This is a genomic window from Alistipes sp. CHKCI003, from assembly GCF_900021155.1.
Lineage (GTDB): Bacteria > Bacteroidota > Bacteroidia > Bacteroidales > Rikenellaceae > Alistipes > Alistipes excrementavium.
Map to the genome: position 1 here is coordinate 1 of NZ_FCNT01000061.1, position 57,671 is coordinate 57,671.

42 protein-coding genes and 1 tRNA gene are annotated in these 57,671 nt (G+C 58.7%); 32 read left to right on the forward strand and 11 right to left on the reverse strand.

Features of this window, described 5'->3' with window-relative positions; genetic code table 11:
* Positions 1-298: 298 nt before the first annotated feature.
* The 5 genes from BN3659_RS08510 to BN3659_RS08530 all read right to left on the reverse strand — a co-directional run bounded on the left by BN3659_RS08510 (position 299) and on the right by BN3659_RS08530 (position 5,814).
* Complete coding sequence (locus BN3659_RS08510; RefSeq protein ID WP_091536202.1) at positions 299-1,045, reverse strand: phosphatase PAP2 family protein; 747 nt, start codon at positions 1,043-1,045, stop codon at positions 299-301.
* Positions 1,046-1,052: 7 nt separating this feature from the next.
* Positions 1,053-2,549, reverse strand: coding sequence for an MBOAT family O-acyltransferase (locus BN3659_RS08515; RefSeq protein ID WP_091536204.1), 1,497 nt, complete (start codon positions 2,547-2,549; stop codon positions 1,053-1,055).
* 10 nt (positions 2,550-2,559) lie between these two features.
* On the reverse strand, positions 2,560-4,167 hold the full coding sequence (locus BN3659_RS08520) for an SGNH/GDSL hydrolase family protein (protein ID WP_091536206.1): 1,608 nt from the start codon (positions 4,165-4,167) through the stop codon (positions 2,560-2,562).
* Positions 4,167-4,937, reverse strand: coding sequence for a zinc metallopeptidase (locus BN3659_RS08525; protein WP_091536208.1), 771 nt, complete (start codon positions 4,935-4,937; stop codon positions 4,167-4,169). Before BN3659_RS08525 ends, BN3659_RS08520 begins: the two co-directional genes overlap by 1 nt.
* 130 nt (positions 4,938-5,067) lie before the next feature.
* Positions 5,068-5,814, reverse strand: coding sequence for an SDR family NAD(P)-dependent oxidoreductase (locus tag BN3659_RS08530; RefSeq protein WP_091536266.1), 747 nt, complete (start codon positions 5,812-5,814; stop codon positions 5,068-5,070).
* A 301-nt stretch (positions 5,815-6,115) separates the two neighbouring features.
* Between BN3659_RS08530 and BN3659_RS08540 the strand changes: the two genes are divergently transcribed.
* From BN3659_RS08540 to BN3659_RS08610, 15 genes are all read left to right on the forward strand, one after another.
* Positions 6,116-7,402, forward strand: coding sequence for an ABC transporter permease (locus BN3659_RS08540; protein ID WP_224757873.1), 1,287 nt, complete (start codon positions 6,116-6,118; stop codon positions 7,400-7,402).
* Positions 7,399-8,115 (forward strand): bifunctional demethylmenaquinone methyltransferase/2-methoxy-6-polyprenyl-1,4-benzoquinol methylase UbiE, encoded by a 717-nt coding sequence (ubiE, locus tag BN3659_RS08545; protein WP_091536211.1) that lies wholly within the window; start codon positions 7,399-7,401, stop codon positions 8,113-8,115. The genes BN3659_RS08540 and ubiE overlap by 4 nt, the downstream gene beginning before the upstream one ends.
* Positions 8,112-8,633, forward strand: coding sequence for a hypothetical protein (locus BN3659_RS08550; protein WP_091536213.1), 522 nt, complete (start codon positions 8,112-8,114; stop codon positions 8,631-8,633). Before ubiE ends, BN3659_RS08550 begins: the two co-directional genes overlap by 4 nt.
* Positions 8,630-9,100 carry a hypothetical protein gene (locus BN3659_RS08555; protein ID WP_224757872.1) on the forward strand — a complete coding sequence of 157 codons (471 nt, stop codon included), beginning with the start codon at positions 8,630-8,632 and terminating at the stop codon, positions 9,098-9,100. The genes BN3659_RS08550 and BN3659_RS08555 overlap by 4 nt, the downstream gene beginning before the upstream one ends.
* Before the next feature lie 102 nt (positions 9,101-9,202).
* The gene (locus BN3659_RS08560; protein WP_091536214.1) at positions 9,203-9,433 is read left to right on the forward strand and encodes a hypothetical protein; all 231 of its coding nucleotides are present in this window, start codon (positions 9,203-9,205) and stop codon (positions 9,431-9,433) included.
* A 67-nt stretch (positions 9,434-9,500) separates the two neighbouring features.
* On the forward strand, positions 9,501-9,995 hold the full coding sequence (locus tag BN3659_RS08565; RefSeq protein WP_091536271.1) for a 3'-5' exonuclease: 495 nt from the start codon (positions 9,501-9,503) through the stop codon (positions 9,993-9,995).
* 946 nt (positions 9,996-10,941) lie between these two features.
* Entirely contained in the window at positions 10,942-11,373 is a 432-nt protein-coding gene (locus tag BN3659_RS08570; RefSeq protein ID WP_410488793.1) for a TlpA family protein disulfide reductase, read from the forward strand.
* Positions 11,374-11,382: 9 nt separating this feature from the next.
* Positions 11,383-13,029: a DUF6029 family protein gene (locus BN3659_RS08575; protein WP_091536218.1), complete on the forward strand. Its 1,647-nt coding sequence runs from the start codon at positions 11,383-11,385 to the stop codon at positions 13,027-13,029.
* A gap of 123 nt (positions 13,030-13,152) precedes the next feature.
* A complete protein-coding gene (locus tag BN3659_RS08580; RefSeq protein ID WP_091536219.1) occupies positions 13,153-14,235 on the forward strand; it encodes an Omp28-related outer membrane protein in 1,083 nt (360 codons plus the stop codon).
* Between the two features lie 8 nt (positions 14,236-14,243).
* On the forward strand, positions 14,244-15,344 hold the full coding sequence (locus tag BN3659_RS08585; protein WP_091536221.1) for an Omp28-related outer membrane protein: 1,101 nt from the start codon (positions 14,244-14,246) through the stop codon (positions 15,342-15,344).
* A 6-nt stretch (positions 15,345-15,350) separates the two neighbouring features.
* Positions 15,351-16,412 (forward strand): Omp28-related outer membrane protein, encoded by a 1,062-nt coding sequence (locus BN3659_RS08590; RefSeq protein WP_091536223.1) that lies wholly within the window; start codon positions 15,351-15,353, stop codon positions 16,410-16,412.
* A gap of 39 nt (positions 16,413-16,451) precedes the next feature.
* The gene (locus BN3659_RS08595) at positions 16,452-18,545 is read left to right on the forward strand and encodes a hypothetical protein (protein ID WP_141682543.1); all 2,094 of its coding nucleotides are present in this window, start codon (positions 16,452-16,454) and stop codon (positions 18,543-18,545) included.
* A gap of 97 nt (positions 18,546-18,642) precedes the next feature.
* Positions 18,643-20,772: a hypothetical protein gene (locus BN3659_RS08600; RefSeq protein ID WP_091536226.1), complete on the forward strand. Its 2,130-nt coding sequence runs from the start codon at positions 18,643-18,645 to the stop codon at positions 20,770-20,772.
* Positions 20,773-20,805: 33 nt separating this feature from the next.
* Positions 20,806-22,644 (forward strand): S41 family peptidase, encoded by a 1,839-nt coding sequence (locus BN3659_RS08605; protein ID WP_091536228.1) that lies wholly within the window; start codon positions 20,806-20,808, stop codon positions 22,642-22,644.
* A gap of 715 nt (positions 22,645-23,359) precedes the next feature.
* Positions 23,360-24,673 (forward strand): tyrosine-type recombinase/integrase, encoded by a 1,314-nt coding sequence (locus tag BN3659_RS08610; protein WP_224757871.1) that lies wholly within the window; start codon positions 23,360-23,362, stop codon positions 24,671-24,673.
* A gap of 239 nt (positions 24,674-24,912) precedes the next feature.
* On the opposite strand, the gene BN3659_RS08615 is transcribed toward BN3659_RS08610, so the two are convergent.
* Positions 24,913-25,797 (reverse strand): helix-turn-helix domain-containing protein, encoded by an 885-nt coding sequence (locus BN3659_RS08615; RefSeq protein WP_091536231.1) that lies wholly within the window; start codon positions 25,795-25,797, stop codon positions 24,913-24,915.
* Positions 25,798-26,113: 316 nt separating this feature from the next.
* Here BN3659_RS08615 and BN3659_RS08620 point away from each other — a divergent pair, with 316 nt between their 5' ends.
* The 8 genes from BN3659_RS08620 to BN3659_RS08655 all read left to right on the forward strand — a co-directional run bounded on the left by BN3659_RS08620 (position 26,114) and on the right by BN3659_RS08655 (position 38,384).
* Entirely contained in the window at positions 26,114-26,689 is a 576-nt protein-coding gene (locus tag BN3659_RS08620) for a DUF3575 domain-containing protein (protein WP_091536232.1), read from the forward strand.
* A gap of 13 nt (positions 26,690-26,702) precedes the next feature.
* Positions 26,703-28,196 carry an OmpA family protein gene (locus BN3659_RS08625; protein WP_091536272.1) on the forward strand — a complete coding sequence of 498 codons (1,494 nt, stop codon included), beginning with the start codon at positions 26,703-26,705 and terminating at the stop codon, positions 28,194-28,196.
* A gap of 91 nt (positions 28,197-28,287) precedes the next feature.
* Entirely contained in the window at positions 28,288-29,409 is a 1,122-nt protein-coding gene (locus tag BN3659_RS08630; protein ID WP_091536234.1) for a hypothetical protein, read from the forward strand.
* A gap of 80 nt (positions 29,410-29,489) precedes the next feature.
* Positions 29,490-30,389, forward strand: coding sequence for a FimB/Mfa2 family fimbrial subunit (locus BN3659_RS08635; protein ID WP_091536235.1), 900 nt, complete (start codon positions 29,490-29,492; stop codon positions 30,387-30,389).
* A 12-nt stretch (positions 30,390-30,401) separates the two neighbouring features.
* Positions 30,402-32,018, forward strand: coding sequence for a hypothetical protein (locus BN3659_RS08640; protein ID WP_091536236.1), 1,617 nt, complete (start codon positions 30,402-30,404; stop codon positions 32,016-32,018).
* A 36-nt stretch (positions 32,019-32,054) separates the two neighbouring features.
* Positions 32,055-34,280 carry a fimbrial tip adhesin FimD gene (fimD, locus tag BN3659_RS08645; RefSeq protein WP_091536238.1) on the forward strand — a complete coding sequence of 742 codons (2,226 nt, stop codon included), beginning with the start codon at positions 32,055-32,057 and terminating at the stop codon, positions 34,278-34,280.
* Between the two features lie 28 nt (positions 34,281-34,308).
* Complete coding sequence (locus BN3659_RS08650) at positions 34,309-37,425, forward strand: hypothetical protein (RefSeq protein ID WP_091536240.1); 3,117 nt, start codon at positions 34,309-34,311, stop codon at positions 37,423-37,425.
* The gene (locus BN3659_RS08655; RefSeq protein WP_091536241.1) at positions 37,422-38,384 is read left to right on the forward strand and encodes a DUF5106 domain-containing protein; all 963 of its coding nucleotides are present in this window, start codon (positions 37,422-37,424) and stop codon (positions 38,382-38,384) included. The genes BN3659_RS08650 and BN3659_RS08655 overlap by 4 nt, the downstream gene beginning before the upstream one ends.
* A gap of 192 nt (positions 38,385-38,576) precedes the next feature.
* Here BN3659_RS08655 and BN3659_RS08660 read toward each other — a convergent pair.
* Positions 38,577-38,663 (reverse strand) — tRNA-Ser (locus BN3659_RS08660).
* 303 nt (positions 38,664-38,966) lie between these two features.
* Between BN3659_RS08660 and BN3659_RS08665 the strand changes: the two genes are divergently transcribed.
* The 7 genes from BN3659_RS08665 (at position 38,967) to BN3659_RS08695 (ending at position 48,763) form a co-directional block, all read left to right on the forward strand.
* Positions 38,967-40,106, forward strand: coding sequence for a hypothetical protein (locus BN3659_RS08665; RefSeq protein WP_091536243.1), 1,140 nt, complete (start codon positions 38,967-38,969; stop codon positions 40,104-40,106).
* Between the two features lie 428 nt (positions 40,107-40,534).
* A complete protein-coding gene (locus BN3659_RS08670) occupies positions 40,535-42,241 on the forward strand; it encodes an OmpP1/FadL family transporter (RefSeq protein ID WP_091536245.1) in 1,707 nt (568 codons plus the stop codon).
* A 253-nt stretch (positions 42,242-42,494) separates the two neighbouring features.
* Positions 42,495-43,979, forward strand: coding sequence for a proline--tRNA ligase (proS, locus tag BN3659_RS08675; RefSeq protein WP_091536246.1), 1,485 nt, complete (start codon positions 42,495-42,497; stop codon positions 43,977-43,979).
* A gap of 613 nt (positions 43,980-44,592) precedes the next feature.
* Complete coding sequence (locus BN3659_RS13515) at positions 44,593-45,042, forward strand: cation transporter dimerization domain-containing protein (RefSeq protein ID WP_224757870.1); 450 nt, start codon at positions 44,593-44,595, stop codon at positions 45,040-45,042.
* Positions 45,043-45,394: 352 nt separating this feature from the next.
* Positions 45,395-47,002, forward strand: a complete 1,608-nt coding sequence (gene pckA / locus BN3659_RS08685; RefSeq protein ID WP_091536248.1) for a phosphoenolpyruvate carboxykinase (ATP) — start codon at positions 45,395-45,397, stop codon at positions 47,000-47,002.
* A gap of 508 nt (positions 47,003-47,510) precedes the next feature.
* Positions 47,511-48,224 (forward strand): pirin family protein, encoded by a 714-nt coding sequence (locus BN3659_RS08690; protein ID WP_091536250.1) that lies wholly within the window; start codon positions 47,511-47,513, stop codon positions 48,222-48,224.
* Between the two features lie 158 nt (positions 48,225-48,382).
* The gene (locus tag BN3659_RS08695) at positions 48,383-48,763 is read left to right on the forward strand and encodes a DUF6463 family protein (RefSeq protein ID WP_091536274.1); all 381 of its coding nucleotides are present in this window, start codon (positions 48,383-48,385) and stop codon (positions 48,761-48,763) included.
* 251 nt (positions 48,764-49,014) lie between these two features.
* Here BN3659_RS08695 and BN3659_RS08700 read toward each other — a convergent pair whose 3' ends face one another.
* Together BN3659_RS08700 and nadB are read right to left on the reverse strand one after the other, a co-directional pair.
* Positions 49,015-50,598 (reverse strand): peptide chain release factor 3, encoded by a 1,584-nt coding sequence (locus tag BN3659_RS08700; protein WP_091536252.1) that lies wholly within the window; start codon positions 50,596-50,598, stop codon positions 49,015-49,017.
* A 195-nt stretch (positions 50,599-50,793) separates the two neighbouring features.
* The gene (nadB, locus tag BN3659_RS08705) at positions 50,794-52,425 is read right to left on the reverse strand and encodes an L-aspartate oxidase (protein WP_091536254.1); all 1,632 of its coding nucleotides are present in this window, start codon (positions 52,423-52,425) and stop codon (positions 50,794-50,796) included.
* 241 nt (positions 52,426-52,666) lie between these two features.
* Here nadB and BN3659_RS08710 point away from each other — a divergent pair, with 241 nt between their 5' ends.
* Positions 52,667-53,875, forward strand: coding sequence for an S-adenosylmethionine:tRNA ribosyltransferase-isomerase (locus tag BN3659_RS08710; RefSeq protein ID WP_091536255.1), 1,209 nt, complete (start codon positions 52,667-52,669; stop codon positions 53,873-53,875).
* A 244-nt stretch (positions 53,876-54,119) separates the two neighbouring features.
* Here the strand turns inward: BN3659_RS08710 and BN3659_RS08715 are convergent, their stop codons facing one another.
* A complete protein-coding gene (locus BN3659_RS08715; RefSeq protein ID WP_091536257.1) occupies positions 54,120-54,407 on the reverse strand; it encodes a hypothetical protein in 288 nt (95 codons plus the stop codon).
* Positions 54,408-54,606: 199 nt separating this feature from the next.
* Between BN3659_RS08715 and eno the strand changes: the two genes are divergently transcribed.
* Positions 54,607-55,908: a phosphopyruvate hydratase gene (gene eno / locus BN3659_RS08720; protein ID WP_091536259.1), complete on the forward strand. Its 1,302-nt coding sequence runs from the start codon at positions 54,607-54,609 to the stop codon at positions 55,906-55,908.
* Positions 55,909-56,565: 657 nt separating this feature from the next.
* On the opposite strand, the gene BN3659_RS08730 is transcribed toward eno, so the two are convergent.
* Positions 56,566-57,225, reverse strand: coding sequence for a DUF3575 domain-containing protein (locus BN3659_RS08730; protein ID WP_091536262.1), 660 nt, complete (start codon positions 57,223-57,225; stop codon positions 56,566-56,568).
* Positions 57,226-57,671 lie beyond the last annotated feature (446 nt).

Consider the following 57,671-nt stretch of genomic DNA (forward strand, 5'->3'; position numbering starts at 1 on the left):
GACTGCCGTTTCGGGAGGCAGAATAAACAATCCCGAAAGAGCTTTAAATTTGTTTAGGGGGCTTTCGGCCGCTTGTGAAAGCCGCCGTTTGCCGGGCGGGTCGGTATCGGTCCCAAGCGATATCGGCTCCGCTTTTTTGGTAAACTGCCAGCGGTCCGGCAGTCGGAGTGGAGGGCCGCGTCATAATTATCAAGGTTCGCACCGCCCACTTGCGAAAGCCGGCGTTGCGGGGAACGGACTGCTGGAGCGGTCCGTTCTGTCGTTAACGGGGGGGCTCGGTTCGTGCGGTGGTGCGGGGTTACTGTCGTTTTGCGGAGCCGGAGGTTGCGTGTCGCCGTTTGTCGGGATCGGCCTTGCGTGCGCGGTGATCTCTTTCGTGTGTCGGGGTCGCGGCTCGCGCGGTCTCGTCCCGCTGCCGGCTGAGGCGTCGGTAGAGGAGGTACATGGCCCGTCCCGTGATGAGCCCGACGGCTGTTCCGAGCAGCAGGTCGATGGGGAAGTGCTTGGCGAGGTAGATTCGGGAGTAGCAGATGAGCAGCGCGCAGAGGATCATGAGAACGGTGAACCACCGGCGGCGGACGATCGGTGCGGAGAGGGCCGCGAGGGCGGCGATCACGGCCGCATGGGACGAGACGGTGCCGTAGAGGCCCGCCACGGCGCCCGCCGGGACGTGTACGGCCCAGTCGCCGGCGACGGCGGCGCGCCGGAGGGCGATCAGCGAGTCGGCCGGGATGGAGAGCCCTTCGAGCGAGGGGGTGAACATCGGCCGCAGACGGGGCGGGAAGTCGGCCCAGAGGTGTTTGAGCACGCCGGAGTGTTTGAAGATGCCGGCGAACATGTCCGCCAGTACGAGGGCCGCGGCCAGACAGCCCGCGAAGAGCAGCAGGTTGCGCCAGCCGCCGCGCCGGTAGACGAGCCAGAGGATCAGGGCGTAGAGGGGCAGCCACAGGAGCGTGCCCGAGACGACGGTCATCGCACGGTCCGTGAGCGGGCCGCCGTCGAAGTTGAGGGCCATGAAGAGCCCGTGGTCGCAGTCGTAATTCATGTCGGGGTCAGAATTGGAAATAGATGAAAGGTTGGATGTCCGACGACTTGATCTGCATCACGCACCAGATCATCCCAGCGGCGAGCAGGACCTGCACGACCGTCGGCGAGGCGGCGACGATGCGCTGGGCCGTGCGGTCGGCCGAGGCGGGGAGCATGTGCAGCGCGTAGCCCGCACCCATCAGCAGGAAGACGCTCAGGTAGCCCTTTAGGACCTGCGGCGCGACCGCGAGGTTGAAATTGCTGAAGATCTGGTGGAGCATCAGCGAGACGGTCTGCATCGACTCGGCGCGGAACATCAGCCACCCGAAGCAGACGAGGTTGAACGTGAAGAAGATGCCCGCGATGCGCCAGCCCCACGACATTTCGGCTCCGGTGGCCTTCGCGCGGGGCACGAACTTCAGCCAGAGCTTGTGCAGGGCGAGCGCCGCGCCGTGGAGCGCACCCCAGAGGACGAAGCGCACGGCGGCGCCGTGCCACAGGCCGCCCAGAAGCATCGTGATGAGGAGGTTGATGTAGGTGCGCACGCGCCCCTTGCGGTTGCCGCCCAGAGGGATGTAGAGGTAGTCGCGCAGCCACGTCGAAAGCGAAATGTGCCATCGGCGCCAGAACTCGGTGATGGTGGCTGCCTTGTAGGGCGAGTCGAAGTTCTTGGGGAAGCGGAAGCCCAGCAGGAGGGCGATGCCGATGGCCATGTCCGAGTAGCCCGAGAAGTCGCAGTAGATCTGCAGGGCGTAGCCGTAGATGCCCGCGAGGCATTCGAAGCCGGAGTAGAGCAGCGGTTCGTCGAAGATGCGGTCGACGAAGTTCAGCGAGATGTAGTCCGAGACGATCGCTTTCTTGAAGAGACCCGTGAGGATCAGGAAGACCCCCGTGCCGAACATTTCGCGCGAGACATGGAGCGGACGGCGTATCTGGGGAATGAAGTCCTTGGCCCGCACGATGGGGCCGGCCACGAGCTGCGGGAAGAACGAGAGGTAGAAGAGGTAGTCCGTCCAGCGGTCGAGCGGACGCAGCTGGCGGCGGTAGATGTCGATCGTGTAGCTCAGCGATTGGAAGACGAAGAACGAGATGCCCACGGGCAGGAAGATGTTGCGGAACTGTAGGAAACCTTCGCCGAAGAGCCGGTTCGAAATGTCGATCAGGAAGTTGGTGTACTTGAAATAACCCAGCATTCCGATATTCACCGCGATGCTCAGCACGACCCAGCTCCGGCGGAGCCACGGCCGCCGCGTGCGGTAGAGTGCCCGCGCGATCCAATAGTCGCTCGCGGCGGCGAAGACCAGCAGCAGGAAGTAGACGCCGCTTGACTTGTAGTAGAAATAGAGCGAGAAGAGGATGACGTAAATGATCCGCACCGACGTGCTGCGCCGGAGCAGGGCGTAGAAAAGGAGAAACCCCGCGAACAGGAAGAGAAACAGTCCGCTGTTGAAGATCAGCGGTTGGTGGGTGTCGTAGACCAACAACCCGAGTGCCTTGTCCAGTATCTCCGCCGCCGATGCCATCCTCGTCGTCTCATTTTATCGCCACGGGCGCCATCAGCCGTTCGCGCACCGCCTGCCGGAGGCTGTCGGCCACGCACTGCGACCGCTCCTCGCGCAGGCGTCTCTCTTCGCGTTCGTGCGCCGAGCGTCGCACGCCGTCGTGGAGGGCGTCGGCCAGCGCCCGCGCCACCTCTCGACCGCCGGCGAAGTTGATATGCGTATAGTCTTTGCCGGCCCAGCCGTTCGCCACGAACCGCTCCATGCCGCCCATCGCGCCCATGGCCGCCGCCGTGTCCCAGAAAGCCGCTCCCTGCGCCGCAGCGGCTCCCCGCTGGCAGGCGATCATGTAGGGGATGGCGTCCATCGGTTCGAAGCCCCTGTCGGTGCGGACCGAGCGGTCGCTCACGCCCATCACGAGCACCGCCGCCGAGGGGAAGCACTGGCGGACGTAGGCGATCATCTTGACGATCTGCGCCCCGTAGTTGGCATAGTTGCGGATGCCCTGCTGCATGATGTTGAGTCCGTATTGCAGCACGACGAGGTCGTAGCCGATCATCGCCTGCGCCTGTGCGTTGAGCGCCGGATTCGTGCGGAAGAGGGCCTGCCCGTTGTTGCTGCGGACCGAGTAGTTGTCCACGCCGGCTCCCGCGGTGCCGAGCAGGGCGCCGTAGCCGACAACGCCCGGCGCGCCCTCCGCCACGCGGAACGAGAGCGAATGGATCGGACCGCCCGAAACGGCGATCTGACGCAGGACGTCGGCTCCGCGGACCGTGAAAGTCCTGTGCAGGGTATCGTTTATGCCGACCTCCACGCGGCTGTCGCCGCGGCTGAGGAAGAGGATGCGCGCCCCTTCGCAGGGGTCGAGCCGGCGGCGTGCGTCGGTCCCCTCCCAGCGGGTCTGGGCTCCGTTTTCGGGGCGGCAGACCCAGCCCGAAACGAAGAAGTCGCTGCGCAGGGGCCGGGGCGTCGTTTTGTACTGCATGATGTTGTAGGGGGTCCATCCCTTCGCCGAGGTCCGGACCGTGCGGCGGAAACCCGTGAGCGGCGAGGCCATCGGTGCGAAACCCGTGCCGGAGCCTCCGTAGGTCTCTTGCAGCGTTTCGCGCAGATCGGCCGTGAGGATGTCGCCTTCGATGAACGAGTCGCCCAGCACGGCGATCCGGACGGGCCGGCCGTCGAGCAGTTTGTCGTAGAGGGCTTGCAGCGGACTGCTGCCGGTGGTGTCGAAGTCCTCGATGGGCTGGAGGACGTCTGCGGGGGGCAGGTTGTTCGCGCACACGGGATGCAACGTCGTGTCGGCCGTTCCGATCGTCCATTCGAAGGTCGTCTGCACGGGGGCGAACAGCGTGTCGGCCGGGCTTTCCGTCGGCTCCGGCGGGGCGGCTGCGGAATGTCGGGCCAACTGTTCGGCCACTTTTTCGAGGTCTATGCGGAACTCCTCTTCGTCGAGCGGGACTTGCGAGGCGGCAGGCGCGGCCTCCTCGTCTCCGAAATCGATGAGATCCGAGAGGATGTTGGCGCGTCTGAGCGAGACTCCGCCCACGCTGCGGGGAGGGATGAGGCTCACGCAGACGAGCACCGCGATCAGCGCCGCCGCCGCGAGCCAGCTCCGGTGGGTGTAGTCCTTCCCGTCGTACATCAGTCGCGGCGCCCCAGAATCAGGAAGACGTAATAGAGCAGCGAGGCGATGGCGCTGAGTGCGGCCACCAGATAGGTGCGGGCCGCCCAGCCGAGGGCCTCCTTAGCCTGTGCGAGCTGTTCGCCCTGAATCGTGCGGCTCGATTCGAGCCATACGAGTGCGCGCGACGAAGCGTTGTATTCGACCGGAAGGGTGATGAGCGAGAAGAGCGCCGACATGGCGATCATGCCCACGCCGATCCAGCAGAGCAGTTCGTTCTGCGTCGTGGCGAGGATGCCCAGTCCGATGAGGATCACCCACGTGGCCATCCGCGACGAGAACATCACCACGGGCACCAGTTGCGAGCGCATCACCAGCGGAGCATAGCCCTGTGCGTGCTGTACGGCATGCCCGCACTCGTGGGCCGCGACCGCCGCGGCCGCCACGCTGTTCGACGAGTAGACGGCGTCGCTCAGATTGACGGTCATCGTCTTGGGATCGAAGTGGTCGGTGAGCTGTCCGGGGACATGGGTAACCTTGACGTTGTGGATGCGGTTGTCGCGCAGCATCTTCTCGGCGACCTCGGCACCCGTGAGGCCGCCTGCGAAGGGAATTTTCGAGTACTTTCTGAAGACCGACTGCAAGCGGGCCTGCACGCCGAATCCGATGATTCCGATCAGGATGATGAGCACGAACATGCCCAGCGTAGCAGCCGAATAGTGAGCCGCCTGCTGGGAGGCGGAGGTGTAGTGGCCGGCCTGAAGCAGGACGGCGAAAAGCGGTAATGTCATAATAGTCGTTTTGTGTTCGTTTTTTCTTCGGTGAAAATCCGTTTTCCGAGGGATTTTCCCTGCAATACGGAAGCCATTTCCGCGCGGACCGTGCCCGTTGCCGGGCCTTCGGCGCCGGAGGCTGCGGCCTTTATTTCTTCCGGTGCGTATAATAGGCTCCGGCCTGTTGGGCGGGCATCAGCACGATGTCGTTGACATTCATGTGGGCCGGCAACTGCACGATCCACGCGATCGCCTCGGCGACGTCCGCGCCCGTGAGCGGCGTAACGCCGTCGTAGGTCTTGTCCGCCCGGGCGCTGTCGCCGTGGAAGCGCACGAGCGAGAATTCGGTCTCGACCATGCCGGGGCGGATTTCGCTCACCTTGATGCCGCTGGCCAGCAGATCGGCGCGCATGGCCTGCGAGATGGCGTGCACGGCGTGTTTCGACGCGCAATAGACGGCACCGTTCTCGTAGGGCTCCGTGCCGGCGATGGAGCCGATGTTGACGATGTGCCCCGCGCCTGCCGCGACCATCTTTTCGGAGACGATCCGCGTTACGTAGAGCAGTCCCTTGACGTTGGTGTCGATCATGGCGTCCCAATCGGCGGTGTCGCCGCAGTCGATATGCTCCAGCCCGGCGGCCAGTCCGGCGTTGTTGACCAGCAGATCCACACGCTCCAGCGGCCCGAGATGCCGCCGGCATTCGGCTTCGCTGCGCACGTCGAAGAGGAGCGTCGTGCAGCGCCCTCCGCTCCCTTCGATTCCGGCTTTCAGTTCCGCGAGCCTCTCCGCGCGTCGGCCCGTGGCCGTGATGTCGTATCCCAGCCCTGCGAGCCGGAGCGCCGTGGCGCGTCCGATGCCCGAGGTGGCTCCCGTGATCAATGCCTGTTTTCTCATCATACTATGCTTTTGCAGTTTACGATGCATTCGTGTGTGCTTCGAGCGCCGCACCGGTATCCCCGCAGCCGGCGGTTTCGTCCGCGGCTTTCGCCGCACCGACTCCGGAGCTCCGACCGGGCCGGACGCCGCGCGTCGGACCGTGTCGCGGAGGTTGTCGCAAGCCGGCAGGCGGATGTGTGTCATCGTGCTCGCAAAAATAACGTTTTTCCCGGAAAACGGAAAAATTCGGCTCCATATTATTTCGCACGCATCTGTTTGGTGGCTTCGATGGCACGAAAACCGAAAAAAATGCGTTACTTTGTATCCGGTTCCGTCCGAAACGGACCCCGTTTGCCGCGTGAATCTCGAATATTTCATAGCCCGCCGCACCGCCCGCACCTCCGACGGCCGCCGTCGGGGGGTGATGGTGCGTATCGCCGTGCTCTCCGTGGCGCTGAGCGTCGCGGCGATGATTCTCGCGCTGGCCGTCGTCATGGGATTCAAGCGTGAGGTCGCACGTCTGATGACGGGTTTCACGGCGCATGTGGAGATCACCGACCTGCGCGGCGCCGATGCCGTGGCGTCGGTGCCCGTTCGCCGGAGCGAACCGCTCGAACGGGCGGTCCGGTCGGTCGACGGAGTCGACGGAATGTGGCCCTATGCGGTGAAGGAGGGGATCGTCCGGACGGCCGACGCCGTGCAGGGCGTGATGCTCAAGGGGGTGGACGACACGTACGACTGGAGCTTTTTCGCGGAGTGTCTGACCGAGGGGGCGCTGCCCCGCGTGGCGGACTCGGTGCGGACCAAGGAGGTGCTGGTTTCGCGCCTTCTGGCCCGTCGGCTCGGGCTGGGGACGGGCGACAAGGTCGAAATGCTTTTCGTCGATCCCGACGATGCGCCCCGCCGCGACCGGTTCCGGATCTCGGGCCTTTACAGTTCGGGCATGGATGAGATGGACGGCGCCGTCGTGCTCACCGATCTGCGCAACGTACAGCGTTTGTGGGGCTGGGCGCCCGACGAGGTTTCGGGCTACGGAGTCGATGCGGTCCGCTTTGAGGATGCGGAGCCGCTGGCCGGGCGTCTGTCGCACCTGCTGCTCTACGATGCTCCTGACGACGGACAGAACCTCGTTGCGACCGGTGTCGGCGAGTCGTATCCCAATATTTTCGACTGGCTGAAGGCGCACGACGTCAATGCCGCGGTGGTGATCGCCGTGATGCTCGCGGTCGCTTTTTTCAACATGGCTACGGCACTGATGATCCTCGTGCTCGAACGCACGCGCATGATCGGCCTGCTGAAGGCGATGGGCATGCGCGACGGAGCCGTGCGGCGCATCTTTCTCTGGCGGGCCGCCTTCATCGCCCTGCGCGGCCTCGCATGGGGCAATGTCGCGGGGCTCGGGCTGTGTTTCGTGCAATGCCGTTTCCACTTGCTGAAACTCGATTCGGAGGCTTATCTGCTCTCCGAAGTCCCCGTGTCGCTGGGATGGGGCTGGTGGCTGCTGCTCAACGGAGGTGCGGCGGCTGCGATCGTATTGCTGCTGACGATTCCTGCGCGGGTCGTTTCGACGGTCAAACCGAGTGAAACCATACGTTACGAACGATGAAACCTTATAATACGGAACAAACCAAAAAGGAGGAGGTGCGCGAGATGTTCGACCGCATCGCTCCGACCTACGACATGCTGAACCATACGCTGTCGCTGAATATCGACCGCCTGTGGCGCCGCCGCGTCGTGCGTCTGGTGCGGCGTTTCGCACCGCGGCGCATTCTCGACGTGGCCACCGGTACGGGCGATCTGGCGATCGCCATGGCCCGCCGCATCCGCGGTACGCAGGTGCTGGGAGTCGATCTCTCGGAGGGCATGCTCGACATCGCCCGCCGTAAGGTCGCGGAAGCGGGGCTCGACGGACGGGTCGTGCTCGACACGGGCGACGCCGAGCGGCTGTTCGTTTCGGACAGCGCGGTGGACGTGGCGACGGTCGCTTTCGGCGTCCGCAACTTCGGAGACCTCGATGCGGGGCTGAGGGATATCGCCCGGACGCTCCGCGAGGGCGGACGGATCGTGATCCTCGAATTTTCCACACCCCGCAATCCGCTGGCGCGGGCTTTCTACGGCTTCTGGAACCGCCGCGTGCTGCCCCGCGTGGGCGGTATGGTCTCCCGCGACCGGAAAGCTTACGAGTATCTGCCCGAGTCGATCGGCGAGTTTCCTGCGCCGGAACGGTTTCTGGAGATGATGTCCCGTGCAGGCTTCCGCAACTGCAAGGCCCGCAGTCAAAGTTTCGGAATCGCGCATATATATGTAGGTGAAAAATGAGCAGACGACTTTCAACCCTCCTGTTTGCGGCTTTTTCGCTCCTCGTCGCACTGAGTTTTTCGTCGTGCCGCCGAGCCGCCGAGAAGGCCCGCCGCAGTATCCGGATCGAAGGCGTGGAGCGGATCGAACGCCATGCTTTGTCGGGCATCGACCTCACCGTGCGCATTCATAACGGTTCCCGATACAAGCTGCTCCTCCACGAAGCCGAATTGGAAGTTTGGTATGACGGAACGCTCGTGGGAGGCGTCCGCCTCCGCGAAGGGGTCGAAGTGCCGCGCCGGACGACTCAGAGCCTAACCACGCGCTGGAAGCTGAGCATCGACGATCCGTTGGGGCTCTATGCCCTCTTGCGCAGGCTGCGCTGCGGCGACTTCTCGCAGATCGAGGTCGGATTCCGCGTGAAGGGCAGGGGAGGTCCTGCGGGAGTGAATATTCGGAAGGAACGGATGCCTTTGCCGGATTTTCTTCGTATCTTTGGTGCCGATACGGACGATCTGAAAACTTATTTCGACCTATGATGCGTGCTTTTTCGATCTTCTTTGCGCTTGTTCTGACATTTGGCGCGTCGGAACTCTCCGCCCAATCTCTTCCCGCGTTTCGGGAACATCTGGCCGAACCGCTCGCGAGGGCGACCGGATACGGAACCTCCGCCGTTACGGTCGCGGAGCACGGCGATGCGGCGGATGCCGTGGCCGAGGCTGCGCAGGAGAATCTCCGGCTGCGCTTCAAAGGTTACCGCGTCTGCATCTTTTTCGATAACGGACAGGATGCCCGAGCCGGAGCGGAGGCCGCGCGCGAACTCTTCGCTTCGACCTATCCGTCGACGAAGGTTTATATCTCCTACAACGCGCCCTATTTCACCGTTACGGCGGGCGACTGCGTTACGGCCGAAGAGGCCATTATCCTGATGGGACGTATCCGGACGACTTTCCCCAAGGCTTTCCCCCGGAGCGAAGAGCTGACCGTTGCGGACCTCGTGAACTAAAAAAGGGACTTTTCGAAAAATATCCGTTTTTTTCTTGCATATCCGCACCGAATCGGTATCTTTGCGGCGATGATAAATGTTTAATTCTAAATTGTTGAAACGATGAAAAAGATTTTGTCTTTCGTAGTTGTTCTGGCCGCTGCGACGATGGTCGGCTGCTGCGGCAATGCGACGAAAAAGGCTGCCGCTGAAGCCGAAGCTGCCCCCGTTGCGACCGAGGCTGCCGCCTGTTGCAACGAAAAGTCCGACAACTGCAACAACGATTGCGGCGCGTGCGATTCGTCGGCCGCCTGCTGCGCCGAGCAGGCTCAGTCCGAGACCGAGGTGAAATAACCGTCCGGGACACGTGAAAACGGAATCCTTCACCGAGGGATTCCGTTTTTTTCGTTATTTTTGTCCTATGAAAAATTTCGCCGCTATCGATTTCGAAACCGCGAACCGCGAACGGACGAGCGTCTGTTCGGTCGGTTTGGTGGTCGTGCGCGACGGTGCGGTTGTCGATACGGCTTATCGGCTGATCCACCCGAGGCCGGATTATTACAGTAGGTTCTGCACGCTCGTTCACGGTATGACGGCTGCCGATACGGCCGATGCACCCGATTTCCCGGATGTGTGGGCCGGAATTGCGCCCTTGATCGCTGATCTGCCGCTGGTGGCCCACAACTCGCCTTTCGACGAGGGGTGTCTGCGAGCGTGCTTCCGCTTGTTCGGCATGCCGTGGCCCGACTACCGGTTCTATTGCACTTGCAGGGCTTCGCGTCGGGTGTTCGGAAAGCAGCTTCCCAATCACCGGCTTCAGACGGTTTCCGAGGCTTGCGGTTTTCGGCTCGACAACCACCATCATGCCTTGGCCGATGCGGAAGCTTGTGCGCACATCGCCTTGAAAATTCTGTAAGACGGACCGTCGCCTGCACGGCGGTTCGCCGTAATTGCCGGTTTTGCGTTTTTTTATGTCATACGCGGGAGTATCGTTGCAACTGCTTTGTTGTAAATATTTTATTTTACCCCCCCCCCTCGGTTTCAGACCGCTCTGCAACCCCTCGACGGGCCGTTTATTTCCGGAAGCTATGATATGCGGAAACCGTAGGAAGTGTTGTTTGTCCGGAAAAATTGGTTAATTTTGATTCCGTAAAACGGTCGGAATTCACCGTTGCGCATTCCGGTTCTGCCTTACAGGATAGTGCGCATCGGTCTTTAGCGGGAGTTTGCGTCTGTTTTACATGCAGTGCCGTCATGCTGTCGCATATGTCTCCGGAGTATAAGACAGACATGACGGCATTTATTATTATATATAGGTATAGGTCTTGTTCGGTATTATTTCGAGGTCCCGTTTTCCGGCCTCATGGTTTCAAAGTGTTACCGGAACAAATAAATTTTTCGTCGAAAATGCGGATATGTGCTTATTTATCCGTAATTTTGCGCCCGTTATTGGATTTGGTCGGGGCTCACTCAACCGGTTTTGCGGCTTGCTGGCTCGCCGGAAATCATTCGGGGATTTTCCGCAAAGTGCAGTTCGGAGCGCAAATACCGTTTTCCACGCAGGTTCGTGCCGTGGAATGATCACATATACAGCGAGGAATGCGATTGTAACAATTTTTCGGTCAATTGCAATAAATTGTTGCCGGAAACCCAGTTGCTCCTTATCTTTTTGCGCTAATTTTTAGGTTATTCGTTAAAATCTTAAAATTTTTCTGCTAAATTATTTGTTACTTTACCTGTTGATGCCTATATTTGTTAACTAAACTTTTATTTTTATACTTAAATAGTGCTGATTTATGGTTAAAAAACTTTTACTGACTTTAGTCGCTTTAGCCGGCTTCGCAACATTGGCATCGGCTCAGATGCGTCTTCCTAACGTGAAGATCGAGAATGAGAAAGGCGAATTGATTCAGACCTCTTCCCTGCTCGATGCGAAGACCCCCATGATCATTTCGTTCTGGTCCACGACCTGCAAACCGTGCATCCGCGAGCTCAACGCGATCAACGATCAATTCGTGGATTGGCAGGATCAGGCTGATTTCCGCGTGATCGCCGTGTCGATCGACGACAGCCGTTCGGCTTCGAAAGCCAAGGCTATGGCCAGCGGTTTCGGATGGTCCGACTTCACGGTTCTTTACGATAAAAACCAAGATCTCAAACGCGCCATGAATGTCAACCTCGTGCCGCAGGTTTTCGTAGTGGATGCCGACGGTAAGGTCGTTTATTCTCATACGGGCTATAATCCGGGAGGAGAAGCGGAATTGCTGAAGGAGATAATTAAACTCAAGAAATAACACGAACCCATGAAATTCACCAAACTGATTCCGTTCGTCGTTTTCACGCTCGTCGCCGGTGCAGGTACCGCACAGGCGCAGGAGGGGGAGGCCGAAGAACGCGATAAAAAAGGATTCCTCACTGGCAGCTTCGAGACCAATAATATTTATTTCGTCAAGGAAGATATCGAAGTACCCGGCCAGAAAACGCCCGACGATCGTTTCGGTTCGAACAACTATCTGAAGGTCGATTATATCCGCAGCAAATTTTCGGCTGGCGTTCAGCTCGAAAGCTATTTGCCTGTCATTCAGGACTACCCTGCGGAATTTACCGGCACGAAGTTGACGAATATTTATGCGTCGTGGGTCGATGACTCGTTCTCGATCACGGCCGGTTCGTTTTACGAACAGTTCGGCAGCGGCCTTTTGTTCCGAGCGTGGGAAGATCGTGCGCTGGGTATCAACAACTCCCTGATGGGGGCGCGTTTTACTTATAATTATAAGAACTACGTCGCTCTCAAGGCGATCTGGGGTACGCCCCGTTTCGGCATGGAGTACGATACCGGCGTTCAGTTCCGCGGTTTGGATCTGAGTCTCAACATCTCGGAGATGTACGGCGCCAAGAAGTCGACCTTGCTGCTCGAAGGTTCCGTTCTGAATCACTATCAGAGTGTTCCGCAGAGCTACGAGAACGGGATGTCTCCGAATGTAACGGGGTGGTCCGCTCGCGTGAACTACGAAAACGGCGGGTTCATGGCCAAAGCCGAATATGTGGATAACGGTACGAACTATTTCCCCAATACGGAGATGAGCAGCGAGGATCCCCGCGAGTTCGTCGGCAAACGCGGCAACGCGCAGCTCCTCGAATTGGGATACAGCAACAACGGTCTCGGTATTTTCCTCACCGGCCGCCGCTTCGAGTGGATGTATTCCAAGTTCGACCGTACGTCGTCGAGCGCTGCCAACGTGTATAATTATCTGCCGGCGGTAACGATGCAGTATACGTATCTGCTTACGAACCTGCATCCTTATACGCCGCTGACGCAGGACAGCCGAAACGGCGAGATCGGCGGTCAGGCGGATATTTATTACAATGTAAAGCGCGGAACGTGGCTCGGGGGCAGACGCGGTCTGAAGCTGCATGCCAATTTCTCGACCTATTATTCGCTTGCAGGCAAGGGCAATGCGCGTGCCGACAAGCTGATGTTCCGCGATTTCAGCGCGGATATCGAGAAACAGTGGACCCGTGCATTCAAGATGAATCTGCTTTATTCGATGCAGGAGCGCAATACGGATTACGGTGCGACCGCCAAAACCGAGTTGGCTCATATCGTCGTGGGCGACTTCCTCTACAAATTCACGCCGAGGTTCTCGCTGCGTCTCGAATTGCAGTATTTGACCTCCAAGGAGGGGGATAAAGACTGGATGGCCGGATTGCTCGAAGCTTCGTTCGCCCCCAAGTGGAGCATCTTCGTCAGCGACATGTACAACCACGGCAACGACGCGGAAGCCAACCGCCTGCACTATTACAGCGGCGGCGTCAGCTTCGCACATTCGCATACGCGCCTGTCGCTCAGCTACGGACGTAACCGCGCCGGTTATGTCTGCTCGGGCGGTGTGTGCCGAATCATTTCGGCTTACACGGGTGCCAATTTTGCGATGACGATTTCGTTCTAAGGTTGAATTCCGCGGTCATGCAGTATTTTAGGTCGGATTACGTTTATGAGTCGTAAGGACAATCGAAATATTGCGTAACCGGACAGAACGAAACAAAGTAACACCAATTTTTAATACACGAAAATGAAAAAATTCTTTTTTGCAGTCGCTCTTTTTGCAGGCGCATCGACGGCTTTCGTCGCATGCAGCGGAAGCGATGACGAACCTAAGCCGAGTCTCGATGATATCAAAGAGATCGAACTGACGGTCGACAAGAATGCCATCGAGGCGAACGGCGAGGATGTCGTGAATTTCACGGTTACATCCGATACGGGCGTGAACCTCAATGACAAAGCCGTTATTCTGATCCCCGGTGAGGAGATTACTTTCCTCGATGAGATGTACTACACTTCCACCGTCAACGAGACGGTTACCTTCCAGGCCCGCTACAACGGCATCTATTCCAACGAGGTTACCGTGGAGGTGAAGAACCGGAGCAAATACGAGAAGTATTTCCGCCGTGTTCTGATTTCGCAGCTCACCGGTACGTGGTGCGTGAACTGTCCGGGCATGACGCGCTCGCTGAAGCTCGTGTCGGAGCAGTTCCCCGATCGGATCGAGATTCTGGCCATGCACGGTTCCAGTTCTCAGGGAACGGATCCTTATGCGATCCCGCAGACCGAAGAGATGTTCAGCCAGTTCCCCGACCTGCGGGGGTATCCTTCGGCAGTCATCGACATGCGCCAGAAGTCTGTGGATGCTACCACCTCGTCGTTGGTGCGTGCGATCAACAAGTCGCTGTTGGAATATCCGGCTACATGCGGCGTGAAAATCGCGTCGACCTATAACAAGGATACTAAGAAGGTGGATGCGAAAGTTACCGTGGCCGCCGAAGCGACGAACAAGTACGCTTTGGGTCTCGCCGTTGTGGTTGACGGACTCGAATACACGCAGACCGGAGCGGAAAACGATCCCGATTACCTTCATAACAATGTGGTGATCGCCATCAACAATCTCCGCGGAGAATTTATCGGCGACGGGGTAATCAATGCCGGCGAAGAGGTTTCGCATACCTTCACGATCGACATGAGTACGACGAAATACAACATCGAGGACATGCGTGTCGTGGCTTTCATTCTGGCTCAGAGCGGGGATGCGTACTATGTGAATAACTCCGCAAGCTGCAAGCTCGACGGCGGTTCGATCGATTACACTTATAACGAGTAATAGATGTCATGAAAAAACTTCTGAATATTTTTGTCGCTCTTTCGTTTATCATCGGATCGGCGGGATGCTCCGGCTCGGACGGAGGGGAGAGTCCCGTGAACGACGGTAAACTGACGCTTCAGGCGGATAAAACCGCTATCATTGCGAACGGAGCCGACAAGGTTACGTTTCAGGTGATGCTGGGGGGCGAAGATATTACCTCGAACGCAAGCGCCCGGCTCTATCTGGTGGAGCGCGACGGAAAAGCCGTCAGCGAGAAACAGGCGTCCATGCAGTTCGCTTCGACCGTCGTCGGCACTTATGTTTTCGAAGCCCGCTACGAAGGCAGCACGCGACTGGTTTCCGACAACAAGGTTACGGTTACGGTCAGCGCCAACAACGAAGAAGAGGTCTTCTATCGGAAGGTTTTCACTCAGTACTTCACTTCGACGGGATGCCATAACTGCCCCAATATGAACAAGGCGCTGAAGAGTTTGAGTCAGGAATATCAGGACCGTATGGTCATCGGTGCGTTCCATATGAACTACAGCGCGGTGATGGATCCGATGGCAATAGATGTTACCACGAGCTACATGATCGACGTGCTGTATACGAGCGGTTTGCCCGGCTGCTTCCTCGATCTTCGGTCCGATACGAACTGTTACAGTCTGACGCCCGAAAAGACGACGATGGAAAACATCGACCGCATGTTGGCGGATTATCCGGCCGCGTGCGGCGTCAAGATCGATTCGAAGCATGATGCGGCCAAGGGTACGATCACTGTGAAATTTACGGTGAAGGCTTCCGTAACCAATGAGTACCGCATCCTGCCCTTCCTCGTCGAAGACGGGATCGTGGCGGATCAGGACGGCGGTTCGTCCGATTACGTACACGACAACGTCGTGCGCGCTGCCGGGGCCGCCTCGCTGGTGGGCGATCGTCTGAATACGATCGAGAAAGACGCGGAAGCGACCAAGAGCTACACGTTCAACGTGCAGAACGGTTGGAACACCGACAACATGCGTGTCGTGGTCTGCGTGCTCAATTCGTCCAACGGCGTCGACTTCTACGGCAACAATGCGGCCACCTGCGGGATCGACGAATCTATCGACTACCTTTATAACGAATAAAGAACTATGAAACGGATTATAAACCTACTTACGACCTGTGCGCTGGCCTTCCCTGTCTTCATGGCGGTCGGATGTTCGGGGAACAGCGGGGAAGAGGAGCCTGTCGGGAACGAGGTCAGCTTGGAGGCGAGCAAGACGAGTGTCGTCGCCAACGGCAACGATCAGGTAACGTTCACCGTCAAATCGAACGGCAAGGATGTTACTGCGTCTGCGAAGATCAGCTGCACGGACCCGAGCGGCGAGGAGAAGGAACTCGAAAATGCGACGTTCTCGACGAAGACCGCCGGCGACTACACCTTTGCGGCGACGTACGATTCCCGGACGTCGAAAACCGTGAAGGTTACGGCTGTGGAGGAGAAGTATTTCCGCAGAGTGTGCGTGATGGATATTACGGGTACGTGGTGCACGAACTGCCCGGCTGCCGGACAGACGCTCGAAATGCTGGCGCAGAACCGCCCCGACCGGATGGTTATCCTCGCGGTCCATGGCGACGGTCCTGCCGAGAAGGACCCGATGACGACGCCCGTGATGGATATGCTCGATAAGATGTTCACGATCTCGGGCTTTCCCTCGGTCGTGGTCGATCTGCGCGAATCGATCGACAATGCGGGTCTTTCGAGCGGTGTCATCGACGCTTACGACCTGTCGCGCGAGGAGTATCCGGCTACCTGCGGCCTGCGGGTGGAGAGCAGCTACAACGAGTCGACCGGCAAGATCGACATTACGGTAGGCATCACCTCCAATACGGGCGGAGAGTACCGGCTCGCTGCGATCATCCTCGAAGACGGTATCACGGCCAAGCAGATTCAGGACGGCTACGAGAAACCCGATTTCAAACACTTCAATGTGGTCCGCAAGCTGCTCTCGTCCAATTTGGTCGGCGATTCGGCAGGTACTCTTGAGGCCGACAAGGAGAAGACGATGGAATTTTCCACCGAAGTGGATTCGGAATGGGTGGTCGACAATCTGCGCGTGGCGGTTTATGCGACCGACAGCAGCGGATCTATCAACAATATCGTGGAGTGCAAAGCCAAAAACGGCTCCTGCGACTATAAGTACAACGAATAATTACTAACTTTCTTTATTACATTCTTAACCTATTTCACTATGAAAAAATTTCTCAGATGGTTACCCGCTCTGCTGCTCTTTTCGGCAGTGAGCGTAGCTTGTTCGGACGATCCGGATAATCCTACTCCAGAGCCCGATCCCAACCCTACACCGGGGACGAAGGTTGAAGCCCAGACTACGGAGGGCGCCGACATTACTCTGGTAGCGACGTCTACGGATAAGATCGAGTGGCAGGTTACTCCGCATTCGGAGTGCTTGAGCTATCGTGTGGAATTCAAGATGCGTGCCCGTTTCGCCGAGGACTATCGTATGGCTTTGAGAACGGAGCCCGATATGTCCTACGAAGAATATACGAAGGTCCGTATGTTCGCAACGGACGGTACGGGTGCCGGTGCATGGAAGGGTGCGGTCGACGGTGTGGGCGAACCGCGCGATTTCTCTACGGACATGACGATCTTCCAAGGCGTCATGATTCCCGATGCCGAATATCAGATCATGGTGTGGGGATGCCGGACCGACGACGGCAACAACCCGGCCGAGTATACGGAGATGACAGTAAAGACCAACTCGGCCGGCGAGCTGATCGGCAATCCGGAGGTAACCCTGTCGGTGATAACCAACACCCGTTATACGCAGGTTACTTACACGCCTAACGAAGACTGCGCCGGATTCTTCTGGTGGGAGCTGGCGCGAGCCGACTTCGACGAGTTCTTCGAAAGCGGAGGTACCGAAAAGGAATTTATGGATATCGCCTGCTCGTATGTGCTGGACTATGCTACGGAAAAGGTGGTAAATGTCCGCGACCTGCTGGCATGGGGAGATAAGGATACGCGGTCTACGGCAGTCGCTATCGCCATGGACGGCAACCTGACGCGCAACCCGACTATTTTCTATGCCCATTATGACCTGAAGGAACCCGATCCGAATGTGGCGCCAGCGAAATATTCGTGCGAATTCGTGAAGTGCTCGTCGATGATGCTGCGTTTCGATGTTACGTTCGAGAGCGAAACTACGAAGTGGGTTTACTATTGCCTGAATCCGAGCGGCGGTCAGTTGCCCAACAACGAATACGATCTGGTGCTGAACGGCGGCTGGATGGTATCCAAAGACGATCCTTATCAGTGGCAGTATGTGGAACCCGATACCGATTACAGCATTTTCATAACTGCTACGAATACCGATGAGCAGGTATTGAAAATGGAGGAGCTCGGTCTCTGCCAAACCAAGCCGATCGGCACGTTCGACCAGCCGAAGGATCTGATGAAATGGGAGAAAGTCGATGGAAACGATAAGACGAAGTTCCGCATCAACTTCTATCCGGACGAGGAGCAGATCGCCTGCTATTTCTTCATGACGCTCGAAAAAGGTATGTGCTATCCCGATCCGGTTACGGGCGGGATGACCGACATCGACCTGACGGATCCCGCCAACGTCGAGACGATGCGTATGTACATGATCCAGCATGCCAATATAAATACTCCGCTGGCCGGTAAGGCAGAGGCATACTTCACCTATACCGCATGCGAGCCGGATACGGACTATGTAACGTTCGTACTTGCCGAGACATGGGACGGCAACTTCGTGGATGTCCAGTATATGAATGTCAGAACCGCCCCCAACGATGGCGGTGAGGACCCGAAGGTAGAGTTCGGCGAGGATGCGGTGGATAAAGACAACATGAGGTGGAGCGTAGAGTTCATTCCCAACGAGGATGTATACTCGATGCGTTACTTGGTTTGCACCGAAGATGATGCTTCGGCGCGTATCGACGACCTCGAGTCGGCTACCGATGAGGAGAAACTGATGGCTTGGACCGAGTACGTTATGGGCGAAGCCGCTATGACGAACTACGGTGTAACCACGACTTCGGAAGGTAAGATTACGGACGACATGCTGGCCCTCGCTATCGGTATCGGCAAGAATCACGAGACCGGCAAAGACGTGGTCAGCGATCTGGCCGTGATGCGTCTGAACTACGACACCATGGAATCCGAGGTGCTCACGCTCGGGCAGGAGGCCCAGAAGGCGATCGCCAAAGCCGTTGCCGAGCGCTTCGAGGCTGAGAAAACCGCTCGTGTCGCTGCGAAGCCCCTGCCGGGTTACGGAGGTGCTCATGTGCGTATCCGCAACTAAGTGATCGATGACTTTTGTTTGGAAGAGACTTCTTCGCTCTGATCGCAGGGCGAGGAGTCTCTTCTAAAAATGGAATGAATTTAATATTTAGCGAATTATGAAAAGTTATAAAATCTGGGCGTCGGTGCTTTCGCTCTGCGTAGGTCTTTTCGCGGCTTCGTGCAGCGACGACGGAACGGAAGAACCGCAGATCGTTACACCCGAGATTGCCATTTCCGAGGTCATTCCGGATGTGGAGAGCGTTACTTTCACGCTTACGACCAAGGATGCGACCGCTTATGAATACGGATGCGTTCCGACGAGCGAATTCGAGAGCGGCGCGATCGTCGAGATGACCCGCGAGGAGGGCGCTGCTCCCGCAGACCCGATCAAGATCGAGGGACTGACGGCTTCGACGGCCTATACGATCGTCGCACGGGCCTACAACGGCGAAGTGCGTTCGGAGACCGTGAACGAAGCCACCACGACGCTGGCCGCTGCGAGCGAAGCTCCGGTGCTGACCCTCTCGGAACCCGTCGTCGACGGACAGAGCGTAACGTTCAAGATCACCCATACGGGCGATTGCGCGAGCTACAACTATGCAGTGTATGAAAAGAGCGCGGGTCTGCCCGAGAATTTCAAGACGGTAGCCGCCAAAGAAGAGGGCGTGGAAGTCGAGGTGAGAGGTCTGAAAGGCGAGACCGCCTATGTGATCGAAGCCTACGGTACGATCGGCGACATTACGGGCGAACACGTGAAGGACGAATTCACGACCGAGGCTCCGGCACTCGATGTGGCGATCTCGGAAGTTACCGCCAGAGACGCCCGCATCCGCACGACGATGGAGGAAGGCGTCTGCGCCTCCTACTACCTCGGCGGTTTCCCGATGTCGAACGCACTGACCAACGAGGAGATTCTCGAGATGATCGCGGCCGAAACGAGCGATATTCATCATACGAATGACATGGACGACCTCTTGTCCAACTTGCAGATCGACGGTCTGACGGGCGGACTCGAACCCGAGACGACTTATATAGTCTGGTGGATCGCCTGCGACGCAGATCCCGATAACGATAAGGAAGAGAGCGCGAAGCTCACCGCTTCGCAGATCCAGAAGACCTCGTTCACTACGAAGGAACTCGATCTGACCAGCACCGCTACGGTGGCCGTCTCGGTGGAGGCGATTTCCACGTCGACTGCGAGCGTGAAGTTCACGCCTTCGTCCGATGCCGTACAATACTATTATGTGGCGATTCCGACGGCCGACGTCGAGAAATTGTACTTCAACGACAATTTGCTCGCGAACCATCTGATCCTGATGAAACCTGCGCAGACCGCTGAGCAAACCATCGCATTCAATTCGTTGAAATCCGAAACGTCCTATACTTTCTGCGCGATCGCCGAGGATAAGGACGGTAAGTTCGGCGTGCCGGTCAAAGTCGTGGAATCGACCAAAGGATTCGAATTCGACAGTTCGGTGGTATTCGAGCTCAAACAGATGGAGCTGAAAAACGATCCGCAGGAGAACGCTCAGTTCTCTATCGAGGGGGATCTGACCGACGCGCAGGAGATCCGTTACATGAATATTACCCGCGCCGATTACAGCAGCCAGACTTATTTCGGCGGTAAGGACGAGAATGTGCTCAATGCGCTGCTTACAAACGGCTATCCCACAATAGCGGTTCTTCCCGACGAGTTGACGCGAGGGCGTCTGGATAAATTCACGCAGCTGGATCCTGCGGAGGACTATTACTGCTTCGCCATCATTCTGGATAAAGAGGGTAAGTTCACTTCGATGCAGAAGGTGGCCTACAAGACGGCTTCGTACGATCAGGAGGGCACGGCGACCGCAACGTGGGAAATCAGCGAGGAGAAGCAGGCTGTCTACGGAGACAACAGGCTCATGGCAGCCACGGATTACAAGCTGAAGATCACGCCCAATGCGGATTGCGTCGAATCGTGGGTCTATATCGTCCATAAGGAGGCCTACGAGGCGCAGCCGACCAAGGAGTTGATCCGTCAGGCCAAGACGCAGGATGCGGGTTGGCACAGCCAAGGCGCGACGCCGTGGATCACGGAAACCAAGACTGTTTACGACAACTATATGCTGCTCGTGGTTTGCAAGGACAAGGATGGCAAATACAACGACATCCGGCGCGATGCAAAACCCATCGAGAACAAATATTCGAATTACGAGAAACCGGAAAACCCTGACGAGGGCGGAGGATCGCCCAAGGGGAACAACTGATTTACATTCATTCAATAACCTATTAAATTTTTTATGAAGAAATTATTTTATATCCTCGCCTTCGCCCTTGCAACGACAGGTTTCGCGGCGTGCAGCGATGACGAGGGAACGGAGGGGGGAACCAGCACCGAATCCGGCATCAACTCCAAGGATTTCGATGCGACGGTTGCCGTATCCGGCGATGGAGAGGTGAAGAATCTGACGTTCGATGCGAAGGGGACATGGTCGATCGTGTCGGCCAAGACGTGGTGCTCTTTCGAACCGTCGAAAGGTTCGGCCGGCAAGAACACCATAACGCTCACGACCGATCCCAACGAGAGCGGCTCCGAACGGTCGGCGAAAATCACCATTACCGTAGAGGGCCATAAGCAGGAGGTGCTCTGCACGGTCGTGCAGAACGGTGAAACGCCCGAACCCTCGACGATGAACGACTGGATACACGAGATGATGGGCGAGTATTATCTCTGGAATGAAGAGTACCGTCAGCTCGATATGGCACCGTACCTTGAGAACGAGACCATCGGATTCAGCGCTTTCCTCCAAGCGGGACTCGAAGGCGTGGATGCCATGGATCACATCAATATCGAGGACGGCGGCTGGGTTAAAAACAAGGAAACGGGCGCACTGGAGCGCGAGTTCTTCTCGAACGTGAAGCAGGTGAGCGGCGGTATTTCGTATGCTCCCGCCGCAATGCCGGAGACACGTGCTCAGATAACGGGTCTCGGATTCGTGCGGCTTATGCCCACCTACTTCACCGAGAATTCTCCCAAGAAAGTCGGCATCGGTGTCCTCGCCGTGTATCCCGATTCGCCGGCGGCAGAGGCCGGTATCGGACGCGGTACGTATATCAACCGGATCAACGGTGCGACGATCACCGAATTAAACTATAAGTCGCTCGTGAAGCAGCTCAGCATTTCGAGCGGAACGGTGAGACTGGGGTTGGCCGAGATTTCCGTGGTGGACGGCCAACTGAGCATCAACGAGCAGGGTCCCACCGTCAATCTGACGGCTGCGGCTTACGAGGAGTCCGTATTCTACTATGCAGGTACGGGACAGTTGGAGGATGGCAGAACGATGGCCTATCTGACCTACGGACAGTTCGAAATGACGTACGATCAGGCGTTGCTGGATCTCTTCAAGGAATTCAAGCAGAAGAACGTAACGGAACTCGTGCTCGACCTCCGCTACAACGGCGGCGGACATGTGATGTCGAGTACGATGCTCGCGACACTGATTGCCGGCGATAAGTACAAGGACCAGATCTACACCAAGATGGAGTATAACAGGGAGCGCACCGAAGCCGGAAAGGTCGGCGAATACCGCATCGGTAATTCGACCATTCCCGACGGCAACGGCGTTTACAGCCTGATCGTGGACGCTCTGCAATACTCGCTGAATCTCGATCATGTGTATGTGATCGGCACGTACGACACGGCTTCGGCCAGTGAAATGATCATCAACGGTCTGCGCGGCTTAGGCATCGACGTGCGTCTGGTGGGGCAGCAAACCCACGGCAAGAACGTCGGCATGGAGGTTTGGCAGCAGACTTCCGGTACGACCACCATCCAGTTCTCGCCGATTACGTTCCGTGCGTACAATGTGAAAGACGAGTGCGACTATGCGGACGGCTTCACGCCCGACTACATCTCGCCGAAGGAGAACGAGTATGCCGTCTTCCCGTTCGGCAGTGTCTATGAGACGGTCGCAGGTCCGGCTATGATTTGGATGATAGAAAACCAGAAACCTTCCGCTTCGCAGGCTTCGATGCTTAGGGTAGCTCCGGGTGCGGGCTTGCGTTGCGGCGAGCCGATCGACCTTACGAAGAAGGCCAAGATGACGGATGCTCTGGTTCTCGGAGCCGAAAACGAGTAATCGTTTCGTCCGGTGCAGTGAGGGCGGTGCAGCGAAAGGCACCGCTCTCTTTTTTATGTTTCGGACAGTCCGTTCGCCGGCCCGGTCCGGATGGAGGGGCGGAGGGTCTAATCCTGCGGCTGTCCGGTTATGCTTGCACTGTGCGTGAGCTCCCGCTCCGGAGCGGAAAGGCCGGTTGCGGGCGGGCCCGGACGGCGGAACAGGTCGGGAAATCGCGTATACTATATGACATCCGTTTCCGTTATTCGTCGATATGACCGGTAACTCAGATCCGCCGTCGTTCCCGGTTGCGGAGCTGCCCGGGGGTAAGACGATTCCGGGGAGGGCGGGAACGGGGACCGGCCGACCGGATGCGCGGCGGCCCGGAAGCCGGGCTGCCCCGGTCCGCTGCTGATTTTGCCGGATCCGGAGCGATGGCTCTTCGGGTGCGACATGTGCCCGCTGCGGCTGTCCGCAAGGGCGAACGGCCTTGTTTTTGTCGGTAGCATAAAGCCGAATGCTAACACGAAAAGATGATGAAAATGCGTCTTACACCGATTCTTCCGCCGGCAGCCGGATCCGGTTGCCGGCTTCTTGCCGGTGTCGCCTTTCCGGCAATGTGTTTTGTGTCGTATCGACGAATGCCTGCTTCGCCGGACGTGCAGGGATCGTCTGCTGATAAGAAGGGCGTATGATTGGCGGAAAAGAGTCGCACGCGGGTGCCAAATGCCCCGGCATGAGTATCAAACCGATGCTCAATATCCGAAGCGGAACGGGCGACGGCCGTCATACGCTCGTCATCCAACTGATCCGGGAGCGACGCCGGGGTGTGATCTTCACTCCCTATCGGTTGCTGCCCGAGGAGTTCGACGCCGCGAGGCGAAAGGCCGTCGTAACATGCCGTCGCAAGACGCATCTGGCTTTCATCCGGGAGGTCAATCTGTTTTTGGAAAATCAGCGGCAGGAGCTCGGACGCATCGTCTCCGAACTGGAACGCGAAGGGCGGCCGTTTACCGTGCATGACGTAACCTCGGCCTACCGCCAGCGGTACGACAACCGCTATGTGCACACCTTTTTCCGGCGCCAGATCGAGGACCTGCGCAAGGCGGGGGCGTTGGGAACCGCCAACAAATACAAGGCTACGCTGGTCGCTTTCGAGAAGTTCGCCGGTTTGCGGCGGGTCGATTTCGACAGCGTGGACGAAAACATGCTGCTCGATTTCGAGCGCTATCTCCGGCAGATACCCTTGTCGCCCAATACCGTGGCTTTTTATTTGAGTAATTTTCGGGCCGTGTACAACAAAGCGCAGAAGCGGGGTTATGTAACGCACGACAGATCGCCTTTCCGGGCTGTGCCGGTACATATCCAGAAGACGCGCAAACGGGCCGTCAGCGCCGAGGTCATCCGTCGGGTAGCCACGGCCGAGTTTCCCGATTCGGACAAGCTGAATCGTGCCCGCGATCTGTTCATGTTCAGTTTCTACACGCGGGGAATGTCATTCGTCGACATGGCCTATCTGCGGCAGGAGGACGTGCGGGACGGGTTCGTCCGTTACAGGCGCCGCAAGACCGGACAGGTGTATACGGTCAGGATCATCCCCGAGGTGCAGACGATTCTCGACCGTTATCGGGAGCAGTGTGCTCCATGGGCCCTGCCCGTACTGCTCGATTACGGGGAAGACGGCCTGTTGCATCCGCTCGTGTTCGAGGGCGCGACGTCCGACGAACGCCTCCGTTTCGAAACCAAACTCTATCTGCGCTATAAATACAGCCTTTCTCATTATCTGCGCTCCTTGCGGAGCATGCGCCGCCGGCTGGATCTGCCGGTCGGTCTCTCGTTCAACGTGGCGCGTCATAGCTGGGCGAGTCTGGCCCGCCGGCAGGGCGTGCCGGTTTCGATAATCAGCGTCGGGTTGGGACATACGTCCGAAAAGACGACGCAGATCTATCTGGACGAACTGGATAACAGTGCGGTCGATGCCGCAAACGAGACGGTGGCGGGTTTGTTGAAAAAGAGCGGGACGCCTTGGGGAAAGAACCGGAAAAAATAGTATATTTGTTGGCATAGGAGAACGCATGTCTTCGGAAAAGAGCGCATGCGGCGAAATACGGTCTTTTCCTAAAAGACTGTGGCGCCCGTTCGGGGTCCTGCCGAAGCTGTATTCGGACGTATCTTTATCGGCACAAAGATAGGGATTATTTTACTATTAGGTTCTACCCCCCCCCATACCAAAATCAGCCGAACACCTATCTGTTTGTTGTCATTTTCGTACTCCTAACCCTTTGCGGGTCAGGAGTATTTTGTTTTCAGTGCCGAAGGCGAACAGTGCATGTGTCGCTGGCAGAAACGGTAAAAGGCGAGATAACTTTTGAATCGGAACAGCCGAATCAGTTCGTCGTTGCTCCTGATTCCGTCGCGTATGGCCTGAACGATGTCGGCCGCTTTTTGTTTCACCCGCCAGCTGTGAAAGGGTTCGCCGAAGGTTTCGCGGAACCTGCGGATGAAGGCGCTTTCGCTCATGTTGGCCATTTGTGCGAGTTCGTTCAAATGCTCCGCCTGATGGTAGGTGCTCAGCACGAACAGTCGGAAATCATCCTTGGGCCGGATCACGTCCCGCAAGAAATCGCCCAGTTCCTCCGCTCCGTAGAAATAGCGCATCATCAGAAAGAGCTCGTACTCTTTGACGACATGATAGCAAGGCAGATGCAACCCTTCGGGTTCGAGAACCGGTCCCAGCCCCCGGAAAAAGAAGAGCACCTCGGGGACGATCGGCAATATGGGCGGAGAAGCCTTGCGGGAAGTTGCCCGAGTCGCTATCCCGGCCAATATGTCGTTGTGGCAGAGCGTGATCCGATTGTTGAAATCGAGTATCACCATTTCGCTGTCCGTCAGAGCCCGTACCGAAACATCTTTTTTCCGGGCAAGGAATACGCACTGTCGGTCGGTGAGTTCGTAGTCTGCGTTCCGACCGATACGAACATGTATGCGTCCCGTGAGCAGGAAGAGGATGCGATGCGAGCGGTAGTGCGCTTCGGGCAGCGTTTCGCCTTCGGTCAACCGCGTCCGTCCGAATCTTGCGGCGAAACGGTCTTTCTCGGCGGAACAGGTCGCGCATCCGGCCGGACAGTCGGGAGTATGGAAGCCGCCCCATACGGAATTTTCTGTTTGTTTCATCGCTTGTACGTGTCAGTATAGGTATATGTGCCTGAAAAACAACGTAAAAAAATCAAAGTTTCATCGTGTTTCGATAACTGTGCAATTAGTAAACATTCATTCGCAATCGAATCGTGCAATAGGTTAATATAGAAATCCATACATCAGGAAAAAAACGATGGCAGTCTTTTAGGAAAAGAGTGGCATGTTTTATTATCGTTCATCTGTCTCGTTCCGTGGCGTTTGCAGCTGACGCAGGGGAACCCTCCCTTTGCGCGTGAAGCCGGTTTGCCGTCGCAGTAGCGGATTTGCAACAAGCGATAAATTTTACATACATATGAGAAAACTGCTTTTCACGGTATTTCTGATCTGTTGTACGGCCGGTTCGGCGGCTGCGCAGCAGCTTGGAGTCAAGACCAATGCGCTGCATTGGGCGACGGCCGGTACGCTCAACGCAGGGCTCGAAATCGGGTTGGGCAAGCGCACTACGCTCGAACTGACGGGCGACTACAATCCTTGGCCGCTCGACAGGGACCAGAACAAGAAACTCAAGTTCTGGTCGGTGATGCCCGAGTTCCGCTATTGGCTCTGCGAGCGGTTCAACGGTCATTTTTTCGGTTTGCACTCCGGCTACGGCGAATACAATATCAGCGGTGTGCGTATCCCGTTCCTGAAAAAATCCATGAAAGACCATCGTTATCAGGGGTGGGCCACCGGATTGGGTATCTCCTACGGCTATTCGTGGCTGCTGGGCAGACGTTGGAACCTCGAAGCTACCGTCGGCGTGGGATACGTCTACACGAACTACGATCGTTACGAATGCCGGACTTGCGGGAAGTTCCGCGGTACGAACGACCGTCATTATTTCGGCCCGACCAAGGCCGGTATTTCCATCATATACATCATAAAATAGGAGGAAGAAGATGATGAAGCATATCTTTCGCATATTGTTGGCGGTGCTGGCATGCAGCCCGGCGTGGGCCTATGCGGGCAAATCCGAAAGGAAGACGAGCTATCTGCCGGCCATCGAGGTGGCGAACGGTGAGGTGCGGAAAAACGGCCGCAACGTGGAGCTGACGATGGTCGTCGATCTGAGCGGAGCGCGTATCCGGACGCAGCATACGGTGGCGCTCACGCCCGTGCTGGTTTCGCGCGACGGACAGCGCGAGGCGGCGTTTGCTCCGGTGGTGGTCGACGGCGGCACGCGCAACAGGGTCTACCTGCGGGCGCAGCGGTTGCGGAGCGTCGAGCTGCCTCCCCGACACGACGGACAGGAGGAGGTGGTCATCCGCCGCCGCAACGGCAAGGAGCAGACCTACGATTATGCGGCTTCGCTGCCTTACGAGCGATGGATGCTCGACGGGCGGGTGGAACTGCGCGAAGAGGTGCACGGCTGCGCGAACTGCGGTGTCGGCGAGGCGGAACAGGAACTTCTGCCCGCCGTGCTGCCCGAGTTCATCCCCCGATACGGCTTCGCTACGATCCTTCCCGAACCCGAACCGGTGAAGATGCGCGCCGAAACCCGTACTGCACGATTGCAGTTCCGGCAGGACAGCTACAAGATTCTGCCCGATTACAAGGACAACCGGGCCGAGCTGGACAAGGTGTCGAATTCGATCCTGCTCGTGAAACAGAACGAAGATGTGAAGATCACGGGTATCTACATCGCGGGTTACGCATCCCCCGAGGGGTCGATGGCGCATAACCTCACGCTTTCGGAAAACCGTGCCAAGGCTCTCGCCGAATACATCCGCCGTCATGACGACATTGTGCCCGACATGCTGCATGTCGAATGGCACGGCGAGGATTGGGAAGGTTTCATCGAGGCGCTGGACAGCTGTCCGCAATTGCTGGGGCTCGACCGCATCCGCGAACTGGTCGCGGAATACCCCGACAATCAGGATTTCTGCGAATTGGAGATCAGCAGGCTGGAGCCTGCGGAAATCTATGTCCGCCTGTTGAACGAGGTCTATCCGCGGTTGCGCCGCAACGAGTACAGGATCGAATACAACGTGCGTAATTTCAATCTCGAAGAGGCGCGCCGGATGGTCGGCGAACGTCCCGACCTGCTGAGCGTGCAGGAGATGTACAAGGTCGCCGGATCCTACGAGAAGGGGTCGGCCGAGTACGAGCGGGTCATGCAGACCGCAGCGCGTTGTTTCCCCGACGAACCGGCCGTGCTGAACGATCGGGCGCTCGATGCGCTCGGGAGGGGCGATGCGGCGGCCGCGATCGGTTTGCTGGAGGGGCGCGGTCCGGTGGAGAAGAACCCCTCGCTGCTCAATACGCTGGGCGTGGCCTATGCCCGCAGCGGCGAAGCGTACAAGGCCGAAGAGGCGTTCCGTCGGGCGGCGGATCGGGGGTCGGAAGAAGCGCGACGCAATCTGGAACAGGTCCGGAGGGTCATCGACCAACTGTAATTCGGAAAAGCCATGCTTCCCGAAAGGGGAAGCCGATAATAATCAACATTCAATTTTTTACATTCATTCATCCATTTATCCTATCAGTATTATGAAAGTCAAAAATTATTTGGTTCTGGCTCTCGCGGCGGCGACGGCGTTCGCGTCTTGCAGCAAGGAGCAGAGCAGTGTCGCAGGAGACGACGCTCCGAAGAGCGTAACTCTTACCGTGTCGAATGTCGTGCCCGGATCCCGTTCGGCCGGCAGCAAGGTAGAACCTGATAGTAAGGTGAAGTTCTCGGACCTTCAGGTGTTCTTCGCCACATCCGATGGCAATCTGGTGCAGGGCAAGACGCTGGACAACCAGCCTGCACAACACTATTTCACTACGGATCAGTTCGACGTGCGCGAGGACAAGGTGTTCCATTTCCTGCCGGCCAACGTGAGCAAGGTGATCGTCGTGGGCAACCTCGGTACGGAGCAAACGGGCGTTACAACCGTCGATAACCTGAAACGCACGCTGGAGATTGCCGATGAGCAGAACGAAAAGAATCTTTCGCTGTACGACGAGACGGAGCTGACGACGGTCTCCGGGACGGATGAGGCCGGACACCCGCTTTACGTGGCGAAGCTGACGCTCGAACCCCGCGTGGCGCGTATCGAGGTGGTCGGCTTCGAATATCAGGCTGTGGGGGAGAACCCTCGTAAGTATGCAAGCATCGAGATCGAGCAAGTCGTGTTGAACAACTACTACGATGGGGCCGATTTCTTGACCGGAGCCGTTAGCGGCGAAAAGACCAATACCGAGATCAATGAAGGTTCGGCTTTCGAATTTTTCGCAAATGCTGCTCAATCGGATGCTTGGTATAACGATATGCTCGATAACACAACTCTGCCGGAGGTCGTTTTGTCCGCGAGCAATGATTATAAGACGGCGTATGGCGACGGGGATAAGCGTCCGGCTTACCATTTCTTCCCTATGGCCGAGAATATCGGTACGACAGACCATCCGCAGCTCGTGGTGAAACTGCTCGGCACGACGGCTGACGGTGAAAAGGTACCCCTTTACCTTGCTACCAGTAAGTTCGATCCGGCCGTAACCGGCAACGTTGCCAAGATCTATCAGGTGCAATTCGCTTTCAACGACGATAATCTGTCGAATCCCGAGAAATGCGTCGAGGTCAACGTCGGTGTCGCTTCGTGGAGTGTCATACCGGTTTCCCCGGAATTCTAAGTCGATATTTTTGCGGAAAGGGAGCCGGAAACTCCCGCGCTCCCTTTCCGTTCTTTTTTCAGACGAAAAACATACAGACTATGAAATTCAGAATTTTTGTTTGGGGCTTGTTGCTTGCTGGGGTAACCTCGTCGTGTATCCGGGAGGACATGAGCGAGTGTCTTAACACGCACAAGATCGTGCTGAGCTACCTCGGAGACGGCCAGACCGAGATCTTCGGCGACAAGATCGATCGGGTCGAGATGTATGTTTTCGATGCGCAGAACAATTGTACGGATCATTTCGTCGTACCCGACGACCAAGTCGCGGCCCGTACCGCGCAACTGCCGCCCCTCGCTCCCGGCGATTACAGGGTGGTGTGTCTGGGCAATACCTACCATACGAAGATTGCGGATTTGTCGGCCGGAAGTTTCGATGCGATCCGTTTCGCCGATGCGGACTATCTGGATACCGGAGCCGCTTCGGGGAACGACTCGCTCTACTATGCATCGGCTTCCGTTGCGGTGCAGGAATATACCGGAAAGGACGTCGAACGGACGACGCTCGTCTCTTTCGCCAGTTCCCACTACGACTTATCGGTCGAGGTCGCGGGCATTCCCCAGTCCGATGTCAGAGCCGGCCTCGTGCCGAAGCTCGAAATTTGCGGTGTCGCGCCTTGCACCGACTTCGAAAACCGCGCATGCGGAGAGGCGACCGATTATACGCTCGAAACCGAGTACGATGCCGGCAGGATGCTGCTGACGTCGAAAACCAATATCATGCGGCATACGAACCACGGGGATGTGAACGTCTGCCTGCGCCCCGCTTCGGGCGAAGGCTCGTTCGTCGAGGTCAACCTCGCGGAGTTCCTTGCCCGGAATCCCCGGATCGACTGTTCGAAACAGGAAGTGCTTATCCCGATCCGCATCGAATTCACCTCGGTGGGGGTGGAGGTCTCGGTGCCCGATTGGTTCGTTCAGGAGGTCAAACCCGAATTTTAAGCGATTACGACCATGCATAAAGTCAGATACCTGTTGCTTGCGGCGTTCGGCGCCGCCTGCTGCGCCGGGGCGATGTCCGGCTGCGGCAAAGAGGAGGGAGCGAGTCCCGACCCGGCCGGAAAGAGGAGTGTCTCCGTGCTTCTGAACGTCGGATCGCGCGACGTCGATGCCACGGACGGAACGCCTGCGGCCGAAGAAGAGGCCCTGCATTCGCTCCGCGTCTATGCCTTCATCGGCGACGAACGTGTCGGCCACTATTACAGCGACGGCGATTTCGGGGCATCTGCCGTGTTCCTGATGGATATGGCTCTGAAATCGACGGACGTTCAGACGGTGGATTTCTATGTCGTGGCCAACGAGGCGGCGATGATAACTCCGCGCGGCAACGAAAAACTCACCGAAACGACGACCCGCAGGCAGCTTGAGGAGTTCTCTTTCACGGAACTCGACACGACGCAAGGACTGCCGATGTACTGCCAGACGCAGGTGGAGATCAATGTGTCCGAGGACAGTCCCAATCCTCCGGCGGATCCGGATCACGCGGGGCATACGCAGTTGGCGCAGACGGTCGATATTCAGCTCAAACGACCCTTCGCCAAGCTGGGTGTTTTCGCCGCCAAGCGTCCGGGCGAGACGGCCGAGCTGCGGATCACCGGTCTGAGGATGCGGAAGGAGGGAACGCGCATGCGCAACTACCTGATGGAACAGGACCGCGCGACGCTGGAACAGGTGGGGGCGAAGGATGTGCCTTTCGAGCTCGATCCGGTCGAAGCGCCTGTCGGCGAACTGAGGGTTCCCTCGGGGACGACCGAAGAGGCGGCCCGCCGGGATGCGGCCAATTATACGCCCGTGCTCGGAACGCCCTTCTATCCCTTCGAGAATCCGTGGCAGAACGGCGGCAGCTGGGACATTCCGGGCGACACGCAAGGCAACGTGTTGGAGATCGACTACACGTTCGGCGGCGAAAGCCGCACGGGGGTGGTATATCTGCCGGCAACGGAGCGCAATTCCTACTATACGGTGTGCTGCCTGATGAACAATTCGGGGAAGTTCACCGTGGAATATCTGGTCGCGGATTGGGGTGAGGGCGACGTCTGGGACGATCTGGTTTTCGACTATCCGTCCTACACCAACCCGCTTCTTCCGAGCCCGGACGCCGAAACGCCCATACCTCAGACGATGCCGACGATTTACTACAATCCCGACTACGACCCGTCCGACGACGATACCTTCGATGAAGCGTCGCCGGCGGCTGCGGGCAGTTACTCCTTTTTCTTTCAGCTGACCGCACCTTCGGGACAGGAGTGGACGGCGACGCTGGCCGATGTCTCCGCGTCGGACTATTCGGTTGCGGTCTACGACCGCGGCGGCAGGAAGGTGGAGAGCCCCGCGGCTTCGGACGATTTTTACCGGATCGTCGTGCGCGCACTGAACGACGACCCGGAGTACGTGGGGAATTGCATCCGTCTGGGCATCACCTATACGCCGACGTGGGAAAGCTCCGGGGGCAACTATCTGCTCATCAACGGCGAGCAGGGCGAAACCGAGTGGTGTTCCGATTCGGGCAGCGAACAGGTGCCCGAGTTGATCGAGATCAGACATATCGCCAACATACCGGTAACCGAGTAGCGAACCGGAACCTCAAGATTAAACAATTCAGCGACGATGAAACGGATTATATCCTATTTAACGCTCTTCGGCTTCGCAGCCTGCATGTTTGCGGCCTGCACGCGGGACGAGGCTCCGGCGCTTCCCGCAGAGAGCGAAAACAGCATCCGCCTCGGCATCTCGGGCATCGAGCGTATGACGCGCGCCGAGGACAAGGGCGTCGAGTCGCGCGTTGACCGGCTCGACGTGCTGATATTCGATGCGGAGGGCGACAAGCGACATTACGAAAGGGTAGCGGCCGGCAGCGTGGACGAGGGCGTGATAACGCTCAAGGCCAAACGCTCCGATTTCGCTGCCGGCGCCGGCTATTGGGTCTATCTGATCGCCAACACCTCCCATGCCGAGGCGGATTTCGAAGCCCTGACCACGCGCGACGGACTGCTGGCGATGATGCAGCGGGACGAGAACATCCACATGACGGGACTTTCCAATGTGACCGGCGCTCCCGAGACATTCCTCATGGACGGCATCGCCTATCCCCGGAACGAGGCGGAGCCCGATGTTCCGGGCACGGTGAAGCTCTACGACGGAGTGCCGTCGAACGATACCGAACTGATGGTAACTCTGCGTCGTGCGGCCGCCAAGATCGTGGTGCACATCAGGAAGGGCAAGAGCATCACCTTCGACGACTACGCGACCGCCGCCTCACACGGCAGCGGCTATTACGTCCGCAATCTGCCGGTTACGACCGCTCTGGTGGCGGGCGTGGAGCAGAATGCCGACGTGGCGACCCCCGCCAAGAACAACGCGGGGTATTTCGAGTGGGGCGTCGGCGACAAGACCTCGATCGACGAGGTGCGCGTAACGGCCTATGCGTACAGCCACGATTGGAACGACAAGAGTGCGCTCGACTGGGAGCCCCGTCTGGTCGTCAACCTGCCGATGTGGTACCACGGCGAGGAGGGCGATGCGGACTACGAGCCGGACAAGACCGAGAAGAATTTTCTCCTAAATAGCTACTATCAGATTCCGATCTGCCGTCCGTCGGTCAAACGGCTCGAACGCAACCGCTATTACGAAGTAACGGTCGAGGTGAATGCCAAAGGTGCGGTCGATGCGTCGGAGCCGGTCGAATTGGGCCCGATCGAATTTTCGGTCGAGGAGTGGGAGGAAGAGACGATCCCTATCGGGGGCGAAACCGCCCGTCCGCACTACCTGATGGTCAATACCGATTCGCTGGAGATGCACAACGTGGCCTACGACGCGACGTCGATCGAATTCGCCTCGTCGTCGCAGGTGAAGGTTACGGTCGAAGAATCGTGGTTCATCAATAAGTTCGGAGTAAAACGTCCGCTCGGTACCGAGGATGTTGCAGCCGAACCGGATGCGATCCTCTCGGGACATATCGGCGTGCGCAGTCCCGTGCCGACGAACAATGCACCGCGTTACATCAAGCTGAAGGTGGAAAACGAGGACCAAGTCGAACCGCGTTATATCATCGTTATCCAGTATCCGCTGGTTTATATCACCAACACGCAGGGATATTACTCCTACCGCGAAGATTTCGGCAGTACGACCTATGAAAATAGGGGTGAGAAGGGCATTGTCAGTGCGAGCTACTTGAGGTGGGGGAAGCGATGGAATTATTTGAATTCGTATTCCAACTCCTACTATTTTTGTTCGAAAGTCGCGGAGTTGAAAACGGGGGAGAGAAATCAGGGGAAATCCAATATTTATTATTATGCGTGGGAGCACGTATGGGACGAGAGCCCCCAAACATCCAACGTTTTGACGGAGCTTGTCAACGCCCGCATGTATCATGTCCGGATTGCGGCTTCGTCGGGCGAGTACACGCTGGGCATACCCCGCCGGAACGAGGAGGGTTATACGGCTTCCGACGACGAAGCGCCCAATAATTCCAAGGTCGTTTCTCCGTCGTTCCTGCTCGCTTCGCAGCTGGGTGCTACGCAAACGGCCTCCTCCACGGCTCAGGCGGAGAGCCATTGCGCGAAATATGTCGAAACCTATGTCGACGATAAGGGCCGGACCGTTCATCTCACAGGTTGGCGTCTGCCGACCCAATACGAGATCGGCGTGATCCTCGGACTTCAGCCCGGCGAGAGGGAGAATACGGATGATATGGCGCTCGACAGAGTGCTGACGGGCGACAGATACTGGTCTGCTTCCGGTGCGGTCAGCACCGATGACTGGCATAATGTAACGAATTACGGCAGCTACTATACCCGTTGCATCCGCGATGTCTACGATTCCGATGATTTGTAAACAGCCACCACAAAAAGCGACGACTACTATGATAAAAAGGATGATATACGCTGCGGCCGCGCTGGCGGGCATGCTGGCCGCGAGCACTTCTTGCGTGCGGACCGATCTGCCCGATGCGGATGTTGCGGACGACGGTTATGTCGAAATCCGTTTCGATGCCGATATTCCGGCGATGCCCGTGGTCGATACCCGCTCGGTCGATCCCGACGGAACGGGCGTGCAGAACATGACGCTTTTTTGTTTCGACAGCTACGGGTTGTTCGTCTCGACGACGAAGGCTTCGGTAACGACGACGACGGACGACATGGACCGAGGGACGTTTACGGCCAAGGTGCCGCGAAATACGCGCCTGATTCATTTCCTGTGCAATCAGAACATGGAGGGATTTCCGGAAAGCGATTTCTACAACCAGTCGGAGGCGCAGGTGATGGCGTCGCTCGAAGGTTCGTCGGGCATGATGATCTACTGGGCGCGGTTCGCATGCGAGGCCGACGACGACCGTTCGATCGCCGACCAGCTGAAGGAGCAAGGCAGCATCGAACTGGTGCGCAACCATGCGCTGATTTCGGTGGACGCTCCCCGGGACAACGAGTATTTCGAAGCAACCGGCTTCGTAGTCTGCAATACCAACGCTTTCGGCACCGTGGCGCCCTATCATCCCGAGGAGGGATTCGTATGGCCCGGTACGGAACCTTTCGTTACGTTGCCGAAAAATACGTCGGTGATGAGCGACATCCTCGATGTAACGACCGACATGCAGCAATATGTCTTCGAATGCGAGAATACGGCCGACCGACCCGTCAGCGTGATCCTGCGCGGCCATAACATCGGTGAAGGCGAAGATAAGGACCTCTACTACCGCGTGATGCTGATCGGACAGGACGGCGAGCAGCTGCTCATACGACGCAACCATCATTACAAGCTCCATATCGAGGGGGCTCTCTCCTACGGGCAGGCGTCGTTCGGCGACGCGCTCGAAGCCGCCGCAACGAACAACGTCTGGATTTCGATTCAGGACAATATCGACGAGGTGTCGGACAATACGTACACCCTGAAAGTGGATCGGACGAGCTACGTGCTGGACCAGAGCAACGCGGGCAAGATCTTCCAGATCGGCTATACGATCCGCAGAAACGACGATACACCAGTTACGGCGGACGACGCTGCCGCGGTAACGTGGCTCGCAGGCAACAACGTGGCGGGACAGAGCATCGAGCACACGTTCCACATCGACGAGGACGGAACGGGATCGGGTAAGATAGGAATCAGCCTGCGACACATGGGCGACAATGAGAAACTCGAAGGTACGCTGCTCGTCAAGAAGGGATTGTTGCAGCGCAAGATCAAGGTCATTCTGATCAAAACGCAGTCGTTCCAGCCGGCGTGGGTGGCTTCGCAGGTATACGGTACGCCCGGCAGCGACGGCACTACCTACGGCGAACATGTAACGCTGATGTTCACCGTGCCGGAGACCTGTCCTGCGGAGTTGTTCCCGTTGCGGGTGCTGATCGGCGTCGAAGACCTCGACGTGCGTGCGGCGGCCGGTATTTCGCTGCCGGTGGTTCGCCGCGGCGAGGCCGACTTCGGCGAGAATATTTACAACGACAAGGGCGAGCCGATCGAATACAAGTTCGTCTACACGGCCCAGCAGCCGGGCGTGCAGCGGGTCTATTTCCGTACGATCCTGCCGCAGAGCGGGACGGGAGCGAAGACCAAGGTCTCGATCGAGGCCGAACATTTCGCAACGCAGGAGAAAGAGGTTACTTATACCGACGACCGGTACATGATCGAGGTCTTCGGATTGGACGAATATGACGCCGATTCCGGCAATCCCGACGGTTTCGCCGACGACGAAGCGATCTACTACCGGCTGGTTCCGCAGAAGAAGGGAGCTTTCGTGCAATTTACCATGCATTTGCACGATAATACGACTGTAGCCCCCGGTAACGAGTACGGTGATTTCGTCAATGCCACGGACGCGGACGAGTTTCTGATCTACTCGCAGTTCCTCGACCATATTCCCGATGGGGAGGAGCCGGATGGCATTACGTTCGATTGCACGTTCCAGCCTGTCAACGAGAATCAGTGGACGGAGAACGGACGTATGTATCTCTTCTACCCGCGATGGGGTGCCCAGACACCGGCGGGAGGCAAAGGAGTCTATTCGATCTATCTGAAAACCAACCGGCCGCAGAGCGCCGAAGTCGTGCGCATAGCCTCCAACATCGAAGGAGAGAAGTCCTTGAAAAATCCTACGGCGGATTATGAGGGCCGCGGATACCGTTCGACTTCGTTCGAACTGGCCAATTACAATCCGTTCCGTTTTGCAGCGACCGTCGACGGGAAGGGCGAGTTTTCCACGGGCAGCGACGAGGAGCCGGTTACGGAACTCGAATGGGAGTATCGGAATCCGGACGAAACGAACGTCTACCTCGAATTCGATGTAACCAGTTTCCGCGGTTCGGACGGCAAGTCGGTCGATCCGTTCGGCGAGGAGTTCGAGATTCGGATCGATGCACCGATGCTGGAGATCGACCGGACGAAGCTGGAGGAGTGCCACCTTACGCCCGACAAACTCAAGGCCGATCCTGCGGTCGAGGGGCGTTTCATCTACACGGTCGCCGCATCGCGCGAGGAGGAGCGAGAATTCGGCTTCACGACTGCCCATACCACCGACACTTCGCCGGAGCTGCCTTCGCAGGATGGTGAACGTAAGAGACTGCCGTTCAAGGTCAATCATGTGGTGAGCGCCGGCGATATCACCCTTTCGTCGAACGAGGATCAGGTAGTCTTCTTTCAAAAGACTTTCCGTGTAACCAACAAGTCGATCGAAGGTGAGATCTCCTACAATCCCGGGACGGGGGAACCGCGTCCCGTGCCGCGCAATGCATTCGTCTCCTTCACGCAGACGAATACGGGAAGCCGGGTCGGGTCGATGACCATCACGGCAGACGGCCGCTACGAACTGCGGTTGCGCAAAGAGTATGATCCCGGGTGGTACGACCGCATCGAACTGCATTATACGAAGGACGGTACGGTCTACCATAACGAGGTCGACGAGAACAATCCCCTGACGCTGGCCCGTCTGGTGCAGTCGCCCGACCTCGTGTTGGTGCCGGCGACAGAAGAGCGGTCGGGACGATGAAGAGTTTGTTGCCGCTGCTGCTCTGCGGAGCGTGTGCATTGACCGGAGGGCCTGAAGGACGGGCCGTAGAGCCTGCCGTGATTCCGGAATCCCGCGCCGTCGCGGGGGATTCCGGAATTGCAGGCGGTTTCGATCCCGTCGTCCCCGGTGCAACCGCGTTCCGCCTGCCCGAGGTGCCGGCTACGCTGCGCGATCCGGCCGACCGGGCCGATTATCTGGCTCTGCACTATTGGGACCGTTTCGATTTCACCGATACGTCCTCCGTCGCCCGTCCGGAAATCAGCGAACAGGCTTATGTCGATTTCCTGAGTATCCTGCCCTATGCCCGTAATGCCGCGGCCGCGGTCGATACGCTCTATACGCGGGCGGCGGCGTGCACGGAGGTGCTCTATTATTTCATCGAATTGGGCGACAAGTATCTCTACGAACCCAATTCGCCCATGCACGACGAGGAGCTGCACATACTGATGCTGCGGTCGCTGACGGACAATCCCCGGATCGCGGAGATCGACAAACTGCGGCCGCGCCGGCTGTTGGAGATGGCATTGAAAAATCGCCCGGGCGAGCGGGCCGCCGATTTCGGATTTCTGGACCGCGATGGACGCGAGCGGCGCATGTCGCATCTGGAGGCGGAATACACGCTGCTCTATTTCTACGATCCCACGTGCGACGAATGCGAACGGGTGAAGGCGCGTTTGGTCTCTTCGCCTGCGATCCGTGCCATGGTGCGGAGCGGCAGACTGGCCGTGTTGTCGGTGAGCGTGGCGGACGGGGAGGCATGGCGCGAAGAGGTCGTCCCGCAGGGATGGACGGACGGCTGCGATGTCGCAGAACGGCTGACCCGCGACGGAATCTACGACCTGAAAGCGATGCCCACGCTCTACCTGCTCGATCGCGGAAAGCGGGTGCTCCTCAAGGATGCTTCCGTCGACCGGATCGAAGCGCGGCTCGGGGAGTAGGGCGGGGCCGGTCTTTCGGGTCCTTTGGCCCGGAAACGGCGAAAGGACTGTCTAACAAGTCTTAGACAGCCCTTTTTGATTTGTACTGCAATTTGGGAATTTTTCCGAAGAGCCAATTCTCGAAGGGTTGAAAAACTTGTCGCACAGCCCCTTCGTCCTAATTTCCGCCCCTCCCTTGTCTTCGGGGTTTTGCGGAGAGAGAGGGATTCGAACCCCCGGTACAGTTGCCCGTACACCGCATTTCGAGTGCGGCCCGATCGACCACTCCGGCATCTCTCCCTGAGTTTCGGGAGTGCAAATATAGACATATTTTTTCATTTTCACACGTTTCTGCCAAAAAAATGCGCGTGCGGCCCGCGATTTATTCCGATTGGCGACTTATCCGTATCTTCGACTTTGTTCCGGCAAATGCGGATTTATTTGTTTTGCTCCCGACTTATCCGTATCTTTGTTCTGAAAAGACAAACCGATTCCGTGCAGTGATCTTGCGCTGTGCCCGTTTATATAGCGGTGCGAATACGAAAAGAGGAACGGTTTTCGTTACTATGACAGGAACAGAACGGATGCAAAGATACATGCGCTATGAAAAAAATAAGAATCATCATCGGAATATCGGCTTTGGCATTGGGATTGTCCGGGTGTTCGTCCGTCTATTACCGTGCGGACAGCGGCACCTACGACGACCTTTATGCCGTGCATGACCGTGCCGCGATCGCCAAGCGGCAACAGGCGGAAGCCGAAGCGCGCCGTGCGGCCGCCGAGGCGCGGCAGGCGGAGTGGGAAGCCCGGCTGGCCGAAGCACAGGCTGCGGCGGCGGAAGAGGCCTATTACGACGGTCTTTCCTACGACGGTATCGTCGCCGACGACTATGAAAGCGCCTATGCACGCCGTCTGAGGGGGTTTCAGTCGATGACCTACAATCTGCCGTCGAGCTATTTCGAACTCCGCTACAACAGCCCGACATGGAATTATGTCTCGGCCTACGATCCTGCGTTCTATAATGTGATCGTCATGGGCGACGAGGTGTGGGTAGAGCCCAAATACATTACTTCGATGTTCGGATTGTGGGGCAGTGTCTCGGTCTACAACTACGGCTGGTATTTCGGTTTCGGCTTCGGTCCGGCCTATTCGTGGTGGGGCTATCCGCACTATTCGTGGTGGGACTGGAACATGGCTTATTACAATCCGTGGTACAATCCGTGGTGGTACGGACCCGGATGGGGCTGGGCACCCGGTTATCCTCCCTATTATCCGGGCTGGGGCGGTCCGCATTGGAGCCATCATCACCGGCCCAATTACCGCTTGGCGGGCGGAGGCACCTCCTCGCGCTACCGTCCGGGCAACGTTTCGGGCAGCCGCTATCAGGCCGGGCAGTCGGGCGGTTACCGCAGCGGTACGACCACGCCTTCGCGCGGCAATGCGGGCGCAGGCCGGACCTACTATCAGTCTGGCGGGCGTAACAATGCGAACGACCGGAATGTATACAACAGCGGCTCGTCGGGCTCGAACCGCAATACCTATACGCCTAACCGCAACACGTACACGCCCGAACGGAATACTTATACACCGAGTAGGACCACCTACAACAGTACCCCTTCGCGCGGCGGCAGCGGTTTCAGCACCGGCTCGGCCGGTTCGCGCGGCGGCTCTGTGGGCGGTTCCGGCGGAGGGTCGCGGGGCGGCAGCACTTCGAGCGGCAGCCGCGGATTCGGCGGAAGGTAACGAAGGTGCATTATACGATAAGGAGGGTGTTTTCGCCGATACGGGGGCGATTCGGGCCTGTACGAAGGCCGGCAGGAGGAAGCGGCTGTAAAAAGCCCCGTTTCGTTAAACCGGGTGCGGAGCCGAACTCGTTCGAGCTATGCCGAGGCGGGAACCGGACGAAAGAAATTCAACCATTTCGTTAAGCCGAGGGCAATCCGGATTCGCGCGGAGATTGCCGAGGCGGGAAGACGATGGGAAACCTCCGCGTTTATCCGCGAACCTTCGTTGCAAAACGATTGGAGGTGTTGCCGGCGCGCAGGGTTCGGAATGAAGTTCGGAACCGTTGTGCGGAGCAGCGGCGGACGGGAGGAGTGCCCCGTCGCAGTCGCCGGGTGCCCGTCGCCGGCTGCGGAACGGAACAGCGGACAAGCATAATACACGTACGTATGAGACGATTGATAAGAGTAATCGCGCTGGGCGCGATGTGCGCAGCGGCCTTTCCGGCACAGGCGCAGTTGAAATTCGGTGGCTCGGTGCTGGATCACGACGTGATGATGAGCGGCGATTTCGCCGATATGTCGCGGACGCATCCTTTCGGGACGTCGCGGGCGATGGCGCTCGGCGGAGCTTTCGCCTCGTTGGGGGGGGATATGACGGCGATGTTCGTCAATCCGGCCGGTCTGGGTATGTATCGCAGCAACGAAATCACGCTCACGCCGATGATGTCGTTCACCCATTCCGAAACGGCAGGCACGCTTCCGTACAAGGGCGATAACAAGAATCGTTTTTCGATGGCCGACGTCGGCATAGCCCTGAATGTCTATCAAAGTCCGTCGAAACCTCTTACGAGCCTTACGGTCGGATTCGGCCTCAACCGCGTCGCCGACTTCAACAAGCGTTACAGTTTCTCGTCGGAGTCGCGTTACGATCCGAATCGGCCGGACCGTCTGATGCCGACCATCGCCGATGTCTTCGGGCAGCAGCTCGGACAGAACGGCATCTTCCCCACGTCGGACGGCAGCCTCGGATACAACGGTGTGAATCCCTATTTCTGGCCGGCCGTACTCGGATACAACGCCTATATGATCAGTCCGTACACCGATGGCGAGGGCAACCCGCTCTGGGTGCCCGACTGCATCGGCAGCAACGCTTCGGTGCTCCATTCGAACGATGTCGTCAGCAGCGGTTCGATCAACGAGTTCGCCTTCTCCGTGGGGGCCAACTTCGGCAATATCGTCTACGTGGGCGCCACGCTCGGATTCCAGAGCGTGCACAGGGAGCAGAGCATCTATTATCAGGAGGAGTACGGCTATTTCGATGCCGCGGGCAATCCTACGGCGGCGGTGAACAGTTCGGGCGAATACATCCGTTCGCAACTCGACTATGCGGGGCTCTATCAGAAGACGGTCCTCGACGGCAGCGGCGTGAATTTCAAGATCGGCGTGATCGTGCGTCCGACGCCGAGTCTGCGTTTGGGCGTCGCGTTCCACACGCCGACGTTCTATTCGCTCGACCGCACCTACGAAGGCGATGTCGAATCGTCGCTCTACAACAACGAGACGAAGGAGACGAAGGTGAATGTCGACTGGACCCCCATCCTCAATGACGAAGGCGGCAACAGTTGGGACTTCGTGTCGCCGTCGCGCCTGATGTTCGGCGCTTCGTATACGTTCGGAACGTTCGCGCTCGTTACGGTGGACTACGAGCGCGACTGGTACAACGGCATCCGCGTGAAGAACGTGCCGGTATCCGACCCCGCCTTTATGATCTACCCCGAGAGCTACAAGACGGAGTTCAAGTCCAACTTCCGCGGCACGAATACGGTGCGTGCCGGCGTGGAGGTGAAGCCGCTCCCGATCCTCGCGCTGCGGGCGGGCGGCGGTTATACGGACTCGATGTTCAAGGACGGTTCGCTCTACTTCAATGCCCCTTATACCACCGAAAGCTATTATTTCTCGGCGGGTGTGGGCGTCAGTCTTTCGCGTGCGGTAACGCTCGATGTCGCCTACCAGAACCTCACGGAGAAGCAGACGGCCTATCAGCTCTTCTTCAGCCTCGATCAGCAGACGGGCGAGATGAAGACCTTCAGCGGGCTTTACGATACGAAATATACGCGCCATTTCGTCTCCATGACGCTCGGTTTTCGCTTCTGATGCCGTTCGCGCGCAGGGTTCCCCGCATTCGGCTTGCCGACGCGGGGGCGGCGAGCGGGGCTGTCTAAGATTTGTTGGACAGCCCTTTTTTATTCGTACTGCTCATCGGGAACTTTTTCCGAATACGCATTCCCAGAGGGTTGAAAAAACTTGTTGGACACACCCCCCCCCAATTCCCCGGCGGCGGATTCTGAAATGTGGATTATATTTTATAATTTTGCGCCCTGTACCAAGGATACTAAAGAAAAAGGATATGGCAAAGGAGCTGAAAGACTTGACCAAGTCGGATGAGAACTATTCGCAATGGTATAACGATCTGGTGGTGAAAGCGGGCCTCGCAGAGAATTCGGCCGTCCGCGGCTGCATGGTCATCAAACCCTACGGCTATGCGATCTGGGAGAAGATGCACGACGCGCTGGACCGGATGTTCAAGGAGACGGGGCACCAGAACGCCTACTTCCCGCTTTTCATCCCCAAATCCTTCTTTTCGAAGGAGGCCCACCATGTCGAAGGCTTCGCCAAGGAGTGCGCCGTGGTTACGCACTACCGACTGAAGAACGATCCCGAAGGCAAGGGTGTCGTGGTCGATCCCGACGCCAGACTCGAAGAGGAGCTGATCGTGCGTCCCACGTCGGAGACGATCATCTGGAACACCTACAAGAATTGGATCCAGTCCTACCGCGACCTGCCTATTCTTTGCAACCAGTGGGCCAACGTCGTCCGTTGGGAGATGCGGACGCGCCTTTTCCTGCGCACGGCCGAGTTCCTCTGGCAGGAGGGCCACACGGCTCACGCCACGCGCGAGGAGGCTGTGGCCGAAGCCGAGAAGATGATCCACGTCTACCGGCGGTTCGCCGAGGAGTGGATGTCGCTGCCGGTCGTCGTGGGCCACAAATCGCCCAACGAACGTTTCGCCGGTGCGGAGGACACGCTTACGATCGAGGCCCTGATGCAGGACGGCAAGGCGCTCCAGAGCGGCACGTCGCACTTCCTCGGGCAGAATTTCGCCAAGGCGTTCGACGTGCAGTATGTCAACAGGGAGGGAAAACTCGAATATGTCTGGGCGACCTCGTGGGGTGTTTCGACCCGCCTGATGGGCGCCCTCATCATGGCTCACTCGGACAACAACGGCCTCGTGCTGCCGCCGAAGCTGGCGCCGATCCACGTCGTGATGGTGCCCATCTACAAAGGTCCCGAACAACTGGCGGACATCGTCGGAAGGTTCGAAGCGCTGGCCGGGGAGCTGCGTGCGAAGGGGCTCGCGGTCAAGATCGACGACCGCGACAACGTTCGTTCGGGCTTCAAGTTCGCCGAATACGAACTCAAGGGTGTGCCCGTGCGTCTGGCGATGGGACCGCGCGATCTGGAAAACGGTACGGTCGAACTGTTCCGCCGCGATACGCTCGAAAAGGAGACGCTGCCGCTCGACGGACTGGCCGTGCGGATCGAACGGCTGATGACCGAAATACAGGAGAACATCTACCGCAAGGCGCTCGCCTACCGCGATTCGATGATTACGCGGGTCGATACGTGGGAGGAATTCCGGCGCGTACTCGACGAGAAGGGCGGCTTCGTTTCGGCCCACTGGGACGGGACGGTCGAAACGGAGGTGGCCATCAAGGAGGCCACGAAGGCCACGATCCGCTGCATCCCGATCGACGCCGTCGACGAGGAGGGCGTCTGCGTCTACTCGGGAAGGCCTTCGCACCGCCGCGTGCTCTTCGCCAGAAGCTATTGATGCGGCAAGCGATGACGGGTGCGGCCGGACAGCGTAAACGGAAGATTTACCGCGTAACCCTCGTGGGGTTCGCGGTAAATCTCGTTTTGTCGGCTGCCAAGCTGGCGGCGGGCGTGCCGGGGGCGGCGGCGCCATGATCGCCGATGCCGTGCATTCGCTCTCGGACATCGCTACGGACGTGGCGGTCGTCGTCTTCGCGTGAATCTCGTCCAAGCCCAAGGATGCGCCCACGATTACGGAGACGGCAAGTACGAAACGCTCGCTACGATCTTCATTGCGCTGGCGCCCGCCACTGTGGGTGCGGGGAGCCTCGTCCGCAGCATCGAGGCCGTGCGGAATTCGTTGTACGGAATCGTCCTGCCGCACCCGGGCGCCGTGGCGCTCATCGCCGCGGCCGTCTCCGCCGCAGCTGGGAAGGCGCGCTACCGGTACACCGTGAAGGCCGGCCGTTCGCTCGCCGGCCCGAGGGACGTCGCAGATGCATGCCCCCCCCCTGCGATGCCTTTTCGTCGCTCGCTGCGCTCGCCGGCATCGGCTGCGCCTGCTTTTTCGGCGATAAACGGCGCATCGCCGCCCCTATTGCCGCCATGGGGGTCGCCGTTTTATCTTCAAGGTGGCCTTCGATCTGCTGCGCAGCGGGGTCGACGAATTGCTCGAACGCTCTCTTCCCGCCGAAACGGAGGCCGGGACCATGCAGATCGTGCAGGCCGATCCTGCGGAGTACGATCCGTACAACCTGTGCACGCGCCGCATCGGAAATGCGGTCGCTGTCGAAGTCCGCATCCGTGGGGCCGGGGCCGCTGCGATGACCGTCGAACGTTCGCACCGTCTGACGATCGACATCGGATGCCGGCTCCGGGAGCGTTTCGGCGAAGGCACCTTCGTCGCCGTGCATGTCGAACCGCTGATGCAGAGGGCCGCTCCGTTCGCACGGCGTCCGCCTCTTACCGGTTTCCGCAGCTCTTTTTTTCGCTTCGGCGTTCTTCGCAAGTATGTTTCCGGCGGCGGAATCTTTGCCGCCGCCCTCTCTTCGGCGCGGATGTTCGGTGCGCACGCCCCGTGAGACGGAACGGCCTTGCTCCGCACCCGTTTCCCCGTGCGGATGCCCGGATGGGAGGGCCAAATCCGGATGCGCCGCCGTGCATCCTCCCCCGACCGCTGCCGCCCGGTGCGCCCGTGTCGGGCGATTGCGGAACGCGCAGGAGCGTTTCTTGTATGTATCCTTTGTCTCGTTCTTCCGAAGACCGCGACCGAAAAGGGGTGGAATCGGCTGCGGCAGGAGAGTTTTAACTGTTATTTTTTTCACATTGTGAAAAATGTTTGCTACCTTTGTGCCGTCGAAACCGCACCTTCGCTGTGCGGGGGCGACGGGTTGGGTTAAGGATTCGATGTTTAATTCATAATAAGACAACACTATGGACAAAATGGATTTGAAAAAGTACGGGATCACGGGCGTAACCGAGATCGTGTACAATCCCTCCTACGACGAGCTGTTCCGCGAAGAGACCAAGAAAGGGCTGCGCGGCTACGAGAAGGGCCAGCTGACCGACATGGGCGCCGTGAACGTGATGACGGGCGTCTACACGGGCCGTTCGCCCAAGGACAAGTTCTTCGTGATGGACGAGACGACCAAAGATACGATCTGGTGGACTTCGGACGAATATAAGAACGACAACAAGCCCGTTACGAAAGCTGCGTGGAAAGAACTGAAAAAGATCGCCACGAAGGAGCTTTCGGGCAAAAAACTCTATGTCGTGGACACCTTCTGCGGCGCCAACGAGAACACCCGTCTGAAGATCCGCTTCATCATGGAGGTCGCATGGCAGGCCCACTTCGTGAAGAACATGTTCATCCGTCCGACGGATGCCGAGCTGGAGCAGTACGGCGAGCCCGATTTCGTGGTGCTCAACGCTTCGAAAGCCAAGGTGAAGGATTACAAGAAACTCGGTCTGAACTCCGAAACGGCCGTCGTCTTCAACCTCACCGAGAAGATGCAGGTCATCATCAATACGTGGTACGGCGGCGAGATGAAGAAGGGCATGTTCTCCTACATGAACTACCTGCTGCCGCTCAAGGGTATCGCTTCGATGCACTGCTCGGCCAATACGAACGAAAAGGGCGAAACGGCCATCTTCTTCGGCCTGTCCGGTACGGGCAAGACGACGCTCTCGACCGATCCGAAGCGCCAGCTCATCGGCGACGACGAGCACGGCTGGGACGACGACGGCGTATTCAATTTCGAGGGCGGCTGCTACGCGAAGGTCATCAATCTCTCGAAGGAGAACGAACCCGACATCTGGAACGCCATCCGCCGCAACGCCCTGTTGGAGAACGTAACGGTGGACCGGAAGGGCAAGATCGACTTTACGGACAAGTCCGTAACGGAGAATACCCGCGTGTCGTATCCGATCTTCCACATCGACAACATCGTGAAGCCCGTGTCGAAGGCTCCGGCCGCCAAGAAGGTGATCTTCCTCTCGGCCGATGCGTTCGGCGTGCTGCCCCCCGTTTCGATCCTGACGCCCGAGCAGACGAAGTACTACTTCCTCTCCGGCTTCACCGCGAAGCTCGCCGGCACGGAGCGCGGCATCACGGAGCCCACGCCGACCTTCTCGGCCTGCTTCGGCGCCGCATTCCTCTCGCTGCACCCCACGAAGTACGGCGAGGAACTCGTGAAGCGCATGAAACAGTCGGGCGCTACGGCCTATCTCGTCAATACGGGCTGGAACGGCACGGGCAAGCGTATCTCGATCAAGGATACGCGCGGCATCATCGACGCCATCCTCGACGGTTCGATCGACAAGGCCAAGACCAAGACGCTGCCGATTTTCGACTTCAAGATTCCGACGGAGCTGCCCGGCGTGGATCCCAAGATCCTCGATCCCCGCGACACATACAAAGACGCGAAGGAGTGGGAGGTGAAGGCCGAGGATTTGGCCAATCGTTTCGTAAAGAACTTCACGAAGTTCACCGGCAACGCCGAGGGCAAGTCGCTCGTGGCTGCCGGACCGAAAGTGAAATAGTTCCGCGCTGCGGCGCATCATCCGAAGGGGCTGTCTAACACGTGTTAGACAGCCTTTTTTATGCGTACTGCTATTCGAGAACTTTTCCGGATACGCAATTCTCAGAGGGTTGAAAAAACTTGTTAAACGGTCTCTTGTGTTTAGGACGCGGCGGAGCCACGACGACTTCGATCCAGCTGCGACCCGACAGCGGCGCGGGTGCGTTCGTCGGACGATCGGGGAGCCGCTAAGGGGCGGAGCTGCCGCAGCGGCTCTCGGGCTCGGGTCCGGCTGAACCCGCAGTTCGCCGCCGGATGCCGGTGCCGCATCGGTTCAGGCCGGCATCTTTTCGGCCTTTCGCTTTCGTTGCGTGTTCTTTCCTGCTCTTCGGGCGTCCGTTCCTGTTGCGAGGTCGGTGCGGGGACCGCTTGCCGCGCCCGCCGATTTCCGGATGTACGCCCACCCTGCATCCAGTCCGTTTTGCGGCGCGGGGTTTGCAGGAACGGGACGATAAACGTAAAGCGATTTTATGGACAAGGTGATTCATCGCGCCGATACGCGCGGATATGCCGACCACGGCTGGCTCCGGACGTTTCATACGTTCAGTTTCGCGGGTTATTACGACCCGCACAGAATTCATTTCGGCGCTCTTCGCGTGCTGAACGACGATACGGTGGCCGGAGGAAAGGGCTTCGGGACGCATCCCCACGACAACATGGAGATCGTCTCCATTCCGCTGTCGGGGACGCTCATGCATCGCGACAGCATGGGACACGCCGAGACGCTCTCCGTCGGCGAGATACAGGTGATGTCGGCCGGAATGGGTATTACGCACAGCGAGTACAATGCCGATCCCGCGGTGCCGGTGCAGTTTCTGCAAATCTGGATCATGACCGACAGGCGGAATCATACGCCCCGCTACGAGACCGTGCGTCTCGATCCGCCGGAGAAAAACAGGCTGCGTTTGATCGTCGCACCCGAAGGATTCGGCGACAGCGGACACACGGGATGGCTGCATCAGACGACATGGTTCTATACGGCCGACATCGAGGCGGGACGCGAGGTCGAATACGTGCTCAACGGACGCGGCAACGGCGTCTATCTCTTCGTGCTGGAGGGGCGTGTCGAGGTCGGGGATGCGACGCTCGGCCGCCGCGACGGAATGGGGATCTGGAATACGGAGAGGTTCGCCGTACGGGCTGCAGACGAGGCGCAGGTGCTCCTGATCGAAGTGCCGATGTGATGCCGTCTTCGTGCGTGCCGACGGACGGCACTCGTTTCTACGCGAAACGTGCGTGCGAAGTTTGCCGTGGTGAAGGGGCGCACGAGAGGGCGCGGAATACGCCGTTTCCGAAAATGAATCGTTATATTTGCTCCGTCATGACTTAATGAATGGAGCGTATGCGACTTTGGAGATGGAGCGGTGTGTTTCTCGCAGCCACGGGTTCGATTCACACCCTGTATGCCCTGATCGTTCAGGGGAAGATCTGGATCGCCGTTTTTCGGGACGGAGCGGTCGGTGCGATCGGCACGAATGCGGAGCGGAGTTATGCGTTGTGGTTTTTGGTATGCGGCATACTCGTCGTTCTGTGGGGCGCCACTCTGCATTGTTACATTCGGCAGACGCGAAGGCCGGCGCCGGCGTCGCTCGGCTGGGCTCTGTTGTCGGTGTCCGTTGCCGGATGTGTTTTCGAACCCTTGTCCGGCTTCTGGCTTTTTCTGCCTCAGGCCCTTCTGATGATCGCCGCCGGACGGAGAGCCGTTGTCCGGGAGGCGAAGTAGTTGTCGGGGGGCTGTGCGCGGCGCCGTCCGCTTCGGACCGCGGTGCGGGGCCGCGAAACCGTCGGATACCGCAATCGCCGGTGTTGTATGGCGGTCGGCTGCGCCGCAGCCGACCCTTTCGGCACTCGTTCCGAAGACTGCGGAACGGAAACGACGCCCGTCCCTGCCGGACCCGTTTCGGCGGGGACGGGCGTCGTCGAATCGGAGGCGTCGGACGGCTCGGCATCGTGCGCTCCGGGCGGGCGGCGGATTCAGAACTCCGAGGTGAAGTGGAACCGGATCTTCTTGAAATTCTCCTGTGCCAGCGCCAGTCCGTAACTCGTGTCGGCGAGGAAGACGTCGCGCCCGTGTTTGTCGACGGCCATGTTGGTGTGTTTACGACGCTTGAAGTCGGCCAGCTGTGCGGCGTCGTCGCTCTCGATCCAGCAGGCTTTGTAGATCGAGATCGGCTCCCAGCGGCAGGCGGCGTTGTACTCGTGTTCGAGCCGGTACTGGATCACCTCGAACTGGAGCGCGCCGACCGTGCCGATGATCTTTCGGCCGTTGAGCGAGCTGGTGAAGAGCTGGGCCACTCCTTCGTCCATCAGTTGATCGATGCCTTTGGCGAGCTGCTTGAATTTCAGCGGATCGGCATTTTCGATGTAGCGGAACTGTTCGGGCGCGAAGGAGGGGATGCCCGTGAACTTGAGCTTTTCGCCCTCGGTGAAGGTGTCGCCGATCTTGAAGTTGCCCGTGTCGTGCAGGCCCACGATGTCGCCCGGGTAGGCGAGGTCGATCACCGACTTCTTTTCGGCCATGAAGGCCGTGGGCGACGAGAATTTCATCTGCTTGCCGCTGCGGACGTGCAGGTAGTTTTTGTTGCGTTCGAACGTGCCGGAACAGATCTTCAGAAAGGCGATGCGGTCGCGGTGGTTGGGGTCCATGTTGGCGTGGATCTTGAAGACGAAGCCCGTCATCTTCGGCTCCGACGGCTCCACGGTGCGCGTCTCGGTCGGTGCCGGACGGGGCGAGGGGGCGATCCGGACGAAGCACTCCAGCAGCTCGCGCACGCCGAAGTTGTTGACTGCCGATCCGAAGAAGACCGGTGCCAGTTCGCCCCGCAGGTAGGCGTCGCGCTCGAACGGGTCGTAGACGCCCTCCACCAGCTCGACGTCCGAGCGCAGCTGTGCGGCGAATTGCTCCCCGATCTGCGCGTCGAGCGCATCGGAGGCCAGATCGGCGATCTCGGCCGTCGAGGCCGAGGCCGTGAGCTTCTCGTCGGAGGTGAAGAGCGAAAGGTTCTTTTCGTAGAGGTTGTAGACGCCTTTGAACGTCGGGCCGTTCGAGATCGGGAAGGCCAGCGGCCGCACGCGGATGCGCAGCTCGCGCTCGACTTCGTCCAACAGGTCGAACGGGTCTTTCGAGGGGCGGTCGAGCTTGTTGATGAAGACGATCACGGGCGTCGAACGCATCCGGCAGACCTCCATCAGCTTGCGTGTCTGCGACTCCACGCCCTTGGCACCGTCGATGACGATGATTACCGAGTCGACGGCCGTCAGCGTGCGGTAGGTGTCTTCGGCGAAATCTTCGTGGCCCGGGGTGTCGAGGATGTTGATTTTGTCGCCTTTGTATTCGAAGCCCATCACGGACGTGGCGACCGAGATGCCGCGCTGGCGCTCGATCTCCATGAAGTCCGAGGTGGCTCCCTTCTTGATTTTGTTGCTTTTCACGGCTCCGGCGACATGGATGGCGCCGCCGAAGAGGAGCAGTTTCTCCGTGAGCGTGGTTTTGCCCGCATCGGGGTGGGCGATGACGGCGAACGTGCGCCGGCGTGCGATTTCTTCCTGTAAGGTCATTGAATCTGAATCTGTCGTGTCGTTTGTTTATGCGGTCGGCCGCGGGGCCGGCGCGATTCCGGAGGCGTGCGGGGCTCTGCGTCGTGCGGGGCAGGGGCAGTTGCCCGTGTGTCGCTCCGCAGGAGTATGCCGGCGGGCGTTTCTTCCGTATCTTCGGTCCGTGCCGGATCGGATCGTCCGCGGCGGTACCCTCCCTCAGTGGGCTCGTAGGGGGTCGGGCCTTGCGTCTGTACCGGATGCCGTGCCGGCGGCGGCATCCGGTTCGGGAGCGTCGCTCTGCGGATAGTCCGTATTGAAGTGGCAGCCGACCGATTCCTTCAGTTCGCGGCCCTGCTTGATGACGAGGTAGGCTACGGCGATCATGTTGCGCAGTTCGCACAGCTCGCGGTTGGGTTTGGTCTTGTTGTAGAGCTCTTCGGTCTCCTCGTAGAGGATTTCGAGCCTCCGCATGGCCCGTTTGAGCGAAAGGTTCGAGCGGACGATGCCTACGTAGTTGGTCATGATCTGCTGCATCTCGCGCTTCGACTGGATGATCATCAGCATCTCCTCCGTGTGCTGCGTCCCCTCGAAATCCCAATCGGGAATGCCCTCCTGAAACTCCGTTCGGCCGATCAGTCCCGCCGTATGGCGTGCGGCACGGTCGGCGTAGACGACCGCTTCGATCAGCGAGTTGGATGCGAGCCGGTTGGCCCCGTGCAACCCCGTGCAGGAGGTCTCGCCCAGCGCATAGAGCCGCCGGATCGAGGTCTGTCCGTTGCCGTCGACCTTCACGCCGCCGCAGCTGTAATGGGCGGCAGGCGTAACGGGAATCCACTGCCGGGTGATGTCGATGCCGATCGAGAGGCATTTCTCGTAAATGTTGGGAAAGTGGCTGCGGACGGCGTCGGGTGCCTTGTGCGTAACGTCGAGGTAGACGAAATCCTCGCCCCGCTTGGTCATTTCGGTGTAGATCGCACGAGCCGTAACGTCGCGCGGCGCCAGCGACTTCATCGGGTGGTAGCGGTCCATGAACTCCTCGCCGTTCTGCAGCCGCAGGATGGCTCCGAAACCGCGCATGGCCTCCGTGATGAGGAAGTTGGGTTTCTCGCCCGGATGATAGAGCGACGTGGGGTGGAACTGGATGAACTGCATGTTCTCGGTGATGGCTTTGGCGCGGTGGCACATCGCCACGCCGTCGCCCGTGGCCACCACGGGATTGGTCGTCGAGGAGTAGATGTTGCCGCAGCCGCCCGTGGCGACGACGGTGAACTTGGCGAGCATGGTCTCGATCTCGTTGGTGCCGAGATTCAGCACGTAGGCACCGAAGCACGTCAGACCGCGCGTATGGCGCGTTACGAATTCGCCGAGGTGGTGCTGCGTCAAGAGGTCGATGGCGAAGCGGTGTTCGAGGACCGTGATGTTCGGATGTTCGCGCACGGAGCGTATGAGCGCCCGTTCGATTTCGGCGCCCGTGAGATCTTCGTGGTGGAGGATGCGGTGTTCGGAATGACCGCCCTCGCGGTTGAGTTCGAAGCGGCCGTCGGCCGTCTTGTCGAAGCGGGTGCCCCATGCGATCAGATCGCGGATCCGCTCGGGCGCATGGCGCACGACCAGCTCTACGGCTTCGCGGTCGCACTTGCCGGCGCCGCAGACCATCGTATCCCGTATGTGCTTTTCGAAGGAATCCGGCGCATAAGTTACCGAGCAGATGCCGCCCTGTGCGTAGTTGGTGTTGCACTCGTTCATCTCGCCTTTCGTTACGACGGTTACGCGCCCGTGTGCGGCGGCTTTCAGGGCGAAACTCAGCCCCGCGGCGCCGGAGCCTATCACCAGAAAATCGGTTTTCATACGCTAAAGATGATCGTTTTGTAACGACAAATGTACGAAACAATCCGCAAATGGCAATCCGCAATCCGAATAATTTGCAGCTTGGGCTCCGTCTCAGGTACCCGCGTCCGGCAACCGCGAATAAATTCGCATTCGTCTCCGGCGGTATTCGTACCTTTGCCTTCGTCGTAGGGTACTCCCGCTCGGCAAAATGCAAATAAATTTGCTTTTGCACTCGACTTATTCGTACCTTTGGCGCGCAATGGAGCGACATATCGACATAAACGACTACGACTACGATCTGCCCGAAGGACGGATCGCCAAGTTCCCGCTCGGCGAGCGGAGCGCCTCGAAGCTGCTCGTGTGGCGCGGCGGAGAGATCGCCGAACGGCATTTCCGCGACATCGGCGACGTGCTGCCAGCGGGGCAGCTTCTCGTGTTCAACAACACGAAGGTGATCCGTGCACGAATCATCATGCACAAACCCTCGGGAGCCCGTATCGAGGTCTTCTGTCTCGAACCGCACGCGCCGGCCGACTACGAGCGTGCCTTCGCCGTGAAAGGCGGTTGCGAGTGGAGCTGCATCGTGGGGAACCTCAAGAAATGGAAGGAGGGATACGTCGAGGTCGGTTTCGAATGGGAAGGGCGCACGGAGCATTTGCGTGCGTGGCGCACGGGCGGGGGCGGACGCGAGCAGATCGTCCGCTTCGAATGGACCGTCGACCGGACCTTCGGACAGTTGCTCGAACACCTCGGGCGTATTCCGATTCCGCCCTATCTCGACCGCGAGAGCGAGGAGATCGACAACACGCGCTATCAGACGGTCTATTCGAAATTCGAAGGTTCCGTAGCCGCACCCACGGCAGGACTGCATTTCACGTCCGAACTGATCGAGGGGATGAAGGCGCGCGGCTTCGGCTTCGAGGAGGTAACGCTTCATGTGGGTGCCGGTACGTTCCTGCCCGTCAAGGACGAGGATGCGGCCCGGCATCCGATGCACACCGAACACTTCGAAATCCGCCGTGCGGCCGTAGAAGCATTGCGGGAGCGGTGGGGAGCCATAACGGCGGTCGGTACCACTTCGGTCCGCACGCTCGAATCGCTCGCAGCGCTGGCGTGGCGCATCCGGAAGTCGGGCTCGCCGGAAGTCGGGCGGCCCGTGGGACAGTGGGAGCTGTACGACATACCGGCTTCGTTCTCCGGCTGCGAGGCGCTCGATACGCTCGCCGGATACATGGACCGCGAGGGGACGGAGCGGCTCAAGGCGGCCACGCAGATCATGATCACGCCGTTGGGGTACGAGTTCCGCATCGTGCGCAACCTCATCACCAATTTCCACCAGCCCAAGTCCACGCTGCTGCTGCTTGTGGCGGCCTATGCCGGCGAGGCATGGCACACGATCTACGACTATGCGCTCGCGCACGATTTACGTTTCCTCAGCTACGGAGATTCGTCGGTGTTGATGCGCTGATCCGTTCCGGCATCGGACGGAGCCGTTGCGCTCCTGCCCGGCGGGGTGCCTGCCGGTCGCAAGAGCCGAAGTTGTAGTCGACCGAAATCGTAACGCAGCGGGTGCTGAATATGGGGTTTCTCTCGAACCGTGTTTCCGGATGCCGGTCAATCCTTTCTCGTATCCGAATCCGAAATAGATGTTCCTCCATGCGGCGCCGGTCCGATCCGGAGCCGGGGTCGGAGTCGGAGCGGCGCATACCGCCCTATTTGCCGAAGCATTTTCCTGCGAACCCGAAAGCATAATGAGTTTCCCCGAAAGGCTGTGCCGTATGATGATCTCCGAAACGTCCGATATGAGCCGACGGAAGATCAGGCGTATTCGCAGATATTCCCTCGGCTTTGGCAGTCGTCCATGCGGCGTTGAGACCGGCCCGAATTCCCGTGATGCGCTTGGGCGAGCGGACGGTCGCCGGGGTTTTCTCCGGATTATCGGCCGAGAGCGGAGCCGCGGCGGCTGCGAGAGCGGCGAAAAGAAGCAGCGGTTTTTTCATGGTGCGATGGTTTTGAGTTAGAGTCGTCGGTTCGTATCGGCATAAATCCGAATGCAGGTCGCGGCGCGAGACCGATGTATGAGGAAGATAAGATAAAAGGACGGAACGGCGATGCGCTATTCCGGATTTTTTTCGTACCTTTGCCGTGCTTTTAGGGAAGTTAGTTTCGTTATTGTTACATTCATAAATTATTTTCAGTATGCAGATTGTAGAGATTCATGCAAGGGAAATCCTCGATTCGAGAGGTAATCCGACCGTGGAGGTCGAAGTTCGTACCGTATCCGGAGCCTTCGGCCGCGCAGCCGTTCCGAGCGGTGCCTCGACCGGCGAGAACGAGGCGCTCGAACTGCGCGACGGCGACAAGAGCCGCTATCTGGGCAAGGGCGTGGAGAAAGCCGTGCGGAACGTGAACGAGGTGATCGCACCCGCCATCATCGGCATGAACGTAGCCGATCAGGTCGGCATCGACAAGGCGATGATCGAGCTCGACGGCACCAAGACCAAGTCGAATCTGGGCGCCAATGCCATCCTCGGCGTTTCGCTGGCCGTGGCCCGTGCCGCCGCCGACTACTTCGGCATGCCTCTCTACCGTTATATCGGCGGTTCGAACGCCAAGTGTCTGCCCGTGCCGATGATGAACATCATCAACGGCGGTTCGCACTCCGACGCTCCCATCGCTTTTCAGGAGTTCATGATCCGCCCCGTGGGCGCTCCGTCGCTCAAGGAGGCCGTGCGCATGGGCGCCGAGGTGTTCCACAACCTGAAGAAGGTGCTCCACAACCGCGGCCTTTCGACGGCCGTGGGCGACGAGGGCGGTTTCGCTCCCGCGCTGAACGGTACGGAGGACGCGCTCGATTCGATCATCGAAGCCATCAAGGCTGCCGGATATAAACCCGGCCGCAAGTGCGAGGGCGGCGACGTGGCGATCGGCATGGACTGCGCTTCGTCGGAGTTCTATAAGGACGGCGTATACGACTATACGAAGTTCGAAGGCGAGAAGGGCGCCAAGCGTTCGTCGAAGGAGCAGGTCGAGTACCTCAAGGGGCTCGTGGCCAAATACCCGATCGACTCGATCGAGGACGGCATGTCCGAGAACGACTGGGAGGGCTGGCAGCTGCTCACGCGCGAGCTGGGCGACAAATGCCAGCTCGTCGGCGACGACCTGTTCGTAACGAACGTGGATTTCCTGCGCAAGGGCATCGAGATGGGCTGCGCCAACTCGATCCTCATCAAGGTGAACCAGATCGGTTCGCTGACCGAGACGCTCGACGCTATCGAGATGGCGCACCGTGCGGGGTATACGACCGTTACGTCGCACCGTTCGGGCGAGACCGAGGATTCGACGATCGCCGACATCGCCGTGGCGACCAATTCGGGTCAGATCAAGACCGGTTCCATGTCGCGTTCGGACCGTATGGCCAAGTACAACCAGCTGCTCCGCATCGAGGAGGAGCTGGGCGAGAACGCCATTTACGGTTACGAGAAGGTATACCGCAAGTAATTCGCCCGTAGGTTTTGCATGCGGTCCGTGCCGCATGCCGTGGGTTCCGATCCCCGAAACGGCTTCTCCATCGAGGAGGGGCGTTTCGGGGATTTTTCAGATCGAAACCATCCGGACATTCCGATCGGCCGGATATTTCGAATTCCGCTTTTCGGTCCGGAGACCGGATCGTTTGCGGTCCTTTCCGATGCGATCCAAGGTGATGGCCTGTCGGGGACGTGCGATTCGAGCGGTCGAGTTCGTCGTGCCGAAAGCACTGCTCGGTGCGGAACGGGCGGTGGAGCCCCTCCCGCGGCAGCGCTTTTGCGACGGCGGCAGTCCGTCCGCCTGTGCGGCTTCGATGGCGGACTGCATGCGTGCCGGAGGCGTTGAGGCTCGGCCGCCTGCCGTTTATCGTCGGTCGAGAACAGGGGCAGTTCAAAGTCTTGAGACGGTATGGGACAGGGCAGCAGGATGCCTTACGGACGAATGTCCGTAAAAGCGGAAGGGACCGCAGGGCTGCCTGTTGCGTTGTGATCGGTATGACGGTTCGGCTGTCTGTTCCATGCCGTTTTAATGGGTCGGAACCCGACATTTGTTTTGGCATGGCACGGCCGGCGGAGAGGCGGATTTTGCGGCCAGAACTCTCGCGGGATCGGAGACGGGACGATTGCCGGTCTATTCCGCGATATGTACTTCGGAGCGCTGCACCTCGCCGCGAAAACGCTTGGGCGAGATGATGCGGTAGCCGATCGAGAGGCCGATCTTGTTGGGGTACCACTCCGACGAGCCGTTGAACGGATCGGGGTATTCGGGCTGCACGGGGCGGTGGGGATGCATGTCGATCTCGCCGTCCATGCTGTAGCCGTTGTAGAAACTCGACATCCACGACCAGCCGAGAAAAGCGTCGAGCACCCACCGTTCGCGGAACTGCCATTCGTAGCCTGCGCAGATGCCGATCATGAAGCCGTAGCCTTTGCAGTAGCGGTCTTCGAAACGAAGGTGCCAGCCGTCCATGTAGGGTTTCGACATGTCGAAAGCCATCATGCCGGCATTCGCCCCGAGGTACCAGCCGTCGTTATGCCCGCGGAAATAGCGGCGGTATTCGCCCATGAGGATGCCGAAGAGCATGTGTTTGCCGCCGATGGATTCCCACGGCGAGACGACGATCTCGGTCTGCACGGTCGATTTGGGCGATATGACGAACTCCACGGAGGGGTTCACGACACCCGCGAGGGCGTAGAGTCCGTTGAGTTTCACGTAGGTCTGGGCGCCTGCCGGCAGAGCCGTGGCCGTGAAAACGAAAAGAACGGCGAGGGCCGCAATGGACTTTTTCATTCCGGAGCTTTTAGATTCGGCTCTCAAAAATAGTACAAATAATCGGAGGAATGAAGTTTTCGGGAGATAAAATCCATGTTCCGCCGGACGGTTCGCACCCTTCAGTCGCGGATAGTCCCGGTATCGGGACGGTGCCTGCGTCATACCTATATTTATATGTTGTCGTTAACGAAAGCCCGTCGTCTTTCGGTTTTTTCGGACGGGGCGTTAAAAGATTCTGCCAGTTGCGGATGGATGCGGCACCATGGAGCGCGCGGGCGGATCGTTGCGGGGCGCTGTCCCGGAGACCTCGTTCGGGCGGCGGCTTGCCGATGGGTGCGGGCGGAGTGCTCCGGGACGGTTGCCGAGGCGTCGGGCCGGACGTTGCGCGGTCGTCGAGGCGCTCTACGAGCGGATCGCTTTTCGGACCGGTCTCTTCGAGGCGTGGCGGCGGCATGTTTCAAGAG

Bases quoted from the DNA above. Each gene is read 5' to 3' on its own strand.
- BN3659_RS08510 (WP_091536202.1), bottom strand. From the start codon at position 1,045: ATGAATTACGACTGCGACCACGGGCTCTTCATGGCCCTCAACTTCGAC.
- BN3659_RS08515 (WP_091536204.1), bottom strand. From the start codon at position 2,549: ATGGCATCGGCGGCGGAGATACTGGACAAGGCACTCGGGTTGTTGGTC.
- BN3659_RS08520 (WP_091536206.1), bottom strand. From the start codon at position 4,167: ATGTACGACGGGAAGGACTACACCCACCGGAGCTGGCTCGCGGCGGCG.
- BN3659_RS08525 (WP_091536208.1), bottom strand. From the start codon at position 4,937: ATGACATTACCGCTTTTCGCCGTCCTGCTTCAGGCCGGCCACTACACC.
- BN3659_RS08530 (WP_091536266.1), bottom strand. From the start codon at position 5,814: ATGAGAAAACAGGCATTGATCACGGGAGCCACCTCGGGCATCGGACGC.
- ubiE (WP_091536211.1), top strand. From the start codon at position 7,399: ATGAAACCTTATAATACGGAACAAACCAAAAAGGAGGAGGTGCGCGAG.
- BN3659_RS08550 (WP_091536213.1), top strand. From the start codon at position 8,112: ATGAGCAGACGACTTTCAACCCTCCTGTTTGCGGCTTTTTCGCTCCTC.
- BN3659_RS08555 (WP_224757872.1), top strand. From the start codon at position 8,630: ATGATGCGTGCTTTTTCGATCTTCTTTGCGCTTGTTCTGACATTTGGC.
- BN3659_RS08560 (WP_091536214.1), top strand. From the start codon at position 9,203: ATGAAAAAGATTTTGTCTTTCGTAGTTGTTCTGGCCGCTGCGACGATG.
- BN3659_RS08565 (WP_091536271.1), top strand. From the start codon at position 9,501: ATGAAAAATTTCGCCGCTATCGATTTCGAAACCGCGAACCGCGAACGG.
- BN3659_RS08570 (WP_410488793.1), top strand. From the start codon at position 10,942: ATGCGTCTTCCTAACGTGAAGATCGAGAATGAGAAAGGCGAATTGATT.
- BN3659_RS08575 (WP_091536218.1), top strand. From the start codon at position 11,383: ATGAAATTCACCAAACTGATTCCGTTCGTCGTTTTCACGCTCGTCGCC.
- BN3659_RS08580 (WP_091536219.1), top strand. From the start codon at position 13,153: ATGAAAAAATTCTTTTTTGCAGTCGCTCTTTTTGCAGGCGCATCGACG.
- BN3659_RS08585 (WP_091536221.1), top strand. From the start codon at position 14,244: ATGAAAAAACTTCTGAATATTTTTGTCGCTCTTTCGTTTATCATCGGA.
- BN3659_RS08590 (WP_091536223.1), top strand. From the start codon at position 15,351: ATGAAACGGATTATAAACCTACTTACGACCTGTGCGCTGGCCTTCCCT.
- BN3659_RS08595 (WP_141682543.1), top strand. From the start codon at position 16,452: ATGAAAAAATTTCTCAGATGGTTACCCGCTCTGCTGCTCTTTTCGGCA.
- BN3659_RS08600 (WP_091536226.1), top strand. From the start codon at position 18,643: ATGAAAAGTTATAAAATCTGGGCGTCGGTGCTTTCGCTCTGCGTAGGT.
- BN3659_RS08605 (WP_091536228.1), top strand. From the start codon at position 20,806: ATGAAGAAATTATTTTATATCCTCGCCTTCGCCCTTGCAACGACAGGT.
- BN3659_RS08610 (WP_224757871.1), top strand. From the start codon at position 23,360: ATGAGTATCAAACCGATGCTCAATATCCGAAGCGGAACGGGCGACGGC.
- BN3659_RS08615 (WP_091536231.1), bottom strand. From the start codon at position 25,797: ATGAAACAAACAGAAAATTCCGTATGGGGCGGCTTCCATACTCCCGAC.
- BN3659_RS08620 (WP_091536232.1), top strand. From the start codon at position 26,114: ATGAGAAAACTGCTTTTCACGGTATTTCTGATCTGTTGTACGGCCGGT.
- BN3659_RS08625 (WP_091536272.1), top strand. From the start codon at position 26,703: ATGAAGCATATCTTTCGCATATTGTTGGCGGTGCTGGCATGCAGCCCG.
- BN3659_RS08630 (WP_091536234.1), top strand. From the start codon at position 28,288: ATGAAAGTCAAAAATTATTTGGTTCTGGCTCTCGCGGCGGCGACGGCG.
- BN3659_RS08635 (WP_091536235.1), top strand. From the start codon at position 29,490: ATGAAATTCAGAATTTTTGTTTGGGGCTTGTTGCTTGCTGGGGTAACC.
- BN3659_RS08640 (WP_091536236.1), top strand. From the start codon at position 30,402: ATGCATAAAGTCAGATACCTGTTGCTTGCGGCGTTCGGCGCCGCCTGC.
- fimD (WP_091536238.1), top strand. From the start codon at position 32,055: ATGAAACGGATTATATCCTATTTAACGCTCTTCGGCTTCGCAGCCTGC.
- BN3659_RS08650 (WP_091536240.1), top strand. From the start codon at position 34,309: ATGATAAAAAGGATGATATACGCTGCGGCCGCGCTGGCGGGCATGCTG.
- BN3659_RS08655 (WP_091536241.1), top strand. From the start codon at position 37,422: ATGAAGAGTTTGTTGCCGCTGCTGCTCTGCGGAGCGTGTGCATTGACC.
- BN3659_RS08665 (WP_091536243.1), top strand. From the start codon at position 38,967: ATGAAAAAAATAAGAATCATCATCGGAATATCGGCTTTGGCATTGGGA.
- BN3659_RS08670 (WP_091536245.1), top strand. From the start codon at position 40,535: ATGAGACGATTGATAAGAGTAATCGCGCTGGGCGCGATGTGCGCAGCG.
- proS (WP_091536246.1), top strand. From the start codon at position 42,495: ATGGCAAAGGAGCTGAAAGACTTGACCAAGTCGGATGAGAACTATTCG.
- pckA (WP_091536248.1), top strand. From the start codon at position 45,395: ATGGACAAAATGGATTTGAAAAAGTACGGGATCACGGGCGTAACCGAG.
- BN3659_RS08690 (WP_091536250.1), top strand. From the start codon at position 47,511: ATGGACAAGGTGATTCATCGCGCCGATACGCGCGGATATGCCGACCAC.
- BN3659_RS08695 (WP_091536274.1), top strand. From the start codon at position 48,383: ATGCGACTTTGGAGATGGAGCGGTGTGTTTCTCGCAGCCACGGGTTCG.
- BN3659_RS08700 (WP_091536252.1), bottom strand. From the start codon at position 50,598: ATGACCTTACAGGAAGAAATCGCACGCCGGCGCACGTTCGCCGTCATC.
- nadB (WP_091536254.1), bottom strand. From the start codon at position 52,425: ATGAAAACCGATTTTCTGGTGATAGGCTCCGGCGCCGCGGGGCTGAGT.
- BN3659_RS08710 (WP_091536255.1), top strand. From the start codon at position 52,667: ATGGAGCGACATATCGACATAAACGACTACGACTACGATCTGCCCGAA.
- BN3659_RS08715 (WP_091536257.1), bottom strand. From the start codon at position 54,407: ATGAAAAAACCGCTGCTTCTTTTCGCCGCTCTCGCAGCCGCCGCGGCT.
- eno (WP_091536259.1), top strand. From the start codon at position 54,607: ATGCAGATTGTAGAGATTCATGCAAGGGAAATCCTCGATTCGAGAGGT.
- BN3659_RS08730 (WP_091536262.1), bottom strand. From the start codon at position 57,225: ATGAAAAAGTCCATTGCGGCCCTCGCCGTTCTTTTCGTTTTCACGGCC.